The organism is Microbulbifer litoralis (assembly GCF_023634065.1).
Lineage (GTDB): Bacteria > Pseudomonadota > Gammaproteobacteria > Pseudomonadales > Cellvibrionaceae > Microbulbifer > Microbulbifer litoralis.
In genome coordinates, this window is record NZ_JALKCV010000013.1 from 1 (window position 1) to 57,671 (window position 57,671).

Consider the following 57,671-nt stretch of genomic DNA (forward strand, 5'->3'; position numbering starts at 1 on the left):
GGTCCCGCAAAGGGCCACCCCGCCTGGCTTTGTGCCACACCCGGCATTTCTCAACGCCGCAACTTGAATGCATTATCGTCGGCCGATTCTAACGCTATTCAAACGGAGAGCCACATGACCAATCCGATCATTCATCGCCTGCGGGAACAGCTGGATGCCGGAAAAGACTCAGCGCTGTTGCGCTTCGGGCTGGGCAGTGCGCTGTTCAACGAGCGGGACTACAAGGACGCTGCGGGTCACCTGCAGGCCTGTGTCGAACAGATGCCGGACCACTCCGCCGCCTGGAAGCTGCTGGGGCGCAGCCTGATGGCGTTGGATGAACCGGAGCGGGCACGGCGGGCCCTGTCCCGCGGGCTGGAGGTGGCCCGCGAGAAGGGCGACAAGCAGGTGGAGCGGGAAATAGAAGTGTTCCTGAAAAAACTTGCAAAGGGTCCGGCCTGATCCAGATCGGCTGCCGCCGCGGAGGGGCCCACTTTTTGTGGCAGATCGGCTACGGGTGGGCCGGGGAGCTCCCCGATCCCCGGATTCCGCTGCGCTCCATCCGGACTACGCCCCTGCTATGGGGCCACGGGTCAACGGTTGGTATCCGCCGCGGCGATTCTTGCCAGTGCGCTGAGGACCGGGCTGACTCCGGCGGAATCGAAGTCCTTTCCGATTTCGTCCAGCTGTCGCTGTACCGCATTTTCCCCATCGTTGTCGGCCGCACTGATCAACGCCTTGCCGAAGGTGCCGAACAGGCTTTCGGCGCGGTAGTCGCCGAAGTCGCTGTCCAGTTGCAGCGGACTTTCTTTGTCGCCGCCGCCCTCGACCGGTTTGCTGGGCGACAGCCAGTAGCCGCTCAGTGCGTCAAATACCGGTGACCAGTCGTTGGGATAGTAAGCGCCGTCGACAGTGCCGAAGGCCGGATCGAAATGATGGCCGCTGCGGCTGCCCTGCAGGTTGGCCGTGACCTGCTCTGTCTCGCGGGAAACCAGGCGACCGTACATTTCCGGCTCGTGCTCCCGTTCCGGTCGCTCGGGGATTTCCATCCGCCAGTGCAGGTTGGAGAGGGTGATGTTGTCCACCTGCGGTTGCGCGCGTATTTCGGTGTTCTCGGTGTCGGTGTTGTCCGCCGGGTTCTGGTCCGGGCCACTGGAGCCGTCGTCGGTAATAGTGGCGGTGTTCTGGGTTCCGGTGATCATCGGGTCCAGCGGGAAGTCGACAATCACCGCGAACTGGATACTACCGTGTTCGCCGGCGCCGAGGCTGCCCACTTCGAAGGTGAAGGTATCGCCGTCCTGTACCCATCCCGGTGTGGAGTTGGCCGGATCGAAGGTGGTGTTCGGCGGCAGGGTCTCGGTGATCACCACGCCCTCGGCGGTGGCGGTGCCACTGTTTTGATAATTGAGGGTGTAGACATAGGAATCCGTGGGCGTCACGGCGATGCCGCCGTCGTCCTTGTCGATCACCAGATCCACGTATTCCACCGCCAGTGGCTCGGTGTCGGTGTTGTTCTCCGGTGTCGGATCCAGGCCATGTGTGCCGTCATCGGTGACCGAAACACTGTTTTCCTGCGGCGGTATCGCGGTCGGTACATTGTCGCGGACCACGGCGGAGAGGCTGAAGGTCGCCGTCTCGCCGACGGCCAGCTCGTCGAGAGTCCAGGTCACGGTGCCTGCCGCCAGGTCCACCTCGCCGCCGTCGCTGGCGACGAAACCGGTAAAGATATCGCGGTCCGGCAGCGTGTCGGTGACCACCAAGCCGGTGCTGGTGGTGTTGCCCTCGTTGGTGACTTCTATGGTCCAGTTGAGGCTGTCACCGGGGTGGGCCGGATCGTCGAAGTTCTCGATCTTGTCCACCGTCAGGTCGACGAACTCCACCTCGACGGGTTCCACATCCCGGTTGTTTTCCGGGGTTGGATCCGGACCGTTGTTGCCATCGTCGGTAACCTCGACAGCGTTCTCCTGCGGCGGTATCTGCACCGGCAGTCCCTCCACCGCGACATTTGCCGACAGTGTCAGGGTGAGCGAGTCGCCGGCGGCCAGGTCGCCGATCTCCCAGGTGACGGTACCCGCGGCCAGGTCGATGACGCCGTCGTCGCTGGCCACGAAGTCGGTGAATACATCGATATCCGGCAACTGGTCTGTCACCACTACGCCGGTGCCGTCCTGGTTGCCGACATTGGAGACCTCGAAGGTCCAACTGATGGCATCGCCGGGGTGAACCGGGTCGTCGAAATTCTCGATCTTGTCGATGACATAGTCCGGCGCCGCTACGATCGGCGAGACGTCATCGTCGGTGTTGTCCTCCGGGGTCGGGTCGGCGCCGTCCTCGCTCTCGATGGTGACGGTGTTGGTGGTCTCGTCCGCACCGGCGGGCACAGGATTGACGATCTCGACCGTCAGGGTGGCGGTGCCACTGGCGCCAGCGGCGAGATCGCCCACTGTGTAGGTCAGGGTATCGCCGTCCAGCGTCCAGTCCGGGTTGGCGGCGGCATTGAAGGTGACGTAATCCGGCAGAGTCTCGATAATGACCACATTGGTGGCGTCGGCGGGGCCGGCATTGGCGTAGTTAAAGGTGTAGGTAATGGTATCGCCGGGGCTTGCCGGATTGGCTTCGTCGATACCGCCATCGTCCTTGGTGATCGAGAGGTCGAAAGCGGTAATCTCCGCGGTTGCGGGGTCACTGTCGGCGTAGTCGTCGAGTGCGCCGCCCTCGCCGTCGGCACCGGTGCGTTCGTTGGCGTCGTCGCCGTCGATACTGGTCCAGTCGACGGTCGTGGTATTGGTGGTGCTTTCACCGACGGCGGTGGGGTCACTGGTCACCCGTGCGTCGATGGTGATGGTCACCACGGTGCTGCTGTCGATAACGCTGATCTCCAGATCCAGCCTATTGTCGGCGGAGTTGTCGATCACCTCCGGCGAGCCGCCGGTAACGGTTATCTGCACGTTTTCCACGCCGGCCAGGTAGGGCGGCAGTGCGTCCTCGATATGGACATCGTAGGCGTCGGCGCCGCTGGCCGGATCCAGTTCGACGGTAATCTGGTATTGCGCTATACCGCCCAGGAGTACCGGTGACGGGGTCAATAGTTCCTTGTTGACGATGACCTCGGGTTCCACGAGGTCCACCGTGGCGGTGTCGTTGATTGTGGTATCGGGCACGTCGTCGCCATCGGTATCGTAGTTGAGGGCGGCCTCGTTTGTCAGGGTGGTGCCATCCAGGTTGCCGACAACATCGGTAACCCGCAGGCGGTAGGTGAAGGTGATGGTTTCGGTGGTGCTGTTGTCGGTATCGGTATTGACCAGGGTGCCGAAATCCAGGCCGACGATATTGTTGTCCGGATCGTCGATAACGGTGATCTGGTCGAAGTCGATCTGGATCGAATCCGGGTTGCTGGCGGTGACGCTGACCAGGTCCACGAACTCGAAACCGGGACCATAGTCGTCGAGGATCTCGCCGATCAGCGTGGCCTCGGGCAGGGTCAATACCGTTTCGAAAGTGACGATTTCGCCGATGGTGGCTTCGTTGTCGTCGTTGAGGCTGTCGTTCTGGCTGGTGGATACCAGGTTTTTCTCGATCAACGGGGCCGGTACCGACAGCGGTGCATCGTCGCTGGTTGCATAGTCGTCCAGGGCGCCGCCCTCGCCGTCGGCCCCGGTACGCTCGTTGGTATCATCGCCATTGAGGCTGGTCCAGTCGACACTGGCGGTATTGTCGAAAGTGCTGCCGGCGAGCGCATTGGCCAGCGAACCGCTGACGGTAATGGTGACGACACTGCCGGGCGCCAGGTCCAGTTCCGCCTGCGGATTCAGTACCAGCTCACCACCGACGATCTCGAAAAAGCCGGAGATATCCGTGGTTCCCGCATCGGTTTCCAGGGTCGCGGTAAAGGCGATATCCGACAGTTCCTCGGGCAGCGGGTCGCTGAAGCTGATGTCGTAGGCGGTGGTACTGGAGCCGTCGTCCGGGTTGGTGACGGTAATGGTGTACTCGACCGGGTCGCCGTTGTCGGCTTCGGTGGCGTTGACCGATTTGTCGATCTGCAGTTGTGGTTCGATCACGGTGGCATCCGTGGAGGCAGTAACGGAGCCGTCGTCGGTATTGTCGCCGTTGCCGTTGGCGTCGAAGCGGAATTCCGCCTGGTTGGTCAGCACCGTGCCGGCCTGGTTGCTGTCCACATTCAGGATACGCACCGTGTACACCACGGCGACGATATCGTCTTCGTTCTGTACACCGTCCGGTGTATTGGCCAGGTCGGCGGTGCCGAAACTGATTTCGCCGGTAGCACCCGGCGTAGGCTCTGTGAAGTTGCCGTTGTCGAACGTGATATTGGCGCCGACAAAGACCTGGTCGAGGCTGACGAACTCCACCCCTTCCGGCAGCGTGTCGAGTATCTCTGCGAGGGAGGCGCCGCCCTCCGGAACCAGGAAGGCGGAGACGTAGGTCAGGGTTTCGCCGATAACACCCTCGTCCACTCCGTTGCTGTCGTCGATGATGGAGCTGCTGACAATCTGCTTGCCAACCTCCACCGAGGCGGTGACGAGGTTCAGCGTGTCGCTGCTCTCGTAGTCGTTCAACGCGCTGCCCTCGCCGTCGGCACCGGTGCGCTCGTTGGGATCGTCGCCGTCGATACTCTGCCAGTCGACGATGGCGGTATTGCTGATCTGGGTTTCGGGGGCGACGGTGCCGACCACCTCACCGGAGACCTGGATGGTAACCGTTTCTCCCTGCAGCAGGTCGAAAGAAAAGCCCGGATCCGTCTGCAGTGTGTTGCCGACGATTTCGAAATCGCCGGTGATATCGCCCTCGGTAGAATGGGTGACATTGATCAGGTTGAAGTTTTCAAGATCAGTCGGCAGGTCGTCCGAGAAGGTCACGTCGAAGGCATCGGTATCGGAAAAGCCGGAGTGGGAGAGCACGATTTCATAAGTCACCAGATCTCCGGCGTCGATCGGTTGGGGTGTATCGATAAGCGATTTATCCACCTGCAAATCCGGCTCGATCACGGCGACATTCTCCGCCGATGCGGTGCCGTGGCCGGTGGGATTGTCGCTGCCGTCGGCGGTGTCGTCCCAGAAAAACCGGGCGCTGTTGTTGAGCTGGTCGCCACTCTGGTTATCGACCACATTCTGCACCAGTACCTCGTAGGTGATGGTGATGGTTTCGGCGGTGGTGTTGTCGCGGTTGCTGTTGGTCAGGTCGCCCAGGTCGAAGGTCACCTGCTGGCCGCTGACCGTGCCATCGATCGCGTTGAGATCCACGGTGGAGTCGATGTCATCGGAAAATTCGATATCGGTGACACCGATAAACGCCAGTCCGGTATCCAGCGTGTCCACCAGGCTGGCGCTCGGTGTTTCCCCCTCGGCGATGGTCAGCGTTACCGAGTAGGTGATTACCTCGCCGATCACGGCTTCATTGTTGGCATTGTTGTCGGAATTGATACTGGTGCCGACCAGGGTCTTGTCCACGGTATTTTCGCGGATGGCTACCAGCGCATCGTCCTGCCAGTTGATGTTGGAGTTGCCTTCCGTGTAGTCGTTGCCGTCGTCGAGGCCGCCGTAGGCTTCCAGTTGCGCGGTGTTCTCGATCTGCTGGCTCGGTTGCACCGCGTCGGTGGCCACCAGATCGTAGGTGATGACGATAACGTTGCTGCCATCGGTGGTGGGGCCGGTATCCGGATCGCGCCCCTCATTGAGTGCGCCCTCGTTGGCGGAGGGATCATCCATTGTAATGCCGCCGCTGAACAGATCGCCGCTGTAACTCACTTCGGTTCCATTGCCGGTGTAGACCTGCAGGTTGAGGCCGCCACCGGGAATTTCAAAGCCGTCCGGCAGCGTATCGCTGATGGCGACATTGAAGGCGTCGGAGCCGCCGGAATTCTCCACCACGATGGCGAAGCGCACGGTATCGCCGGCATCCACATTGCCGAGGTCGGAGTCGATCGGTGTGGTGTCCAGGTTCTGGCTGGTGATATCGCCAGTCCAGGGCTGGCTGCCGCTGTCGGGGCTGCCGGCCGGATCGAAGGTTACCGGTCCGGGTGGTGTCGGATCGAGTTGGCCGTTCGGATCGTCGGTGGATACCACGCCCTTGGTGACGCTGATGGTCGGTGACAGTATCTGCACCTGGACCCCGTTCGGGTCCAGTGTCGAACTGGTTTCGGTACCATTGACGGTGACGGAAGCCACGTTGGTCAGGGAAAGGCCGTCGGTAAAGGGTTCGTCCTGTACGACGACGGTGAACAGCAGCTGCACGGTGCCGCCGGCAGAATCGATCTGTTCCACCGGCTCCAGGGACCAGGTGATGGAATTGTTGGCGGTGTCCGCGCTGGTGGTGACATTGTCGCCGTCCAGGTAACCGTCGGGCCAGTTGCCGAAATCGGTGTCGGGACCGAAACCCCACTGATTGGCGCCGGGCGTGGCGGTGCCCTCGCCGGTATCCACAAAAGAAGGTGCTACGGCCGCGAACACCGGCAGTGGCAGATAGTCGGTAATCACCACGCCGTTGCTGTCCAGGGTGCCGAGATCCACTTCGACGGAGAAGGTGACCTCATCCCCCACGGCGATTTCATCCAGGTTGTCGGGATCGGTACTGCCGTTGACTGCGTACACACTTTTGCTGGAATCCGCGCCCTCGATAACGATTTCTTCCGAGCTGCTGTTATCGATCGCTTCGCCGTTGGCGGAGGCGGCGCTGGCGTCGATGGTGGCCTGGTTGCGAATGGTATCGAGCGCGTCCACCGCCTGTCCGGTCGCAAGATAGTGTTCGCGGATGCTGGCTTCGTAGGTGACCACGATGGTGGTGGTGCCATCCACACTGCTGTCGGCAAACAGGTCTCCGTCGAGGCTGCCGTCGCTGATGCCCTGGTCGATCAGCTCCTGGGAAATATCGATGCTGACGGTGGTTTCGCCGGTGCCGCTGTCCTCGGTGACCGTGGCGTTGTCCGTGGCGGCGGGGCCATAGGTTGTGCCGTTGTAGAACAGCTCGATGGTGATGGAACTTTCGTCGACCTGGAGCCCGTCGCCGAGGACGTCGGACAGCAGCAGGTCTTCCAGCTGCATATAGTCGGAAACTTCCAGGGTGAGGGTATAGCGCAGCCGATCGCCGGGGGTGTTGCCCTCGGTGCCGTTGTCCTCGACCAGTGCCACATCCTTCTGCAGCGCCGTGGCGGTGGCGGTGATCACGGCGTCGTCATCGTCGCTGACGTCCTGCTCCTGGTAGCTGCCGCTGGCGGTGGCGGTATTGCGTACCGCGTCGTTGCTGCCGTCGTTGATGACGATCGGGTCGCCGTTGCCATCCACGTCCGGCACATAGCCGGTATAGGTGATGACGAGATCGTTGGCGGCGGTGGTACCGGTGACCGGTGTCAGCATGGTCACCACCAGCTCCGCATCGCTGTTGGCCCCCTCCGGCGGTTCTGCAAGCTCGTAATCGACGCCTTCTACCAGGGTATTGCCGTTGACGTCGGTGACCGTGACATTGCCCGGTTGGTAATAGAAATTGTCCGGCACCTGCTCGGTAATCAACAGGTCTTCCACAGTCGACAGGTTGGCGATATCCACCGTTACCCGCCAGGTCACCGGTTCGCTGGGGCCGGTAACCGTTTCGCCGTCGTCGCCGATGGAGTTGTTATCGCCATCGCCGTCCAGCGCTTCCTTGTCCACCAACATTACCGTGGGGGTGATATTGGTGGTGATCTCCGGGCCCACAAGCGGTGGGTCCGTGTCCGGGTTGTTGAGCGGGTCCTCGCCGTACATGAAGCCCGGCCGCACGTAGACCGGGATGGGCACGCCCACCTCGGCACCGGTGGCCTCGTCCAGCAGCACCGTGGCGACGAATTCGTACGCCGGCTGGTCCGGCGTGAAGGAGCCGAACGGCAGTTCGATCGCATACCAGTGGGAGCCCTCCGCACCCACCGGCGGCAGTGGAATGGCGCCGGTCTGGTTGACGTCGTAGGGGTGGTACTCCACCGGGTTACCGCTGCTGTCGACCCACTGGCCGTCGACCACGGTGTACTCTACGTAGCTGGCACCGAGGAAACCGGACACGCTCTCGACAGTCATGCCGGGGCCCAGCACCACGTCCATAAACGGGCCGTAACCCGGGTCGGCACCGGAGTTGTCGAACGCGAAGGCGATATCGGTGGTTTCGTTGATGAAATCCTCGGAGTCCGCGTCGACAGTGGCGGACGCCGTTGCCGCCAGCAGCCCGTCCCATTCACCCTGCAGCAGTTGCGAAAAGAGGATGTCGGTTTCGATCGGGCCGCGCTGGTACTCCAGGTCCCAGTCGCCGCCGCGGGCGATATGGCCGGTGGGGTCGTCGGAGGCGGCGATGTCGGCGCCGGTCAGTTGCGAGAGCTGCAGGATAAAATCCTCGCCGGTATCGCTGTAACTGACATTGCAACCGTAGAGCAGGATATCCGCATCGCTGCTGAAATGGCCGGACCAGCTCTGCAGCTCGCCGCGGAATTGCTGCAGTGTCTGCAGCGACAGGCTGTCGCTGCCGATATCGATACCGCCGGCGCCACCGTGGGTCACCAGGTGCAGCGCGTCGGTTCGGCCGTGTTCCGCCAGCAGGTCGCCGATGGTGGCCACGCTGGCGCTGTCGTCGATGGTATAGAGCGCGATATCGCGGGCGCCGATCTGCAGTTCCAGGTGATCGCCGCGATCGGTCACCTCGTCTGCCTGCTGTACCAGGTCGTCCACCAGCGCCTGGGCATCTTCGATGGTCATATCGATGATCACCAGTTCATTGCGACTTTCCGGCTGCTGCTGGTCCATGGTCGGGCCGTGGGGCTGGTGATTGCCGCCGTCGTTCTGGTCGCTGTCGGCCGGCGCTGCCGAGTGGTCCGCCGTGGCCGGGGCGTGGGACATATCCGCCGGTGCCGAGGCATCCAGCAGAATGCGTTTTTCCAGGATGCGGCGCAGGCTGCGGGGTTGCCGGCGCGCGCCGGCCAGTGAGGAAATGGATGCGGACAGGGCATTGTTCGCAAACTGTGTGGATTCCATTCTCTATACCTCTTTACCTTTTTGCGCGTGAGGATCAGATACCGCTCTCGCGCACAAAAACACCCGCAACCCTGCGGGACAATAACTGCAGGAGACTGATCGGCTCGCCGAATACCACCAGGTAGCCGATGCGTTGGCCCGCCAGTGCCCGGCGTTCGGTGGCCGCCAGTGAAAATTCCAGCCGCTGGCGGGCCTCGTCGATACGCTCGCCTTTGTCACCGGTCCGCAGTGGGCCGCCGAAGGTGCTGGCGAGCGCCGGGTCGTCGAGTTTGTGGGAGCCGATATCGTCGATGGTCTCGATGTGGACATCGACCGCTTGCCAGCGACCGCGCAGGAACAGGCGGCCGTGGGTGCGTCCGCGAATGCGCGCCACATGTTGCGTCCGGCCGTAGGCGCGGCCGCGCAGGCTGTCCGGGTCGACGATGGACAGCACCGGCTGGTTCACCGACAGGTGTTCGCCGCGGCCGATACCGGGCAGCCGCCAGTCGACGCGCCCGCTTTGCTTTGCCACCAGCTGCTGTTGTGCCTTTTTCGCCTGCAGGCTCTGCAGTTCCCGCTCCTTGCTGAGCAGGTCCTGCAGGTAGACGGCATCCAGGGAGTCCAGTGCCGATTCGAATCCGTCGCGGTTCTTGCGCGCCTGCAGCAATTGCAGTTCCCGTCGGCCGCGCTGCAGGCGGTAGTCCAGTTCGCTGTTTTCCAGTTTCAGCAGTAGCTGGCCGGCGACAACCCGGTCGCCCGGTTTCACTGGAATGGCAGCCACTAATCCTGCCGTTGGTGCCAGTACCTGCTGCCGGTCGGCAAAGTAGGTGGCGGCCGGCAATTGCACCGGCCAGGGCAGCGGCAGCAGGAACAGCGCCAGCAGCAGTGCCAGCAGTATCAGTGGTGGACGGCGCAAGTGGTTGAGCCAATGCCATGGCCGCATTGTGTCGCCGCGCTCGCCGCCGCTGCGTCCGCGCAGGTGCCGGGCAAAGGTGTTGATTTCCCGCACCGCTGGAATCAACAGCAGTACCGCGATACAGAAAAAGAACACCAGCAGGCCGGCGGCCTTGAACAGTAACTGGTAGGCCATCCAGCTGATGGTCAGGAATACACCCAGGCGGTACAGCAGGCTGAAAAGCCCGAAACAGACCAGCAGTCGCTCGCGCTTTTTCTGTTCTGCGCTGCGCTGTCGGGGAGGGTTTTTCAGCAGCAGGTTCCAGGTGGCGGTGCGCAACAGTGTGGCGCTGGTCTGGTGCAGGTTTTTCTCACCGGTGTAGTCGCTCAGCAGGTAGTAGCCATCGAAGCGCATCAGTGGATTGAGGTTGATCAGCAGTGTGGTCACCAGCGATGAGGTGAACAGGAAAAAGGCCGCCGAGCGCAGCGGGCCATTTTCCAGCAGGCACCAGGCGATGGCTGCCGTCAGCCCCAGGAGAATTTCGAAGGCGACGCCGGCACAGGAGATATGCAGTCGCGCTTTCCTGGGCAGCCGCCAGGCATCGGTAATTTCACTGTACATGATCGGCATCAGCGCGATCAGCCCGATGCCCACACTGTTGGCGCGGATACCGTAGAGGCGCGCCACACTGCAGTGACCGAGTTCGTGCAGCAGGCTCAGCGCGAAAAACGCCAGCGCAAAGAAGCCGATACCCGCCGGACTCCAGCTGGCGCGCAGGTGCGCCAGGTAATCGAGCCAGTGCTGGCCGATGGATAGCGCGGTGAGTGCCGCGGTCGCGATGACGGCCAGCCAGAAAAAGCGCCGGCCGGTCAGTCGCGCCAGTGGTGCCAGCCAGCGGCTGAGCCGCTGCGGGGAAAATAGCGGCCGCCGCCAGAATACCCACTTCTGCACGCCCTGCAGCGGCGCCACGGCACGGCTACCGGCGCGCTGCTGTAGGTCGACGGCGCGGCTCTGCAGCAGGTCGTTGTCGGCGGCGAAACGCCGGAACTGCTCTACGGCGTCTTCGTTGATCTCGCAGTGCCGCTCGCGGGAGAGACGGTCCGCGATCGCCGCCGGTGACCCCAGGTGCCAGAGGCGCAGTATCAGTAGTTCCAGTTCGCCCAGTTCGATATAGAGCGCCCGCAGCGGATCGTAGATCATCCAGCCGCGCTCGCGGCCCGGTTCTTCCGGGGCGCGGTGAAACTGCAGGTCCCTGCGCAGTGTGGGCCAGGTATCCACTCGGTAACTCCAACTTCTTCAGAAACCCGGGCTGGTGCCCGGCTTTAGATCGGTGCGCAGTGCTCTACATCTGTATCGGTGTTTTCCGCGCCGTTATGCCCGGATTCCGCTGCGCTGCATCCGGGCTACGCGTTGGGCCGGGCACCGTCCGGTGCGACACTCAAAATCCCAGCCAGCGCCGCGCACTGGCCAGGGGCCGGCGCAACAGGTAGTAGACCAGCGGCACGCGGGCGCCGTAGATGCGCGCGTGGCCCTGGGTGTTGATGCGGATACCGGGTCGGTCCTCGCCGATGGCGGCGATCAGGCGATAACTTGCCGGCCGGTTTTCGCCGTCGGTGGTCATCAGGCTCTGGTAGCTGATCCGGCCACGAATCGGCGCCAGCGGGTTGGCCTCGGCGTAGAACACCGTCTCCGCATTTTGCGGCAGCTCGATCGCATCGGCGGTGGGCAGGTCGATGCGGATCTGGCGCGCGTCCGGGCGCACGATTTCCATGACTTTTTCCCCGGCGCGCACGCGGCGGCCGATCCACTCGGACGGGTCGGTAAAAATGGCCACGCCGGTGTCCGGCGCGCGCACGCGGGTTTTCCGCAGTATGTCGCCCTGGTATTCCAGCTCCAGGTGGCGGATCGCCAGGTCGGTTTCCGCCTGGGCCAGGCGGTGGCCGGCGGCGGCCTCGCGAAAATTGTATTGCCGCGTCATGCGCAGCCGTTCGCGGTAGAGGGCGATCTCCTGTTGCACCTTGTCGATCTCCGCCTCCACCTCGGCGGATTCCAGTGTGAACAGCAGCTGGTCCGTCTCCACCGGTGCATTGGGGGGCACCGCGATAGAGCGGATCACGCCCTCGGTCCTGGCGGAGACGATACGCGGTTCTATGGCCGCCAGGGTCGCCGGCGCCAGCACACTCTGGCGGATCGGCAGCAGGCCGACACCGATCAGCAGTGCGGCGACCCACAATTTGCGCCGCGACAGGTGCAGATGCCACGGGCGGCGCCGGGCACCGCGGCGGGCGAGAAATGCCTGCAGCACCGCATCCGCCAGTTCCCGCTGGACCTGTTGCTCGTGGTCGCTGAAGGGCGCGCTGCGCAGGAACAGCAGCTGGCCGAAATCGCCGATGCGCGCCGCCAGGTAGTGGGTGCCGCCGGACTCGAATGCCGCCTGCCCGCGCTCGTCGACCGGGCCGTGGCGCTGCAGCAGGGCCCGGCAGTCGAGGATTTCGCCGCTGGTGTTGTCGATGTCGATGACGTTGGAGGCGGCGATGGCGCGCAGGTAGGGCGCGCGAAAGAAAATCGCGCTGTCGATATTCAACAGCATCTGGCAGTCGCTGCAGGCGCTGCGTGCAATTTCCCCTTCGCTGCCAGCGGTGCGCAGCTGTTTTTCCAGCGCCAGGAAGGCGTTGAGCTTTTCCAGCAGCCGCCGGTGGTCGCTGCCGTCCGGATTACGGTTACTGCCGTCGAGCTTCACTGTCATTCACTCCAGCGACCGCTTTTGCCTCGGTTGCGTGCTCGATACGGAAAAACGCCTCGCCGCTCATGCCGGCAACCAGCAGCGCATCGCGCTCGCGGATACTGCCGATCACGCGCACGGTACGGGTGACCGGATCCACGGCCGGCACTATGCGCAGCAGCGTGGCGCTGTATTGGGCACCGGTCTCCTCGATGCGGACACGAAAGGTATCGCCGGGCGCCAGTTGATCGAGCCAGGCGGAGGGCACGATGGCCTCCACTTCCAGGCCCCGGTTGTCCAGCAGTTCGAACAGCGGCATCCCTATCTCGACGCGCTGGTGGGGTTGCACCTCGCGCCGGATGACGAAGCCGTCGAAGGGCGCGCGCACTTCGCAATGGCCGGCGCGGTGTTGCAGTACCTTGGCCTTGGCGCCGGCCTCGGCCAGTTGCGCCTGGCTCTGCAGCAATTCCAGTGTACTGATGTTGCCGCCCAGGTCGCGCAGCTCGGTATTGGATTCCAGTTGCCTGCGAGCCATGTCACGGCGGGCCTCGGCGCTGTCGAGTTCCGCGCGCAACTCGGTGCAGTCGAAGCGCGCCAGCAGGTCCCCGCGGGCGAAGCGGTCGCCATCGCGCACCTTGACCTCGGTGATTTTGGCTGCGATCTCGGCAGAAATTTCCACGCGGCTGAGCGCGGTGAGTTTGGCCGGTGCGGTGGCGGGTTCGGCAGTCGCCAACAGCGGCACTGCCAGCAGCGTGGCGACGAGGACAAGGGGACTGCGCACGGCCATCACCAGCGGACCGAAGCTTGTGAATCGTCGGCGATCCGGCTCTGGCGCGCCTCGACGCCGACGGGCGAATAGCCACCGGTGGGCAGCAGCTCGCGACTGGCGCCGGCGGCGCGCATGTCGGCCACCTGTTGCTGGATCAGGTCCAGCGGCTGCCGGTAGTCGATATAGTATTCCGGGCTGAAGCCGACGGCGTTGCCGAGCTTGCCATTGGCGTTGCGCCAGTCGGCGTAGGTGACATCGCGGCGCACGCCGGACAGCAGGTTGCGGGTGGCGGCGCGAATGCTCTCCAGCTCGGTACCCTGGCTCGCCTGCCAGCGGGCGCGAGCCTGCTGTGCCATCTGCTGGTCGATATCCGCCAGCTCCAGCGCGTACTGGTAATTCAATTGCGCGCGGCGCAGGTGGCTGTGGGCCAGGTCGATCTGCGTGAGTACGGCGACGGTGAGCGCGGCGCGGCGCACATCGCCGAGCTTGATATTGTCGCGGGCGTAGTCGACGGTGTCGCGGCCGGCCACCACCGTGTGCAACAGGTTCCAGGTCAGTTGCAGGCTGCTTTCGCCCCAGTCGTTGTAGAGCAGGAAACTGTTGTCGTCGTAGCGGTAGCCGGTGTGCAGCTCCAGCCCGGGCAGCAGTTCCAGGCAGGCCTTGCGCAGTTCGTCGGCGGCCATGCGGCGGCGGTAGTCTTCCTCGATCAGTTCCGGGCGGTTGCGCAGGCCGTACTGTTCCAGCGCCACGATATCCATATTGGCGAAGGGGTTGCCGATACTGTCGCCGGACTCGGAGCCGGCGACCCGGTATTCGGTGCCCGGCGGCAGGCCCATCAGCGATGCCAGCTCGCGCCGGGCATCGTGCATATTGCCCTCCAGCTCGATCAGCTGCTGCAGGGTCTGCAGCAGCTCGCGCCGGTAGGCGAGGCTGGCCTCGGTCTTGCGCAGGCCGCGCTCGGCGCTCACACGGGAGCGCGCCAGCGCCTCGCGGGTTCGCTTGATCAGCGTGGGCAGCCGGGTCTCGGCGCGCTGGGCCGCCTGCGCCATCCAATAGGCGTACTCGACGTCCATGATCACGTTGTGCATCATCTTGCGCTGTCGCTCCACGGCGATCATGACGCCGTCGGCCGCCTGTTTGGCGGACAGGTAGTTGATGCCGAAGTCCAGCACGTTCCAGTAGAGATCCAGCCCTGCGGTGCTGTAGGTTTTGTCCAGCGAGGTGGACTGGACCAGCGACTCGTTGCCGTCCACGTCCTCGCTGCTGGCGAAGTGCTGTTTGTTGCGGTGCCAGTAGCCGGCATCGGCGGCGATTTCCGGCAGCATTTCCCAGCGCGATAATTTCAGTTCGCGGTTTGCCACCGCCGCCTCCATCAGCTTGAGGCGGTTGTCCATGTTGTAGGCGATGGCGCGGGCGATGGCCTCGTTGAGGGTGACGGGGCCGGACACCGGCTGCTGGTTGCCGAACGCCGTGGCCATATCCGCGTTGACGCGTTCTTCGATGCTGGCGCGATCCACGGCCTCCGGTGTAACGGTACAGGCGCTCAGTAATGCGAGAGTGGCTGCAAAAGCCGCAACAGTCGGTAGGTAACGCATTTGTCTTCAAATCCTGGGGGAACAGAAACAGGTACACTCCGTGTGCCGGTTAAGGCTAGTACATCTGTACGATACGTTGCCGGAAGCCGGCTTTGGGGGAGAAAACCGGCGACAGAAGATGTTGAGAAGGGGGCCCCGTGGGGAAGAAGCGATGGAACGGCGGTGTTCAAGCCGGCGCCGGCCCGGTGCTTTTCCGCACCACCAGCCGGTGGGGCAGTATGCGGTTGCAGGCGGCCATTTTCCGGCCCTTCAACTGCGGCAGCAGCAGCTCCATGCACTCGATGCCGATTTCCGTCATCGGCTGGGCGACGGTGGTCAGGGCCGGGTAGCAGTATTCGGCGTAGGAAATATCGTCGAAGCCCATCACCGAGATATCCGCGGGAATGCGGTAGCCCATGTCGTGCAGGGTCGCGAGGCAGCTCATGGCCATCTCATCGCTGAAATTGAAAATCGCGCTGGGGCGGTCCCGCAGTTCCATCAGTTTGCGGGTGGCGCGCTCGGCGTCGCGCAGACCGTAGTTACCGGCCTCGACCAGGGTTTCATCCACCGGGATACCCGCCCGGTGCAGCGCGTAGCGGTAGCCTTTCAGGCGGTCCTGGGTGCTGGGGGATTTCAGGTGGCCGGTCACCGCGGCGATGCGTTTGTGGCCGAGGGAGAGCAGGTGGTTGACCGCCTCCTCCGCCGCGGCCACATTGTCGATATTGACCCTGGGCAGGCCGGGCAGGTCGATGGGTTCGCAGGCGTTGACCATCGGCGGCAGCTGGTCTTCCAGCGGGATTTCCGGGTCCACGTCGATCGGCAGGTTGGAGCAGAACAGCAGTATGCCGTCCGCCTGGCGCGAGCGGGCCATGGCGGCGAAGGAGCGCTCGCGGCTCTCCAGTTCCTGGGTGTCGCCCAGCAGCAGCGAGTAGCCGTTTTCCAACGCGATACTCTCGATGGCGCGGATCACCGGGTAGTTGAAGGCACTGGTGACGTCGGGAATGATCGCCACCAGATTGTTGGTCTTCGCCTTGCGCAGGCCGGCGCCCAGGTTGCTGGGGGTATAACCGGTGCGGCGGATGACTTCCTGCACCAGGTTGCGCTTCTCCTCGCTGACCAGTTCCGGGTTGTGGATGACCCGGGACACGGTGGAAGGGGATACATTCGCCGCTTTGGCAATCTCGATGATTCCGGTCATGGCGTTTTCTCTCATTATTATTTTTCATGTACTCGAGTTTCGGAGTTGGGAAATGTGGCAAGTTGGCACTGAGCCGGGTGGAGTGGCCCTTTGCGGGACCTTATGAGACAGGGATGTCGATTAGAGCGTACAGGGACGTATTCACCGCGTGTCCCGCAAAGGGCCACTCCACCCGGCGCCCCGGCCCGCGCCCCGAAACTTGATTGACGATGATAGCGGGACTCCGAAACGAACGCACTGTCGGCACCGGAGTTAGGATGAATACCTGGTTTCAGGTCGGTATTGTGGGATGAGATACGGCGGTGGACCTGGATAGGGATCACGTTTCCTAAATTTATCCGCAGGACACCTGAGAATTTTCAGGATTCCGGCATTGGCGGGACAAGAGAGGGGCGCGTATGCGCCCCCCGCCAGACCGGTTGTCGCCGGTTATTGCAGGATCAGGTTGAAGCCCGGCTGGATAAAGATGGTGTCCGGGTGGGCCACATTACTGGTGGTCCAGTTGTCGATGGTCACGGTGCCGTTACCGGTATAGGAGAAAAATGCGGCCCCCGGGTGCGGCGACGAAAAGCGCGACGTGGTCACACCGTCGAGGCCGGTGCCGTCGATGGCGATATCGTTGAATACCACACCCTCGAAGCCACCGCCGTAGCCCACCTGGATGGCGCTGCGCTGGGTATCGTAGATATCGACCCGCGACACGGTCACATTGCGGATCGGGTTCGAGGAGGCCTCCAGGTCGATTGCACCGCGCTCGCCGTTGTACAGGTCCCGGCTGGTGCCGCTGCGAATGATCGTGCTGTCGGTAAATTCAATTCCGCTGTTGTTCTGGAAATGATAACCGGGAAACACGGTATTCATGCGGAAACCGGAACCGCCGACGGTATCCACGATCAGGTTGTAACTGGCCTTGTGGCCGCTGCCGCCGAAGAAGGCCACCGCCGCCGCGCGCCAGTTGTTCTCGATCGTGTTGTGCGTGAAATGGTTGTTCACCCCCGCCGGCGCGCCGTTCACATTGCTGGTCCACACCGCCAGACCGTCGTCGCCGTTGTTGCGCACACTGCAATTGCGCACTGTGCTGTTGCTGGTGCCCTGGGCGAAGTTGACGCCGTCGGCCAGGTTGTTGCGGATACGGCTGTGCTCGATCAGCAGGTTCTCGGCGTGGATCGCCGGCGTATGCGCATAGTCGCCCACCCAGAAGCCGGCCTCGAAATGCTCCAGCCACACATTGTGAATGCGCGAGTCGTTGCCGAAATTATCCATAAAGCCCTTGTAGATGGCGTTCTGGCTGTAGCGCGAGCGCAGGTTGGAGTTCATGTACACATGGCTGAAATCCAACTGGCCGAGAATGCGCAGCGAGATACCGCCGCTGGCGGCGTTGGCATTGGTGAACTGCAGGTTACTGTGCCAGATACCGGCGCCCATGACGGTGAGATCCTGGATCATATTGTCCACACTGCCCACCTGCCACATATCACCCAGGTGGAAAGTACCGGCCGGGATATACAGGCTCTGGCCCGTGGACACGGCCTGCGCCACCGCGCTCTCGAAGGCCGCCAGGTCGTCGGCGCCGTCGTTCGCCACGGCGCCGAAATCGGTGACCGCCACCGAGTTGCCCGGCTGTGCAATCGGCGCGGGCACGTCTTCGATTTCCAGGAAATCCACCCCGTACTCGATGGCATCGCCGCCTTTCTGGATGCGGATCACATCGCCCGGCTGCAGCGGTGTGGCCAGTTTCCAGTGCACCTCGTCGAAACGGAATAGCGGCCGGCCGCCGCCGGGGGCATCGTTGGGATGGTCGCCGGAGAAATACTGCCAGGCGTAGTAGGAGGTCAGCGGCACCGTCTGCGCGAAGTCGCCGTTGACGTAGACATCCAGCGAGCCGTCCAGGCCCATGCCATCGCCGGAATCCGGCATGGTAAAGCGCATGGTCACGCCGGCACCGCCCTCGCCGTCGCGCACCGTCCACTCGGCGTAGGCACTGCCGCCGGGCAGGGCGATATAGCTCTGCTCGCTGGCCTCCGAGGCGACCAGGTCCTGGTCGAAGGTCGGCGCCGTGCGCAGGGCCGCGCCGCCGCCGATGCTGGCTGCATAGGTATCGTAGCGGTCGTAGGGCATGGCTGCGCCGTGGCTGTCATCCGGCTCCGGGTGCGGATTACCGGAGCCCGAGCTGCCCCCGGAACCCGAGCCGGAACTGGAACCGGAACCCGAGCTGGAGCTTGAACTCGAGCTCGAACTGGACGTGGAACCACCGGAGCTGGAACTCCCGGAGCTCGAGCTGCTGGAACTTGAGCCCCCGGAACTGGAACTCCCGGAACTGGAACCGGAATCATCAAAGCCGTTGATGGTGATATGGAAATCCGGCGACTCGTCCTGGATGTTCACCACATTGTCGAACATGGTCAGGTTGTTGAATTCCACATCGCCCACCGCCGGACCCTGGCCGGCCTCCGGCATCGGGTTGGACCAGATACCGAAACCCGAGCGGTTTGGATACTGCGGATCCAGGCGCGCGCCGGAAATGGTCACATCGGTAAATACCGTATCCTCGAACACATTCTCGTGCTGGCTGCCGGAATACTTGGTCTGGAACATGATGCCGTGGTAGGTCGGGTCGACGATTTCCAGATCGGAGATGCGGATGCCGCGGAAGGTATCCGAGGCGGAGAAGAGCCACATCGCCGGGAACACCTGGTCGCCCCAGAAGTGGCCGCCGGCGCGCAGTATGGTGATGCCCTCGAAATTGGTCGTGGGCGAATACTGGAAGCCGGTGAACGGATAACTGAAATCCAGCGAACTGATGGTGACACCGCTGTAGGTCAGTGTGTCCTCCACCTGGATATTGCGGAAAGTATTGCCCTGGCCACCGTAACTGGCGAGGCCGGCGGCGCGCCACGGTGTCATCGCGGTCAGGTTCTCGTACAGGTTGTCCTGCACGATACCGCCGCCGTTGTCGGTGGCCGCAAACAGCGCAAAACTGTCGTCGCCGGTTGTGCGTGCCTCGTTGTTGGAGACGTGGTTGCCGCTGCTGCCGTTGGTGAAGTTGAGGCCGTCGGCAAAGGTGTTGCGGATGCGCGAGTTGCGGATGGTGGAGTCGTGCACGCTGGCGCCCCAGAACATGCACACCTGGTGTTCCACCCACAGATTGTCCAGCGTCATATCGCGCACGCCGTTGAAATCGAATACCTTGCCGGGGCCGTCGATGCGGTCGACGTAGTTGCCGAAGAAGGCGAAGTTGGCAAAAGTGGAGCCGTTGGCGGCGCTGCTGACGGCAAAGCCGGCATCGGTATTGGTCTGTGTCGACGGCGTGTAGAAGCGGGTGTACCAGGGGCCGGCGCCGACAATTTTCAGCGGCTGCTGGGTTACCTGGAATTTGTAGTTGGTCTGGTAATCACCCGGCGGCAGGTAGACGCCCTCGGCGCCGCTGCTGGCGGCCGTGGTAATCGCCTGCTGCACCGCCTGTTGGCTGGTGCCGCTGGGGGTGACGAAGTTGGCTGGGTCCGGATTCGGGATCGGCGCCACCAGCTCCAGGCTGATAAAGTCGATCGCGTACTGGCTGCCGTTCTCCTGGTCCTTCTGCAGGCGGATGCTGCTGCCGGCGGGAATCACCCGGTCGAACATCAGGTTGGCTTCGTCGTAGATATGCCGCGGCGGTCCGGCGCCCGGGTTGTTCTGCGGCGCGGCTTCGTCACCGTAGAGCCAGGCGTGTTTCGACGTCAGCGACAGCGCCTGCTCGAACTGGCCGTCCACGTACACGTTCAGCGTCGCCGAAGTGCCGCCGCCTCCGGGTGCGTCGGGGATCGAGAAGCGGGTGACCAGCGTGTTGGTATCGGCGGCGGTGGTGAATTCCACATAGGCGCCGGTACTGTTCAGGGTTACCGCGCTGCGGCCGGAGGCCTCGCCGGCCAGGTCGCCGATGGTGCGGTTCGGGGCCAGCACCTGGGCGCCGCCGCCGGTTACGCCGTTTTCCGCCTGGTAGAGATCGTAGGGCATGCTGGCGCCGCGCTGGGTCGGATCCGGCTCCGGGCCCTCGGCCTGGGTCGTGCCGGTGACGGTATTGCTCACTGGCGAGGTGCCGAAACCGTTATAGGCGCGCACGCTGTAGCTGTAATCGGTGTCCGGCGTCAGGCCACTGTCGGCAAACGAGGTGGCGCTCACGTCGGCGACCACACCGCCGTCGCGCAGGACTTCGTAGCCGTCCGCCAGTGGCGAGGCCTGCCAGCTCAGAAACAGCGTGGTGCTGGTGCCGCCGGCGACGACCAGGTTGGCCGGCGCCTGCGGCGGCACCGGATCCGGATAGCCGTAGACTTCCACTTCGGAAAACTGCGCCGCACTCCAGCCGCTGTTGGCGGAGACATTGAGGCGGATATAGCGCGCGGCGGTTTCGGCAAAACCGGCACTGGCGGTATTGCCGCTGGCCGGATCGAAGATGTAATCGGCGGGCTGGACTATCGGTGCAAAGTTGACACCGTCGCTGCTGCCGAGAATCGCCACCGTCTGGGTGCGGGTTTCCCAGGCCGCATCGGCGGGCAACTTCATGGTCACCTGGCTGACGAAATGGGTCGATCCCAGGTCGATGGTGGCCGACTGCGGCAGCGCGCCGCTGCTTTCCCAATAGCTGGACGGGTCGCCATCCACCAGGTTGCTTGCCGGCAGGTGGCCCACCGCGGAGGTGGCGCTGACGGCCTTGTCGCCGGCCACATTGTCGTCGGTTGGCGGTGTGCCGCCGTCGGTGGTGGCGGAAACCGCGGCACTGTCGGCGGAGTTGCCGTTGCCATTGTAGGCGCGCACGCGATAACTGTAAGTGGTGTCCTGGGCCAGGCCGGAATCCGTATAGCTGGTGGCACCGGTGGAGCCGACTAGGGCACCGTTGCGCAGTATTTCGTAACCGTCGGCGCCATCCGCGCTGCTCCAATTCAGCGTCACGGTGCTGACGGTGATGTCGCTCACCGCCAGGTTCTGCGGAATATCCGGTAGCAGTGGTGGCGCGTCGCTGCCGAACTGCAGCCAGTTCAGGTTCAGCAGGCCCTCACCGCTGCCGTTGAACACCAGGTACAGGTCGTGGCTGCCGCTGGCGTTGATGCTGGCGGTTTCGGTCACCCAGTTCTGCCAGCCGCCGGTGTTGCCGACATCGACGGTGCCGACCAACTGGCCGCTGACGCCGTCGAGCCTGAATTCAATGCTGCCGCCGTTGCCGCTGGCGACCCGCGCCTCCACACTGCTGGCGCCACTGGCAAAATCGACATTGTCGAAACGCAGCCAGTCACCGGCCTCGACCCAGCCGACATTGCTGCCGCCGTCGATATCGCCGGTGGCTTCGAGTTGGATACCGGACATGGCGTCGTAGCTTTCCGCTTCAATGCGCGCGAAGGCATCGCGCGGTCCGCTGTCACTGTCCCCGTAAACTTCAAACTCGGAAACCTGTGCTGCCGGCCAGCTGCTGTTGGCGGTTGCCGTAACGCGCAGGTAGCGAGCGTCGGTTGCCGCAAAGGCGACATCCACCTGGTTGTTATTCCCGGGAGCAAAGCTGTAGCTGGCGCTGGCGACGATGGTGCTGTAACTGCTGCCGTCCGCACTGCCGGTGATGGCCAGGCTCTGGTTGCGGGCTTCCCAGGTCGCGGGCAAGGAAAGGGAGACGCTGTCCAACGTTTTTACACTGCCCAAGTCTACTGTCAGAGACTGCGGAAAGGCGTTGTTGGCGCTTTCCCAGTAACTGCCCTGGTTGCCATCGTTGGCGTTTGCCGCGATATACACATCGGCATGGGAACTGGCAGTGATCGGTGCGCCCTGGGCCAGGTTGGTCTGCGCCTGGGCTTGGAGGCCACCGAACAGGTTGCCGGCGAGAAGAAATGCCAGCGCGCCCAGTCGGGATATTCCGGGGCGGTTGCAAGACGGGTGGCTGAGCGCCCGCCTCCCCGTTTTCGTCCTGTTGAGTGTTGCTTTCATCATCGAATCCTCGAATCGTTATTTTTTATCATTACTTCCATGATGCTGCGGAACAACGCAGCGGAGTGCCGCGCGGCGCACAGCGACCGCGTGGTGTCACCTCCGGCGATTGCCGGACTACAGGTAAATTGGGACTGCTGGCTGCTAAAGGAATGAGCCGGATTGGATATACAGCTGTGTGGAACGGTTTTCAGGATGGGTGGCGGAACGCCGAGATACCCTCATCACCGGAATTTCATCACGTTATCTGCAAGGTGTGCACGGCACACCTTGCGAAATGGAACTTTCATTTTGATTCCGCTGCCAGCCTGATGGCCATGCCGCCGCCGGGCGCCAGTCGTGTGCGGATTTTGTCACCGGCGTTGACGCGGCGGCTTTCGATCACATAGCTCTCCGGATTAGCGCGGTAGTCCGCCTTTTCGCCATCCCGGTAGATGGTGGCGGTATAGCTTCTGCCGGTGTCGAGAAAATCCAGGTCCAGTGCAACATCGCGGGCTTTTTCATTGGTGATGGCGCCGACGAACCAGTCCTCGCCGCCGCGGACCTGGCGGGCGATGGCCACGTGCTGCCCGATGTCGCCGGACAGCACGCGGGTGGTTTCCCAGTCCACGGCCACGTCCTTGATAAACTGGAAGGCATCGGGATACTTGCGGTAATTTTCCGGCAGGTCCGCGGCCATTTGCACCGGCGAATAGATCACCACATAGAGTGCCAGCTGCTTGGCCAGCGTGGTATTGACCTGGTTGTCGGGGCGCGAGGGCAGGGTCAGGTCAAAAATGCCGGGAGTGAAGTCCATCGGCCCGGCCAGCATGCGTGTAAAGGGAATGATGGTGGTGTGGTTCGGCGGGTTGCCGCCGTCCTCGGCCCAGGCGTTGTACTCCTGCCCACGAGCCACCTCGCGGGATACCAGGTTGGGATAGGTGCGGCGCTCGCCGGTATCCTTCACCGTCTCGTGGGCCACCACCATCACCTTGTGCTCGGCGGCGGTGCGGGTCACTTTCCCGGCGTGCTGCACGAATCTCTGCCCGTGGTGGTAGTTGTTGTTTGTCAGGAGTTCACCGGTTTCTACATAGCCGGTCTTGACTGCCTTCATACCGTGCTGCTGCAGGAAGTCGTAGGCTTCTTCGAGTTGGCGTTCGTAATTATCGGTTTCCGCGCCGGTTTCATGGTGACCGATAAGATATACCCCCCTGTCGCTGGCGTAGCGGCTGAGTGCATCCACATCGTAGTCGGGGTAGGCCTCGGTAAAGCGGAAGGCGCCGCCGCCGTGATTCCACCACTCGCCGTCCCAGCCGCGGTTCCAGCCTTCTACCAGCACACCATCGAAGCCGTTCTGTGCGGCGAAGTCGATATATTTCTTTGTGTTCTCGGTGGTGGCGCCGTGTTTGGGGCCGGAGTGCCAGGTGCCTTTTTCCAGGTGCAGCTCCCACCAGATGCCGACGTACTTGCCCGGATGCACCCAGGAGACATCGCCGAGTTTATTGGGTTCGTTCAGGTTGAGCGTCAGGTAGGAGGTGATCAGGCCGGTTTCACTGTCCGCCATCTGCACCGTGCGCCAGGGGGTGGAGAAGGGCGTGCGCGCTTCGACTTTTACCGGGCTGCCCTTGTGGATGGGCACCAGCGCCGCTTTCAATGAGTGGCCTTCGCCGCGCAGGTTCATGGTGGCGTAGTCTTTCAGCACGGCCTCGTGAATGGCCAGTGCCGGTCCCCGCTCTCGGGTCAGTGTCAGCGGCGTGTGCACCAGCTCGACCTGCTCCAGTGGGGTATTCCTGGTCAGGTACTCGTACTTCTCCCCGGCCAGGGCCGGCGTCCACCAGGCGGAATAGTCGCCGGACAGGTTGAATTCGCTCAGTTCGTCGAGGATTTCCACCCGGTCGAGATTTTCCTGTTCCGGCAGCCGGTAGCGAAAGGCAATACCGTCATCATAGGCGCGAAAGACCAGCTCCATCCGACGCGCCGGTGCAGCACTCTCGCTCAGGGTCAGTCGCATTTCGTTGTAGTGGTCGCGAATCAATCGCTGCTCGCCCCAGGGTTGCTCCCAGGTAGTGTCGGCGGAGCTGCGATCGACCTGTTCCACCACCATACCGTCGACCAGGTCGGCGGCGCGGCGGAAGTCGAACCCGAGCAGGGAGCGGTCGATCGCCGCCTGGCCATCATACTTTGCGCTGTAGGACGGCTGGCCCGATTCGGTCAGCCCGAACTCGAGAGTAATGTCGCCGGAGGGGGAGGCCAGCCGGTATTCGACTGCGGCAGTCGCGTGGCAGAAACAGAGCAGTGCGGCGGAGTGCAGCACTGAAAGTGATCGACCGGTTATTCTTCTGTTCATTGTTCTCATCATTCCATTCTTCTCGCTGAACCGTTTGGCGGAGTTTCATCTGCCAGCTGCAAAAGATGTTAATCAGCGGGGTTTGTCACTGTCCATCAACTGAAATCGTTTTCAGGCCGTGAATTGCGTGAAAACGATTTCAGTCGCGCAGGTATCTATCTATTTATTTAGAAGCCTGGTTTCGACGATCAGTCGAGAATTTAAAATGCAAAAAAAGCCCCGCCTAAAAGACTGTGCGGGGCAGGAAGGAGAAGACTCGGAGAGCCTCGACGTACAAGCAAAAAATCGGGGGATCAGGCTGGTGCAATCTCCGCTGCGGCGCAGTGTTTTGCAATAAAATCCTCGTGCCTGGGCAACTGCTGGATAAAGTCTTGCAGTGCGCGGCGATAATTGGCGAGATGATTGCGGGTGGTGGCATAATCGAAACTGTTGACCAATGGTGAATGGGAAGCGGGCCGCAATCCCATGCCTTCACAGACCGAGCGCCAGCTCGCCACGGAAAACAGCGGCTCGATCGATTCCGGCACGCCGCCCTGGACGCGGAAATAGTCCACGGTTTCACGGAGCGTCTGCGGCCAGAGCATCTCCCGGCAGTAACGCCAGAATGCGGTGTCGTCGCGCTCGGTCAGGCAGTAGTGCAGTACGATAAAATCGCGGATCTCCTCATACTCCAACCCCATGCGCCGGTTGTATTCGCGCATCAGCGCCGGTTGGCAGTTGCGTTCGGGGAAATGCTGGATCAGGTGCACCATGCCGCGCACAACCAGGTGGATGGCAGTGCTCTCCAGCGGCTCGATAAAACCGGACGCAAGGCCCAGGCCCAGGCAATTGCCTTTCCATGGCTCCCGCCTCACCCCTGTCTGAAAAGGGATCACTCGCGGATCGGTAAGAGCCTTGCCGTCCAGTTGTGCCATCAGCGTATCCATCGCCTGCTGGTCACTGCAGAAATCACTGGCGTAGACGTAACCGTTGCCGGTGCGGTGCTGCAGCGGAATTTTCCAGCTCCAGCCGGCAGCCTGGGCGATGGCGCGGGTATAGGGTGGAGGCGGTTCGGTATTCTCTGTCTGGACCGCGATGGCGCGGTCGCAGGGCAGGTATTCGGACCAGTCGATATACTCGGAGCCCAGCGTCTGCCCGAGAAGCAGTGCGCGGAAGCCGGTGCAGTCGATAAAGAAATCGGCGCGGCGCTCGCGGCCGTCCTCGAGAACCAGGCTGTCGATAAAGCCATCGTCGCGCTGGCGCACCTCGAGCACCTTACCCTCGGTGCGGCGCACGCCCCGGGCCTCGGCGTAGTTCCGCAGGTAGCGGGCGGCCAGGCTGGCGTCCAGGTGCAGCGCGTAGCGCGCTTCGGAAACCGGTGTCCGCTCCGCGCCCTGGGGCAACACGAAACGCCGGTGCCGGGCCATCAGCGAGCAGGGGGAGAAATCCTGCAATGCAAAATCGTCTCCCTGTTGGCAGGACTTGAGCCAGTTCTGGTAGAAAACATACTCGTCCATATTGGCGCTGATAGCACCGAACGGGTGGAAATAGGATTCGCCCTGTCGGCGCCAGTCGGAGAACTCGATGCCCAGCTTGAAGCTGGCATTGGTTTTGCGGATAAAATCCTGCTCGTCGATATTGAGCGACTGCAGCAGCTCGAGAAACGGCGGAATCGTGGATTCGCCCACGCCGATAGTGCCGATCTCCTCGGATTCCACCAACTCGACGGCGACCTCCTCGCGGGAAAACTGGTTGCTCAGTACCGCCGCAGCGATCCAGCCGGCGGTGCCGCCGCCGACGATGGTGATATGCCTGATGGGGTTCATGTTGCGGCTCCGGCGTTTATTTCGGTCGCGCAGTGTTCGCGGATAAAAGTGCTGTGGTGCGGCGCGCTGTCGACCGCCTTGCGCAGCGATGTGCGCATGGCCTCCAGGCTCTGCCGGACCTGTTCCGTGGGAAAGCGGTCCACCCGGATGTCGTGGTGTTCGGGCAGGTGCTCAAAGCCGGCAAATAGTGCCAGCCAGCTGGGCTCGTGGAATATTTCCCAGCGGTAGTTGACGATATGGCCGCTGGCGCTGAACAGGTCCAGCTTGTGCTGCAGCGTGTCCGGAATGGGCATATTCCTGCAGTAGCGCCAGAAGTCGCTGTCGTCTCGCGCCGTGGCCTTGTAGTGGAAAATCAGGAAATCCCGCACGCGTTCGTATTCCTGTGCCGTGGTGTGATTGAATTCCTCGATAACACTGGGGTGGATATCGAAATTCGTCATCAGGGTCTTGATCCGCTCGATGGCGGTTTCAATCAGCGCGATGCTGGTGCTCTCCAGTGGCTCAAGGAAGCCCGCCGCCAGGCCGATGGCGATACAGTTCTTTTCCCAGGCCCGCTCGCGACGCCCGGGTACAAAACGCAACTGGCGTAGTTCGCCAATCAGTTCACCATCGATGTTGTCGCGCAGTATTTTTTCGGCGCTGTCGTCTGCGATAAATTCGCTGGAATAGACATGGCCATTGCCGTCCCGGTGCTGCAGCGGAATCTGCCACTGCCAGCCGGCACTGCGGGCATCCACCCGCGTGTATGGGTTCGGCGATGTTCCGCGCTGGCTCTGCACTGCCAGCGCGCGGTCGCAGAGCAGCCACTGGCGCCAGTCGCAATAGCCGACACCGAGTGTTTCGCCGATCAGCAGGCCGCGGAAGCCGGAGCAGTCAATAAACAGGTCGCCGGCGATGGAGCGGCCGCATTCGGTTTCCAGCGCGCGGATACGGCCGTCGTCATACTGGCTCACTGTGTGAATGGTCGCGTTCACCGCGGTCACGCCTTTGTCTATGGCGTAGTCGCGCATCAATCCGGCGAACCGGTTGGCATCGAAGTGCAGTGCCCAATCGAATACCGAAAGTGTTGAGGGCGGGTTGCGGGAGGGCAGGGTAAATTTGCCGGACCCGGCCAGGGACGCGCCGAGACAGTATTCGCCCAGCGGCGCCGCTTGGCCGAGGGCGCGCATCTTGAGCCAGAACTGGTGAAAGTCGATACCCTGTACCCGCTCGCCATAGAGGCCGAACGGATGCATGAACGAGGAGTCGGGCCTGTGCCAGTCGTTGAACTGGATTCCCAGCTTGCAGGTGGCGCCGGTGGCCCGGATCACGTCCAGGTCATTCATACCCAGCTGGTGATAGAAATCGCGAATGGTGGGAATAGTGGCCTCGCCGACACCGACGGTCCCGATACTGGAAGACTCCACCAGCGTGATCTGTGCCAGGCTACCGAAATGTTGCGCCAGCGCCGCCGCTGTCATCCAGCCGGCCGTGCCGCCGCCGGCAATAACGATGCGGTTGTTCGAACTGCACATCTGCTGCTTTCTCTCTTGTTATTATGTAACTCAAGTTTCGGAGTTCGAGGCGCCTGCGGATGACACAAGCTGGAGCGGGGTGCGCCTTTCTGGGACTGTCTGCGAGAGGGACCTCGCAGACAAGCCTACAGGGACGTATACACGGCGTGTCCCAGAAAGCCGCACCCCGCTCCAGCTCCCCGAACTGAACTCCGAAACCTGAGATGTAACCACTTATCCGAGCGGCGAAGCTGCACCTGTAGGCGTGCCCATCAGTCCGGGAAAGGCGGCCCGACCCTTCCGGACCGGGCCGCCGGGTTAGTCATCCCGGTGCTAGTGGACCGCTCGCAAAGTTAGGTAACAGTTCACTTCGCCAAATCGCCCAGCTCTGCGTTGAGAAAGCTTGAAATAGAACCACTATTCCAGCGCTTTCTTGCCTTGATCTGAACGATTTGGCTGTGCTCCTTTGTTACCGAACTTTACAAGCGGCCCACTAGAACTTGGCGCGTACACCCAGGGCGTAGCGGGCCTCGTTGTCGTAGATCAATGCCTCCTGTTCGACACCGTCGGCAATCCGGTAGACCTCGCGCACGTCTTCGCCGGTCAGGTTGGAACCCTGCAGGAACAGTGTGACATTGTCCAGCACGTCGTAACTGACATTGGCGTCCACATAGGTTTCTTCCGGTGCGTAGCGGGCGAAATTATAGGGGCCGTAGGACTGGATAAAACGCTCGCTGCGATGGTTCAGCGCGATCCGTGCCTGCCAGCGATCTTTCTCGTACCAGGTGACGAAGTTGTAGGTGTGCTCGGAGTTATTGGCAAACGGATATTTCATGCCGGTAACATCCGAATGATCGCCGGGAACCTCGCTGGGGGAGTAGGTGTAGTTGGCGTCCACACCGAAATTGCGCAGTATTTCCATCTCTGTCAGGTCGGAAAATGCCAGCTTCGTTCCCAGTTCGATACCCTTGACCTCGCCACCTTCACCCACTTCGGGGCCGTTGCCGGTGATGGTGTAGGTCTCGCCGTTCTGTTCGATCTCGATGGTGCTTTGCTTGGTCTCGATAAACGAATCGATTTCCACCAGGTAGACGCCAATACTGGCCATGCTGGCATCGCCGAAATAGTATTCCGCCGAGATATCGAAGTTGTTGGTGAGCCAGGGCTCCAGGTCGATATTGCCCGACGAGTTCCAGCCGCTGGGAATACGCTGGGTCGGGTCGTCCGGATCCGCCGCGGTGTAGATTTCCAGGCTGCTGCCGTAGTTGTCCAGGTCCAGGTCCTGTTTGTTCTTGGCCGCGCTGAAACGCAGGATGACCGAGTCGTTCACGTTCCAGGCCATATTCAGTGCCGGCAGCACATCCGTGCGGCGCTTGGTCTCGGTGATGCGCCCGGTATAGTAGTTGGAACCGCCGTTGGTGCGGGTAGTGGGTGTGGTTTCGTAGATCAGTGCCTTGATTTCCGACTCGATCACCTTGACCCCGAAGTTGCCGGACACCGGACCGATCTCGAAATCCGATTTGACGTAACTGGAAAGCTCCGTGAGCGTGATATCGTAACTGGAAGCCGGGTTGACGATCGGCTTGATATCGCCGAAGGCGCGCCGGTTGAAGGCCTCCGCGTCGTCGAAGGATTTCGGGTCCACGGCCCAGAAGCCGGGAATGCCTTCGACGTTGTCACCCAGGTCGGTGACGAATACCAGGTCTTCGCCATTGTGGTCCAGCGACTGCGGCGGCAGTACGAAGTAGGGCACAAAAGAGTCCGGATCGCCCTCCACCAGACGCTCACCGGCAGAACATTCCGCCCCGGTGCCGCCACCGTCGAATTTCTGGTCGATGGAGCGCCACTGGGCGTAGCAGCCCACTTCGTTTTGCGCATCGGGCAGGTTGGGTCCGGTCAGCCGGTTGTTGGAGCCGACGTAGAACTGGGCCCAGTAATCGTAGTTTTCCTTTTCCACCGTACGGCGGCTCGGGCGCAAGCCGAATTCCACGTCGGTGATAAACAGGTTTTCCGGCCGGAAATTGACCCTCAGGTTGAGCGCGCTCAGGTCGGAGTCGATATGGCTGTTCTGTTCCAGCTGCTCGCCCTCCATGATCCAGCTGTCCTTGTTGGCCATATAATCGGCCAGGGATTTTTCACCGCCGGCATCGGTCAGGCCGCCGGCGATGGGGCGATCGAAACCGCTGAGGCTCACCTTGTAGTCGTTGTAGCGCATGTTCAGGCGCGGGTCCTGTCCGTAGCCCTGTGGGTTGGGCAGGACGTAGCGGCCACCGTTGACGCCCACTTCGTCCAGGCGCTCCGGGTCCAGCGTGAGGTTGTATTCCTCGATGATATCCGCGGGATAGAAGTGGTTCTCCAGCGTCTGCACAGTGTCGCCGGTAAAGCTGTTGATGCCGCCCTGGGCCGTCGCGTAGACCTGGTCGTTGCTGGCCTCGGCGGCGATGGCGCGCAGGCTGCCGCTCCAGGGGCCGCCGTTGTCCCAGTTCAATTCGACATTGAAGTTGGTGGACTCCGTGTCGATCTTGCGATTGGAACTGAGTGAGTAGACCCACAGAGGCTCCATATCGAACTCGTCCGCCACCACCCAGTTGCGGCCGTCGGCGCCCTGGACGGAATTGTTGATGGAGGTGGGCGCAGCGATCTGCGCACCGGTCCAGACCTGGCTGTAGCGTGGGTGCCACATGTCCTGGCGCTCGGGGCTGGTGGCGCTCTGGCCCTGCCAGCGGTTGGAGAGATTCAGGCCCACGCGGCGCTGGTATTCGGTGGCATCGGTATGGAAACCCTCGACCACCAGGTCGAGCCCGTTGCCCAGGTCCGCCTGCAGGGCCAGGTTGATACCGTCGCGGTTGCGCTCGTTGCCGGCATTGAAGAACTCGTAGCCGTGGTTGGTGTTGACGGTCCAGGAACCCTCGAACTCCGAGCCGGGGCCCATTTCCAGGCCGGCCGGATCACCCACATGGCCGACGTAATCATTGGCCAGGTTTTTCTGCCCGGTGACACCGGAGATCAGCAGGCCGATATCGTCGTTGCGCCAGTTGACCAGTGCGTTGAAGGTGTTGTCCGTTTCTCCGCTGATTTCCCCCCGGGACATCTCATAGCCGCTGGCGGTGCTGAGTCCCTCTTCAAAATCCAGCGGGCGGTAGGTTTCGATATCGATGGTACCGGTAATACCGGACACCGAGTTGCTCACATCCAGGGTCTTGTAGACATTGGCGGAGCGCAACAGTTGCGCGGGTACGTCGGTAAAGTTGGGCTGGGCGCTGGCGAGGTTGCCGGCCGCCAGGAACTGCTCCCCGTTCAGCATCACCGCCACCTGCTGCATACCGCGCACGCTCAGGCTGCTGCCCTCGCCGGCGGAGCGCTGGATCTGCACACCGGTGATGCGCTGCAGCGAATCGGTAATGGTGGAGTCGGGCAGTTTGCCGATATCCTCGGCGGCGATGCCGTCGACGATCGAGTCGGCGTTGCGCTTGGTGTTGATGGCGGTCTGCTGCGACTGCTTTACGCCGTAGACGACAACTTCCTCCAGCGACGCATCGTCCTGTTCCTGCGCCACCGCCGCGCCGACAAGGGCGTAGGAGGCAATGGCACTGGCGAGCAATGTCCTGCGGAAATGGTTGCAATTCTTCATGGGTCTCCCCTGATCACCGTATTGGTTGATTGTTATTGATCCCAAAACCTCGATGATTTAGCGGATTGATTCCGTAAATCCATCGCCCTGGGCGAAGGCGAATTCTTTACTGTCGTTAATTGAAAGGAGGCAGGAAGGATCGGCAGGATTTCCCCGGGCTCTCACTCTCTCATCCGGTCCGGTATTTTCCGGAGTGAACGGGTCGTCGGTGTCGGCTGTTGCGCAGCCGTAAAAGTCCGCGACCCTTTTATTCTCGGCCCGGGTGATATGCGCAGATATTGTTCTTCTGGTCGCAACAGCGCCGGTGCCTGTTTTTATTTATCGTAATTAACTGAAATTCAAAGCGTCAATAAAACGGGTCATGAAAAACCCGTGAAAACGTTTTCCGGAGCTGAAAACGTTTTCAGTGGGAAATGGAGGTCGGAATCGGTGAGCAAACTGTCAGGCCGGTATTTTCTGTCTGTAGTGGAATGGGATTCGCGATCCCGCTCCGCAATGTCAGCGCAACGGGGATCTCCACGGAATCAGTCCCAACCTGTTGCCAGCGCGGATTTGTCCGCTGTTTCCCCGGGAATACGAACGAACTGCGTGGCTACGGCGGCCACCAGGAACAGGCCGCCGGCCAGGGCCAGTACCCGGATTGGTTCGCCGTCGAACAGGTGGTGTAACGCCAGCGCCAGCAGGCTGGAGGCCAGGATCTGCGGAATGACGATAAACAGATTGAATATGCCGGCGTAGATACCCATCTTGTGAGCGGGCAGGGCGCAGGAGAGGATCGAGTAGGGAATGGCCAGGATCGAGGCCCAGGCGAAGCCCATGGCCACCATGGGCAACAGCAGCCACTGTGGGTCGCGAATCCACAGGAACGAGAACAGGGCCACCGATCCCAGCAGCAGGTTACAGGTATGGCTCGCCCTGATACCGATGGCGCGGATCATCAGCGGAATGGCGATGGCGGCCAGCGCCGCGAAGCCGTTGTAGGTGGCAAACAGGATCCCCACCCAGTTGGCGCCCTCGTTGTACAGCGCGGAGTCGGTATCCGTGGCGCCGAAATGATAGCCGGCCACCGCCGGTGCACCGTAGATCCACAGGGTGAAGAGCGCGAACCAGGTAAAAAACTGGACGACCGCGAGTTGTCGCATGGTGGTCGGCATTTCCAGTATGTCGTGCATGATCTGGTAGAGGCCGTTCCGGTAGGCGCGCCGCCGGTGCATGGCTGCGGCAATCAGCTGGAAGCTGCCGTAGCCCGCGACCCCCAGCGTCAGGATCAGCAGCCGGTAGTCGAGTGACAGCAACGGCACGGCTGCGCTTGTGGCGATGCCGGCGAGGGTGAAAGCGGAGCCCTGGCGGATGAACTTCGGCTGGTTCTTGGCCGCGTTGTAGGTATCTTGCCATTGTTCGCCGAGGCTGTGGCGCCCCCGCTGCAACTGCTCGGGGCTGTACTCGCGGGTCGCGATACAGGTCCAGAGAATGGTGACCAGCAGGAACCCGGCCCCCAGGTAGAAGGCGAAGGTCACCGAATCGGGCACCGCCCGCGCGCCGGCCTCGTTGGCCACGCCCAGCCAGTGGTCTAGGGTCCACGGCAGCGCCGAGGCGACCACCGCGGCCACGCCGATAAAAAAGCTCTGCATGGAGAAGCCCCCGGCGCGCTGGTTCTGCGGCAGCATGTCCCCCACCAGCGCCACGGACGGGCCCAGCATGACATTGAGCGAGGCGTCCAGTACCCACAGCATGGCGGCGGCCATCCACAGCTCCGCACAGTTGGGCATCACCAGCAGCGCCGTGGCCGCGGCGACGGCGCCGGCCAGCAGATAGGGCCGGCGGCGGCCGAAGCGGTTCCAGGTGTTGTCGCTCAGGTAGCCAACGATGGGCTGCACCAGCAGGCCGGTGACCGGCGCCGCGATCCAGAGAAAGGGGATGGCCTCGACACTGGCCCCCAGCGACTGGAAGATACGGCTCACATTGGCGTTCTGCAGGGCGAAACAGAACTGGATGCCGCTGAAGCCGATACACAGGCTCCAGATTTGCCAGAAGCTCAGTTGGGGTTTGGTCATGGCGTTTCTTTTATTGTTGTGCGGATCCTGTGAGAGTGCGCCGCCGCTGGGGGGAATGCAAATCCTGTGTCGGCGTCGGTGCGCCGCTTTGGCCGGGGGCGACACCCGGTGCGAGCGTGACCAATCCGGACCAATCCGTATGTTTTTGTGAGACCCTGCGGATCGCCTGGAATGGCGGCCGCGTCCCGCAATGAACCCGCTGCCAGCCGGATCTGGCAAAGTCTTACCTGACTTTCTCCCACGCCGTCCCACTTTTTCTAAGCTATTGATTTATAATGATTTTCTTGTTCCCGCTTTGGGTGGAGCAAGGTGGGATAGTTCATCTTTAGCCCGTATTTGAAACTGGGACGACACTGCACAGTCGCGAAACGGAGTATAGGCTGGCGCCAGATAACGCTATCCTTCGCGACCCGCATCCGTCGGATAACCGGATAGCTGCCCTCTGGCACAGACGCATAAAAAATAACGACGTGACGATGGGGAGAGAACTCCATGAGCAAGCAAGCTGGATTCAGAAAGAAATCCATGGCGGCCGCTATTGCCGCCCTGACGGGCCTCAGCGGCGGGGCCCTGGCGCAGACCGGATCTGACGAAAGTTCATCCAATCTCGAAGAAGTAGTGGTTCTGGGTATCCGTGGCAGTCTGGAGAGGTCCATGGATATCAAGCGCGACGCCAATGGTGTTGTCGACGCCATCTCCGCCGAAGATATCGGCAAGTTCCCGGATACCAACCTGGCGGAGTCCATGCAGCGGATCTCCGGCGTGTCCATCGACCGTGTGAACGGTGAAGGCAGCAAGGTCACTGTGCGCGGCCTGGGGCCGGACTTCAACCTGGTGACACTGAACGGTCGCCAGATGGCCCGCACCACCGGCGGTCGCTCGTTTGACTTCCAGAATATCGCCTCCGATATGGTCACTGGTGTGGAAGTGGCCAAGACCAGCAATGCCACCCTGCCGTCCGGCGGTATGGGGGCCACCATCAACCTGTTGACTGCGCGTCCGCTGGAGACTCCGGAGCGCACTATCCGCTTTTCCGCCAAGGGTGTGATGGATGAGTCTTCCGACGATGCGGATATCACTCCGGAGTACAGTGGTTTCTATTCCGACACCTTTGCCGACGGCAAATTCGGTGTGGCCATCTCCGGTAGTGTGCAGGAGCGCGAAAGCGGCAGTTCGCAGTCGACGACACCGGGCTGGAACAGTTACGACTACCTGGATGATCTTCCGGAAGAGAACCAAGTCAACCGTCCCGAAGAAGGGGATACTTACTCTATTGCCCGGAGCTCTGTCTATAAGTTTGAGGAGCAACAGCGTAAGCGCACCAATGGCCAGTTGGTATTGCAGTGGGCGCCGAGTGAGAATTTCACCGCGACCGCCGACTACAACTACTACGAAAACAAGATTGCCAAGCAGTTTAACGATATCTCCGTTTACCACAGTTGGGCGGGGGACCAGCAGGGGGTATGGACTGACGGCCCCATTTCCTCGCCGCTGATCTATTCCGAATTCGGCACCGGCGGAGATGTGGCCATGGGCGGCGGCAGCACTGCAGAGGTGTTCGAAGGCGATATGGCCGGTATTAACCTGGACTGGCAGGTCAGCGACCGCCTGAGCCTGGAGTTTGACGGCCAGCACTCCGAGGCCGAGCGCCGCCCGGACAGCCCCTGGGGGACCAGTGGCACCATGAGTCTCGCCGCTTTGGTGCGCCAAGGTAGCAGCGTGGACTACACCCAAGATTTGCCGGCGATTCACGTCTATACCGAAGACGGCATCAAGACCTCGGATATCCTGCTTACCGGTTCTGTATTCACCAATAGCAAGGATCACTCCGAAATCGATCAGTTCCGCTTCAGCGGTAACTTCGAGCTGAACGAATCCAGCGATATTGATTTCGGTATCTCTCGCCAGGAAGTGAGCAATACCTCCCAGTCAGTAGGTGTGCAACGCAATGCCTGGGGCGGCGCGGGTAGTCCGGAAGACATACCGGATGAACTGTTTACGCCCGAGAGTATTTCCGATCAGTTTGATATGTCGTGGGGGGATTTCTCTGAGATCGGCGGTCTGGAGGCTCTGGACACTTATTATTCCTGGAATTTCGAGGATGTGCGGGCAATAATGGAGCAGCTGTACGGCACTGATCCTGCGGATATGGCCACGGCCACCCGCATGGGGGATTGCGGCACCGCATTTTGTGCCTCCACCGATTGGGGCTCCGAAACCGATCGTACCACTGAAGAGGTCTCCAACGCTGCTTACGTCCAGTACAACTTCCGGTCCGAGCTGCGTGGTATGCCCTACCAGCTGAATGCCGGCCTTCGCTATGAGGAGACCGAAGTGGAATCCACCTCGGTAGTGCCGGCTTATAACGGCGCAGAATGGCCGTCCGACAACGAAGTTGTCCTTCAGGGCAATGGTGAGCGGGAATACCTTACGGAAACCGGTGAGTATAACTACCTGTTGCCTAGCCTGGCGTTCAGCATCGATCTGAATGAGGACTTGGTAGCACGTGCGGCAGTGAGCGAAGCAATCACTCGCCCAGGATACAATGACATTAAAGGCGGCACTTCTGTGGGGATCCAGGCTACTGGTGGTCTCGGCGGCGGATCCGCAGGTAACCCAGGGTTGAAGCCTTTCGAGTCTCTCAACTACGATCTTTCACTGGAGTGGTACTACGGCGACGCCAGTTATGCCTCGGTGGGCCTGTTCCGCAAGGAAGTGTCCAACTTCATCAGCAGCGGTATAACGGAAAAAACGGTATTCAACATCCCGAATCCGGCTCAAGGTGCACTGGTAGATGAGGCTCGGGCTGCTGGCCATGATACATTCGGTGCTATTCGCCAGTATATTGCCGAGAACCATGCCGACAACCCCTATGTGGATGTGGAATATGGTAGTGGCGGAGAAATCGTAGGCGTAAATATTACCGGCAATCCGGAAACCGATCCCGACCTGGTGTTTCTCATCAGTCAGCCAGTAAATGGTGATGTGGAAAACACTATCGACGGGGTGGAGCTGGCGGTTCAGCATATGTTCGGCGAGTCCGGTTTCGGCATGCAAGCCAACTATACGGCGGTAGACTCCGATTTGGAGTATGACCCGTACCTGCTGATGGATCAGGAGTCCATGATCGGTCTCAGCGATTCGGCCAACCTGGTGGGCTTCTATGACAAGAGTGGCTTCCAGGCGCGTATCGCCTACAACTGGCGCGATGAGTTCCTGAGCTCCCGCAGTCATTCGGAAACCTGGTCTGGTGCCCATCCACAGTACACCGAGGCCTTCAGCCAGATTGATGTGAATTTCAGCTATGAGCTGCCGCAACTGGAAGGGCTGCAAGTGTTCCTGGAAGGCATCAACGTCACCGATGAGTATATCCGCGTTCACGGTCGCGATGATCGCCAACTCCTGGGGCTCTACCAGGGCGGCGAGCGCTGGCAATTGGGTGCTCGCTACGCCTTCTAAACCGTTTCACAGGATGGTTTAACCTGGCAATGGAAAGCCGCTGGTCTTCGGACCAGCGGCTTTTTTAATTCATGAATTTATGTCAACCTGACCCGGAATCGATAAAAGAATAATGTACGAGTGAGAGAAGTACGATGACCAATGCGGTACTGCTTAACAATGTGGAACATCGCGATCTGCGGGTGATGACCGAGCGTTCGGCCGACTTTGGCGACGATGCCTGGTACGCGCTGACCTTCCCTCTGGAATTTCGCGCACTCCAGGGCCACTACCCGATTTTCTTCCAGCGGGACGCCGGCAACGGCAATTTCTTCCCGCTGGTACTGCTGGGCTTCCAGCCCGGCGAAAACCTGTACCTGCGGGACGGAAAATGGAACTCCTCCTACGTGCCGCTGACAATCCGCCGCGAGCCGTTCCTGATCGGTCGCCAGAGTGTTGTTGAAGACGGGATAGAGAAAACCCGCCGTGTGATCCATATCGATCTCGACAGCCCGCGGGTCAACCGCGAGCGCGGAGAGCCCCTGTTCCTGGAGTACGGTGGCAACTCCTCTTTCCTCGATACAGTGGCGGACATGCTGGAGGCCATTCACCAGGGGATTGAGCAGAATGAAAAGTTTGTTCGCGCCCTGCAGGTCCACGGCCTGCTGGAACCCTTTACGCTGGATGTGACCCTCGATAACGGGGAGAGCAATCAGTTGAAAGGGTTCTATACCATCGATGAGGAGCGCCTGCGAGGACTGAATGCCGAGGACCTGGACGAGCTGCACCAGGCCGGTTTCCTCGAGGCCATTTATATGGCGATGGCGTCCCAGTCGCAATTACGGCGATTGATCGACGAGAAAAACCGGCTGCTTTCCAGCCAGTAAAGGACAGGGCCATGGCAAAGCCATTTATCGAAACTGCCGGCCTCTCCCCCGCGGATGAGGTGCGGGGCGTTACGCCGGAGAACGTGTTCGCTTCCATTTCCGGCGTCGTCCGCCCACTGGTCCTGCGAGGTTACTGTGACCACTTCCCGGCGGTACAGGCGGGCATGGACTCTCCCCGGGCAATGGCGGAGTATCTGCTGGAAAATTACTCCGGAAATCCGGTCATCGGCTGTTTCGGCAGTGCCGAAACCGATGGCAGGGTGTTTTACAACGGGGATATGAGCGGCTTCAATTTCGACAGCCGCCGGGTGCCGCTCGGAGAATTACTGGACGATATCCTCGGCAGTTCCGGTTCTGATAGAGCGCCCATGCGCTATATGCCTTCCAGCGAAATCCGTTACTGGTTCCCGGAGTTTGCTGCCGCCAATGATGCCGGTGTCAGCGAAGCCTGTCCGGTCGGTTCACTGTGGCTGGGGAACAGGGTGCGCGTTGCGGCCCACTACGACTTCCCGAATAACCTCGCCTGCAATATTGCCGGAAAGCGCCGCTTTACCCTGTTGCCGCCGGACCAGGTTGCAAATCTCTATCCGGGCCCTCTTGAGTTTGCGCCCGGGGGGCAGGAAATCAGCCTGGTGGATTTTCACCACCCGGATTTCGATCGGTTTCCACGGTTCCGTGAAGCGCTGGCCAACGCACAGGTGGCCGAGCTGGAGCCCGGGGATGCGCTGTTTATCCCCGGCATGTGGTGGCACCATGTGGAGAGCCTGGACACGCTGAACGTGCTCTATACCCACTGGTGGCGGGATTCGGAGGCTTATATGGGACGCCCCACCAATGCGCTGCTACACGCGGTACTCGGTCTGCGCAATCTTCCGGAACATCAACGCAAGGCCTGGAAGGCACTGTTCGACTACTACATCTTTGATGCGGGAGAAGGGGCTTCCGATCATATCGAGGCGCGCGCACAGGGCATACTGGAGCAGCCACTGAGCCTGGATGCAGCGATGCAACTGCGCGCAAAACTGCAAAATGACCTGAAGCGTTGAGCGCATATACCAGATTATTGAGAGAGTTGATGTGAACGCGGATAAAAGAATTCGTAAAGTCATCATTGCCGGCGGCGGCACCGCTGGCTGGATGGCAGCTGCGGCATTGGCCAAGCTGCTCGGTAAAAACCTGGATATCCGACTGGTTGAATCCGAAGCCATCGGTACCGTGGGTGTCGGTGAAGCCACTATCCCCACGTTGCATATCTTCCACCAGTTGCTCGGGATCGACGAGCGGGAAATGATGGCCGCAACCAATGCCACCTTCAAATTGGGTATCGCCTTCGAAAACTGGAAGGACACCGGGGAAGACTATATCCACTCCTTCGGCTACGCGGGAAAGGATTGTTGGGCGTGTAATTTCAGTCATTTCTGGGTCAAGGGATTACAGCAGGGAATCAATTACGGAATAGGTGAGTACACGAAGGAACACCTGGGCTCCAGGCTGGGGCGCTTTGCAGTTTCCCCGCGCAGTGAGCGGAATCATGCCTATCATTTCGATGCCGGCCTTTACGCAAAATACCTGCGTGGACTGGCAGAGAAACATGGGGTGTCGAGAATCGAAGGCAAGATCGAGGATGTCCAGCTGGATCCCGACACGGGATATATCAAAGCCCTCAAGCTGGATGGCGGTGAACTGCTGGAAGGGGACCTGTTCATTGACTGCACCGGATTCCGCGGTCTGTTGATCGATAGGGCCCTGCACACGGGTTATGAGGACTGGGGCCACTGGCTGCCCTGCGATCGCGCTGTCGCGGTCCAGACCGGCAAGGCCGCGAAGCCGGTGCCCCATACCCGCTCGATTGCGCGTGAGGCCGGCTGGCAATGGAGAATTCCACTGCAGTCGCGCACTGGTAACGGTCTGGTCTTCTGCAGCCACTATATGGAAGAAGAGGCTGCGAAACAGCAGTTGCTGGAGAATCTGGAGGGCGAGCCGCTCAACGATCCGCGGGTAATCCCGTTCCGCACCGGAACCCGCCGCCAGCACTGGAATAAAAACTGTATCGCGATGGGGCTCTCCAGTGGTTTTATAGAACCGCTTGAATCCACCAGTATTCACCTGATCCAGCGGAGCATCATACATCTGCTGACGCTGTTTCCATCTCAGGGAATTTCCCGGGCGGAAGTCGATGAGTTCAACCGCCTGGTTCGTGAGGAAACAGAGAATGTCCGGGACTTTGTTGTCCTTCACTATAAGCTCACCGATCGAAAGGATTCCGAGTTTTGGCGCCACTGCCGCGGAATGGAAATTCCGGATTCTCTCGCTCGTCGAATGGAAATATTTGAACAGAGTGGCCGTGTCTATCAGAATGGAGTGGAACTTTTCGGGGAGACTTCCTGGCTACAGGTAATGTTGGGTCAGGGACTGATGCCAAAGGCATACCACCCCATCGTCGATATGATGAGTGACGAAGAGCTGGCCCGTTTCCTGGCCGGTATCCGCAGTCAGGTACGGGTCACAGTGGACAGCTGGCCGGACCATATGGAGTTTATCAATCACTACTGCAAGGCCGGTATCGGATAAGTAAAGTGATAAAACTGCAGTCACTGATAGGGCGTACCTGCCTGTATACCTCACCCCGGCTTATACGTAGACGCCAGGTTTTCTCGTCACCGCTCCACCGGCTTTGAGCGTGTGGATGGCGAGCGTGCGGAGACCTATTTTTCCACCGCCGATCAATTCCTGCAGCAACAGGGTGGCCCGTCCGACGGCTATGTGACCGAAAGTCGCGATGACTTTGAACTCTTTCACAAAGTCGAGCATCGGCAGCATCGGCTGGTGATTTATCCCGGCAACATCCTGCATTCGATCCTGGTTGATGAGCAGTCTGATATCGACCCGAACCCGGAAACAGGCCGCCTGACAGCCAACCTGTTCTTTGAGTTTTCCTGAAGTCGAAGGATTGACGTCGCGACTTTCCTGACGAACCTTGCAGGTCGGCCTGTGTTTTGGCACCAGGTTGGCCATATTCGCAAAGTGGGACGACGGCAGAGCTTCCAGAAACTACTGTTACCCTCGCACAAGCAGAGATGTGAGAGCTACCACACTCGCAGACTTCAATAATCAATAAAAAGCGAGGATCGACCATGCGTCTACTCCCCCCGGAGCGGCGAGCCTTCCTGGCACCCGCGATTTCCCTGATGACCGCCTCGGTACTTTTTGTGATGAGTGTCACAACGCAGGCGCAGTCCACCAAACTGGCAACTGGTGCCCCGGTTTCCGCCAGTACCGCGGATCTGCCCGCCGGTAATGCGGTGGACGGCGACGAGGGTACCCGCTGGGCGTCTGCTGCGCAGACGGATCCCTCATGGATCAGCGTGGATCTCGGCCAGGCCTACGACCTGGACCAGGTCGAGATTTACTGGGAAGCAGCCAATGCCGAGATCTATGAGATTCAGGGCTCCAACGATGGCAGCCAGTGGAGCACCCTGGCCACGCAGACCGGAGGTGTCTTCGGTCACCGCACCGATACGGTCCCGGTCAGTGGTGTCTACCGGTATGTCCGAATCAATGGCACTACCCGCAGCGCGGGCAACCAGTGGGGGTATTCCATTTGGGAACTCGGCGTCTACGGCTCAGAGGCAGACTGTGACAACGGTTGCGTGGTAGAGCTCGATGGTTCTACCGCACAGGCGCGCATGAGTGGTGGCGATATCGTGGATGTGCACTACACCATCAACGGTGGCGGACAATTGAATGTACGCATGACCCGGGATAACGGCAACTGGTATCACAATATTCCCGGGCTCTCCAGTGGGGATGTGATCAGCGTTTATTACACGAAGATTGACAATGGTGTCGGCGAGACCACCGATCCGATCCAGTACACCTTCAGCGGGCAGGGTAGCTCTTCATCTTCATCCTCTTCATCTTCTTCGTCCTCCTCATCCTCCGGTAGTGGATCGGGCAGCTCTGGTGGTTCCTCAAGCAGTTCTTCATCATCTGGTGGCTCTTCCGGCAGTGGTTCGTCGTCCGGTGGTACTCCCGATCTCGGCGATATAGTTCCCCTCTATGACAGCGATACCGCGCTGGAACCGGCCATTACTTACGAAACCGATACGGCGCTGATCACGAGATTCTCCGATCGCGCTCGCGATCGCCATGCGAAGGAAGATCACTTTCAGGCTTACGATCACTACCTGAGCTTCTACTGGGAAGACCGCACGGCTTCCATTGAGATTATCGATAATGTAGCCAAGGGCGGGAACACCGTGCGGATGAACGTGCGCACCCAGTTCAAGCTAAGTGATACAGAAGCCGAGAACCGCTGGTTCTATCGTGGTGTCGGTACCGTCGCTGAGTATTGCGACAATGGTGTCATGCAGATTGTGGATCAATATAACTATTACAAGGAGCGCAGCTTCAACTGCCGGGAGAATCGCCCGATTCAAGTGGGGGACAAACTGGAATTCGAGATCAGCCAGTTTCTCGACGCCAGTGTACCCAACGGCCGCGCCAATTATTACGGTACCACTTTCCTTTATATTGTCGGTGAAGGCCTGGTCCCCTGGGATGTGGGCGGTACAACACCATTTGGTGGCATCAAGGATTCATTCAAGATTCCGGAGCGTGCGTGGCTGGGCGGAGACACCACCATTCACGCCCTGACCTCCGGTGAGACCGACAACCATTTCCTGCAAATGGCGACCAACGTGGGTTACGACAACGCCCAACCCTTCATGCGCGGTCGGCGTGTACTGCACAGCTCCGCTGTGGATGGAGTGCACGACGAACGCCCGATCGAGAATCCTCCGTTACAGGGGATGATCGATTTTGCGGGGCCACACTATATCAGTGACAGTTGCGGCAGCTGCCATGTGCGCAACGGGCGTGCGGCGCCAGCCCCGGTAGGTCAGCCGCTGGAGAAGTGGACCTTTAAAGTGGCCGATGCCAACGGTAACCCCGATCCCTATCTCGGTTCCGTGCTGCAGCCCAAGGCAAGAAATGCCGCTGCCAGCGAGGGCAGTGTATCGATCGCCTACTGGACTGAGCAGAATGGCCTGCGCTCTCCCAACTACGCTTTCACCGGCGTGGTGCCGGAGCGTTTTTCTGCGCGTATCGCCCCCAACCTGGTGGGTATGGGCCTCCTGGAGGCCATTGCCGAAGCCTCTATCGTCGCACAGGCGGACCCGGAAGACAGTGACGGCAACGGTATTTCCGGCCGTGTAAACCGGGTGCTGGATCCGGAAACCGGTGACACCCGCCTGGGCCGTTTCGGCTGGAAGGCGGGTATTGCCAGCATCCGCCAGCAGTTGGCTCGCGCATTCAATACCGACATGGGTGTCATGACCTCTGTGTATCCCACACCGGACTGCGGCAGCAGTCAGGGCGATTGTGGGGGCTCGGGCGCAGAACTCGCGGAACAGCACCTGGCAGACCTGACCAAGTACATTTCGCTACTGGGTGTTCGGCCACAGCGGGATTACGACAACGCGTCGGTACAGAACGGTGAGCAGCTGTTTGTCGACAGTGGATGTGCCGCTTGCCACACGCCGACGATGCAGACGGGACAGCATCATCCCCTGGCGGAGCTGCGCAACCAGACCATTCACCCCTATACCGACCTGCTGCTGCACGACATGGGTACGGGCCTGGCGGACAATCTCGGCGAGGGCGAAGCCACTGGTGCCGAGTGGCGCACGCCACCGTTGTGGGGATTGGGCCTTTCCGCCTGTGTAACCGGAGGGGTCGAGAATCCGCTTGGTGGGCAGGGCAATGAAGTCTGTACGCCGGAGCACAGCTATCTGCACGATGGCCGTGCCCGCTCCATCGAGGAAGCGATTCTCTGGCACGGCGGGGAAGGTCAGTCCTCAAATGACAGCTATCAGGGATTGTCGGCCGCCGAAAAACAGGATCTGTTGAACTTCCTTAACGCCCTTTAAAACCACCGGGTGCGCAAGGCGCGCCCGGCCAACTCCCCATCGGGAATGGTCGCCCCATCTTGCATGTTCTTCCGGGGCGACTCCCTGCCTTCGACACACTCGTTTTTCGAGTTTCTCTGAAAGCCCTATCAGAAACGCCGCTCGAACTTGAGGCTGGCGACATTTTCCCGATAGCTGTACAGCCAGTCGACATTACTGCGAATCCGGGTGTGCTCCAGGGTCAGGCTGGGTATTACTCCGAAAAACGTCATGCGCGGCGCGCGGAGGATGGCGGTGTAGCGTTGTTCCAGGTCTTCGCGGCGGGCTTCCAGCAGGGCGTTGTATTCATCGTAGCGTTTGTGTCGAAATGATGCGAACAGGGTCATATCGCCCCATCCCCACAGCGGCGCGGCCAGGCCGAGGCGCGCGCCGTACTGCTCATAACCGCTGATGGCTTCTTCGGCATTGCGGTCGACAGCGTCGAGCCCGCCGAACAATGTCCACTGCGTGCCGAGGCGGTGCCAGGCGGTGGCGCGCAGGGAGGTCATGCCGCCATCGAAGCGGGTGTGGGCCTCGCGGCGGTAGCGCATCTGTTTGTAGTCGCTGCGCAGTTTGAAGGCGGTGGCGGGTGATGAGAAATGCATCCACTCGGCAAAACCGCCCCAGGCGTGGTACAGGCTTTTGTTGCCGGCATCGGCGTATTCGTACAGGGGGCCCGCGGCGTACTGGTCGCGGGCGTCGCGATACTGGTAGCCGGTGTTGGCAATATAGGTACTCTGGTTGTACTGGCTGTGGTCGCTGTAGCGATCGCCGTAGGCCAGCGCCTTGAGCTGCAGGCTGCCGTGGCCGGGGAGGAACAGGGATTTTTCCAGCGCGACTTCAAAATCCGTACCGCCGGCTTCGATGGGGGCGGGCACGGTGCGGTTGATATAACAGTTTTCTGCGTCGAACCAGATCAGGCAGGTCTCGCTGCCGGAACTCACATTGATATTGTCGCTGTAGATGGTTCCGTAGGAGATGCGTCCCTGCCAGCTGCGGCGCTGCTCCAGCGCCTGCAAAAAGGTATTTACCGTGTGGCGCACACCCAGGGTGTGTACTTCGGAGGTGGGCAGGTCCTGCAAAATGGATGCGAAGCGCTGCAGTGCTTCGCGGTTATTGTGGTTTTCAAACAGCACCCGCGCCAGTTCCAGGCGCCCGGGTAAAAAATCCTTTTTCAGTGCCAGCAGCGCGCGGTATTCGCCCTCGGCCTGTACCAGGTTGCCACGCAGCCGCGCCAGTTTTCCCTGGGCGTAGTGCAGCAGCATCGGGTCCGGTTTTTTCAGTGTGCGGTAGGCGGCGAGAAAGCGCGCGGCCACCGGCCAGTTTCGATTGTTCAGCGCGACGTAGAGTGCGCGGCCGAGATCGTTGCGGTTGTGGCGGACTTCATATTCCTGACCATCCACAATCAGGTTGGGTAGCGGCTGGTCTTTCGCGCGCTCGTCTTCGAGCAGTTGTTGCTCGCGCTGCTCCGAGGTGAGATCCAGGTCCTGGTTCAGGCGCAGCTCGGTGTCCTGGTCTGCCTGTGTGGGTGCGGATAACAGGAATGCGGTGAGGCAGATAGACACCAGTGATGTGCGTGGGCTGCGGTGAAAAAAATTCCTGGTATTTTTGGAGAGCGGCAGCATAAAAAGTTGATTGCTTGGAAAGGGTAGAAAAATGGGCCGGAGCATTGGTTCCGGCCCTGAGTCAGGCTACTTCGGTATCAGTTGGTTGTTTTGCCGGTGCTGCCGAATGAGGTGTCGTACTGGCTGTTATTGGCAAAGGTGGCCATGCCGGCCAGTGCCGCAGCATTACTGCCGTAGAATTCACCTTCGCTTACACCGTTGGAGTCCAGCAGGGCGTAACCATTCGCTGCATCACGAGCTGTGGCGCTACCGGCAAAGCTTGACCCCGAGACGGAACCATCAATTTCGATTTGAAGGTCTGAGTTTTCCAGATCACCGTCGACGACGCCGGTGCCGAAGTTCACATTGATATTTCCACTGAGCTGGTTGGATCCGGAAAAGTGATTGAAGCCTTTGACGCTATAGTCAGCATCTCCGGAGGTCGGCATGGTGGTGTTGGCCTTGTCACCGATATAGAACACAGAGCGCGCGGTAAAGTTGGTGTCGCCATTTTCCGACCACTCACCGTACCAGACATCTCCGGAGCTTGTCTGAGCGAAGCTGAATACGCCGAGGCCGTCGTGATCATCCTCTGTGATGGGCTCATCGAATGTATAGACGGTTGACGGGTTACCCGTATGGCCGGTGGGCGTGGTAGAGGCAAGCCCTTCGAAGTCCACTTTCATGGCTTTGGAGAAAACATCACCACCAATGCCAATTCCGGCTTTTCCCGCGGTGTGTGGTCCGAACGGAATTACTGAAGCACCTACCTCAAGGTTGGTGTCGTCACTCTGGCCGCCGGCAAAAGGTGAGGCGTTGGCCTGGCTGACTGGCAGTGCGATGGCCGCGGACAGCAGCAGGGTTTTAACAGCAAACGGTTTCATTTGTTCAACTCCTTGTTTGGTTGAGGCCGACAGGTTGTTCCTGTCATCGAATGCAATTGATTCGCATTCTCTATAGAAACGAGTCAGGTCGATACTTTTTTCACGATTTGGTGGTTTTTTGGAAAAAAATTTTTAGTTCAATAAGCAGCATGGTGCTTAAACAGATACTGAAGCGATGAGCAGACCTTTCTATGTCATTTCATGAATGATGACGGGGAAACGGAGGAGGAGAGTGGGCAGATATATGGAAGGCGCTATTCCGAAATCGCTGAGACCCAGGCATTGCACCTGAGTCTCGGCGGTATCAGTGAGTGATTACCTATGCTGTTTAACTATTGCAGCCGGAAACGGAAGCATAGTTGGATTTCAGTAGCTCAATTTTCCAATCATGTTTTCCCGCTATGGATACGGTGTTGTGGATATCAACGCTGTTCAGCTGTGTTGCGAACTGATTTGCTTCTTCACAGGTAGCAGGTATTGCCGGCATCGGGAACTGCACGCCGATACGAATTGTCTCTCCCTGCTTCAGAACAAATCCATCACGAATGGCTTCGCCAGTGTCAAGATTTACCAGAGTCGAAGTGTATTGAGGGTCACTGGAATAGTTTTCGACGTTGAGCGTGTAATCTCCACCTGCAGCGGTGAGTCTATAATCGAATAGCGTCAAGGTTTCGGCCGCGTCACCGAGGGAGAGATTTACTCCCCAAGTTCGTTGTTCAGGGAAGACCGTTTGCGTGTAGTCAGGGCCTCCACTTCTGTTTCCGGGCATTTCAAGCAGTAGCGTGGGATAGTTTTCCCGGTGGACTGTGTGCGCTGTTACGGTATAAGGCCCGGCGAAGTCCATACCATCGAAGACCTGATAATTGAATACGTAAATCCCCGGCTCGGTTGGCGAAACGTAAAAGTGACTACAAGTTAATTCGTTATTGGTCTCGGAGAAATCACAAGGTGGCCTTGGCGGGTAGTAAACAGGGCCTACTCCATTCTTCTCCATGATGTTGCCGGCAGGTTGTTCGACAATTGTCCAAAGGTGAGTGAGTTCATCGCCATCCGGGTCGTAGCTATCGGCGGTTGCCGTGAAGTAATCAGCGCGCCATTCAGAACCAGATTCACCGCCGAATTTTTCTCCCGTGATCGCGAACGGCTGCTCGATATCCCACTTGGGTTCGGGCAGCGAATGGTGCCGACCTGCAGCGGTACCCTTTAAAATACGGGTAACCGGCGCATGGTTAGTCGCCTTCGCAATAACCACGACATCGCTGATATTCGATTTCGCGCCGTGTTCATCCGTTACCTGTAGCTCTAACAAGTAGGGCCCGGGGGCATCGGCGGTGAACGATGGAGTGGCGGTACTGGCACCCTGAAGCTCGGCACTGCTGTTGTCCGGCCGTTGGATAATGGCCCATTGATAAGTGAGCCGATTGTCGTCCGGGTCAGAGCTCTCCTCCCCATCGAGAGTGACTACCAATCCCGCCATGGTAGTCGGGTTGCGGGTGCTGGTTTCCGCTTCGGCATCCGGAGGCCGGTTGGCGCCGAGCATGGCGGTGAAGGTCATGCTGGTGGTGGAGGTACTGGTGCCGTCGGAGACGGTCAGTTGCCAGGTGTATTCGCCATCCACCGATGGCACGAACTCCATCGACGTGCAGGGGTAGAGGCCGAGGCTGCAAAAGGAGACGATGCCCTGATAGGTATCATCGGCAGCCGCGTCATAGCCTTCGGGATGGGCGGAAAGGGACCAGTCGTAGCTCAGCGCATCGCCTTCGAGGTCGTAGGAGTCACCGCCGCGAATGGTGATGACGGCTCCGCGTTCGATCTCCTGGGTAAAACTGCTGCCGGGTGTCAGTATCGCCACCGGGGGCGTATCGCCCGCATTTTCGGGTAGCCCGACCTCAATGCGTTCGCTGGTGCAGTTGCGCGCGATGCCGTCAAACACACACAGCTCCACGGTGTAGCGACCAAGGCCATCGCGGGAATCCGCCACAAAGCTGGTCCGGGCGGTGGTGGTGGCGCTGAGCCGGGCCATAGAACCGTTCGGTTTGCCCAGCAGGCGCCAACGGTATTGCAGGGGGTCGCCATTGGCGTCCTCACTCATGGAGCCATCCAGGGTGACGGTGTCCCCGAGCATCACTTCCTCTTCCAGGGGCGCGACTTTGGCCACCGGGATGGCATTGGCATCGACGACCCTGATGGTGGTGGTGGCGGGTTCGCTCATGCGGCCGTTGTATTCCACCACCAACCGGGCTTTGTATTCGCCTACCAGGTCGGCGTCAAAGCGCGGGTAAATCAGGTTGCCCTGGTCCAGTTCCGCGGTGCTGTCCCGGGGTTTTTGTGTCAGTTCCCAGTGGTAGATCAGGGCGAGTGCCTCGCCGCCATCCGGTGGGGTACTGCGGGAGCCGTCCAGCTGTACCGTGCCGACAGTCCAGTTGATTTCCGGCTCCAGTACCGCCTGCGGATTCGGGTCCAGGGCAGTGATGGTCACGCGGCTGGACCCGGTGTCCTCACTCGCCGCGGTGCCGTCGTTGATCTCCAGCCGGATCACATAGGTACCGGGGAGGTCCGGGGAGAAGCTCGCCTGGCTGGCGTCGGCGTTCTCGATTATCGCCTCGCTGCCTTCCGGCTGGCTGAGGATGCTCCACTGCCAGGATGTGATGCTGCCGTTTTCGGAGCTGCTGGCGCTGCCATCCAGGGTGATGGTGTCTTCGCCCGCATGCACCTCGGTCATGTCGGCACTTGCACTGGCTGTGGGCCGGGGCGGGCCGGGATCCGTATCGTTCCCGCCACCGCCGCCACTGCAGGCAGCGAGCGTCAGTATCAGCGAGAACAGAAGTAAGGGTCTTAGCAGCACAGCCATTGAAGCGGTCTCCATTTGAGCGTCGGTTGTCCGTCAGGGCACCGGTGTTTGCTGGTGTTATCCAAACAGGGATGATTATCATTAACACTCCTGACAACGAACCGGTCGCCGTTTTTTTTCACGGCATTCCCAGAAAACTGAAAAAAATTGCCCGGGTCTTCGTTATTGGGGAATCAACCCGACCCTCTGGCTCGACGACCCCGGAAACCGACGTATGCTCCGATCTTCCCGTACCTGCCCCCGGCTGCTGTTGCTGGCGGCCCTGCTGTTATCCGCTTCCGGCGTACAGGCCAATGACCCGCCGCCGGCTCCAGGGAAGACCGCCACTGCAACCGCGGCGGCCGGCGCGCCCGCCGCGCTGCCCCACAACCTGACACCCATGGGAATGTTCCGGCAGGCGGACTGGGTGGTAAAGGCGGTGATGCTGACCCTGCTGGCGGCCTCGCTGGTCACCTGGATCGCACTGCTGGCCAAGGGCAGTGAGTTGCGTGCGCTGTCCCGCCGCCAGCGGCAGACGCTGTTGAGGCTTTCCCGGGCCCGCAGCCTGGATGCGGTGGATCACGATGACGCTTTCCTGGCCGCCGCCCGGGCGGAGTGGCGGCTGTCTGCCGCTGTCCTGTCGGATGGAGGCGGGCTCAAGGAGCGGGTTGCCACCAGCCTGCAGCGGCTGGAAGCCGCCAGTGGCCGCCGCGCTTCACGGGGTACCGGCGTACTGGCGACGATCGGTGCGACAGCACCGTTTGTCGGCCTGTTCGGCACCGTGTGGGGCATCATGAACAGCTTTATCGGTATCTCCAAGGCGCAAACCACCAGCCTGGCGGTGGTGGCGCCGGGGATCGCCGAGGCGTTACTGGCAACGGCGCTGGGGCTGGTGGCGGCCATTCCGGCAGTGGTCATCTACAACCACTTTGCCCGCCGCATCCAGGCCTATCGCGCGCAGGTTGCAGACACCACCGCGGCGGTGCTGCAACTGGTTTCGCGGGACCTGAGCCACTGCGCCCTGAAGCCGGCGACCCGCCCCACCATCGAAACCGGGGCCTGAACCATGGGCCTGCGTATCGAGCACGACGACGAAATGGTGGAGAACCACGAGATCAACGTGACGCCGTTTATCGATGTGATGCTGGTGCTGCTGATCATTTTCATGGTGGCGGCACCGCTGGCAACGGTGGATATCAAGGTCGATCTGCCGACGGCCGGCGCGCAGCCGGAGGAAACACCGGACGAGCCGCTGTACCTGACCCTGGGCGCAGACCATTCGCTGACCCTGGGCGATACACCGGTGGCGGAAGACAGCCTGGCTGCAGCGCTGGAGCGGGCCGCGGACGGCCAGAAGGATCCCAGGATCTTCCTGCGCGCCGACAGGACCGTGAACTACCAGAACCTGATGGCCACACTGGACCAACTGCGCGCAGCCGGTTATCTCAAGGTCGCGCTGGTGGCCCGGGAGGGCGGGAGCGGCGGGCGTGAATGACCTTTCCCGGGGCCGGCTGGTGAGTGCGGCGTTAGCGGACCTGCGGCCGGATACGGTTTGCGGCGGCGACGGCAACCGGCGCCGCTGGATCGCTTCCACGGCGGTGGTGGTGTGCGCTTATGCGATTCCGCTCGGATGGTGGTTGTGGCATGTGCCGCCCCCCTCCCGCGAGGCGCCCCCGCCGGCCGCCATGGTGGTGACGCTGTCATCCGTGGCCATGTCGCCATCCGAGTCCAGCGAGCTGCCGCCCGGGCCGCAGCAGGAGAACCGGCAGGCCTCCCGGCCTGCACCGGATCAGCCGGTACCGGTGAAAAAAGCCCAAACAGCGCCTGAACCGGCACCGACGGTGCCGGAAGTTCCAGAGCAGCCGGACCCTCCCGTAGAGCTGGCCAGGCAACCCCCTGAAAAACCGGCCCCCCGGGAAATCGAGCCGGAATCCAGGCCGGAATCGAAGTCGGAACCCAGGCCGGAGTCCGAGCCGGTGCAGGACCCGGAGCGGGATATGTCGGAAACTGCCGCTCCCGCGGCAGCGGCCTCCGTCGCCAGCGCGCCGCCACAGGCCGCGCGCCGGGCCGAGCAGGCGGCGGCACCGAACCGGGGTATGAGCCGGCCGGTTGCCGATCTGAACAGGGTGCCGGGCTGGCGCGACCGGCTGCTGCAACAGCTCAATGCAGCCAAGCGCTACCCGCGCCGGGCCCGCCGTTTGCGCCAGCAAGGTGTCAGTTATTTACATTTCCGGATGGATGAACAGGGGCGGGTTCTCGCCAGTCGCATTGCGCGCAGCTCGGGTTTTGAACTGCTGGACCGGGAGACCCTGGCGCTGATCCGGCGCGCCGAACCGCTGCCCCTTCCTCCGGCGGAGCTGGCGGGAAAGCGGCTGGAGTTTGTAGTGCCGGTGGATTTTTTCCTGAACCGATAACCGGGGCCGGCGGCGGGAAAGCGTGCGCAAGAGGCGAAAGGGAAACGGGGATGCCCGTCAGAGCGCCAGTTCCGGTTCCGGTTGTACTTGTTGCGCACAGGCGTCTTGCAACAGCACTTCGAAGTAAGCAAACGCCGCCTTTGCCGCCGCTTGCAGGCGCGCCTCCTGCGCGGCGTCCAGTGACAGGGCATCGAATACCGCGGTGAAGGCGCGCCAGTGCCGCGCCCGTCCCTCCGGTGCTCCGGCCAGGTGTCGGGCGCCGTGCTGCTCCGACAACCCCAGTGCCCGGGCGCGCTTGAGCAGGATGGCCGCGCCCAGGTTGGAACCCTCGGACACAAACAGCCAGCCCCAGGCTTCCGGGTCCTGTCGGGGTTGCTCCGCCAGTGTGCCGCTCGCCGGGACTGTGCGCCCGAGATCGCGCAGGTCTGCCTCCACGGCGGCGAGTCGGCCGCGCTCCGGCAGTTCCGGCAGTAGATCGCCCAGGGCGGGCCAATGATAGAGGGACGCGATCCGGTACTGGAAACGGAACTGCACATCCAGCCAGTGGCCGTAGGCCGCCAGGCTGGAGAATGGGGCCTGTTGTGCCACCAGTACATGCAGGCGTTCGTGCTGCTCGTCGGTGACGGACATCAGCCGCTTGCTGCGGCTTTCATGGGGTATGTTCATGGAAACTCCGATCAGAAATGCAGATTGGCGCTGAGCCGTGTGGTGCGCCCGGGAGCCGGGACCAGCCCCAGGCTCAGCGCGTCGATGTAGTATTCGTCGGTAATGTTGTCGATGTTGAAATCGACGGTGACTGTGTCGTTGGGCTGCCATGTCACGAAAGCATCGATAACGCTGTAGCGGTGCCATGGGATCGGGTCGGAGTAGCTGCGGCTGGTTTCGGTCTGGTCGTTGAACTCGGGCACCCGGTTGCGCTCGCCCACCCAGTTCGCGTGGGCGCCGAATTCCAGTGTTTCGGAAAACGGGCGGAAGCCCAGGGTGGCGTTGGCTTCCCACTTGGGGGGAATCATGTTGTTGACGAAGCTCGAGGCGATACCGTAGTCCGTGCATCGCTGCCGGCGATAGCTGCCGGTGTGGCAGGTTTCGATACCGGCGTAGCTGGTGCCGGCGGCCTTGACGAAAATCCAGCCGGCATCGTAATCCAGTGTCAGTTCGACCCCATCGAAAGCGACGCTGTCGATATTGCGGGTGCGGAACAGGTAGGAACTCAGGCCGACGCTGGTGTCTTCCCAGGCGTTGGGAATGGTGCGGGTGATGTAGTCTTCCGTGCGGTTGTTGAAGTAGGCCAGTTTGGCCCGCGCCACGTCCCCGCCGCCGACCAGGCCGCGCCGCAGCAGGTTGACCCCCACCTCCCTGTTGCGGGTGTGTTCCGGCTGCAGGACGATGCCCGGCGCTGGCGCCACGGAAAAACCGGAGGTGCTCTCGAAAAGGCTGGGCATTCGCAGAGCCTCGGCGTAGCGCAGATACAGTTGCAGGCCGCCGAGCGGCTCCCAGGTCAGGCTGGCAACCGGGGCCGAACCGGACTGGGTGTTGCGGGAAAATTCCGGCCGGGAATCACACACCATGTCGCCGTCCTGATCCGCACAGGGGCTGTCTTCGGGATCCATGATGACGACCGGCTTGTTGTCCTCGACATCGAAACGTGTGTAGCGGACGCCGGCGTCCAGCGTCAGCGCTGGCAGCAACGTCCATTTCATGGCGGCAAATGCGCTGCTTTCACTGCGCTCGCCGTCGCGCATCAGCGAGAGGGCATCCACTTCCGCGTACTTGGGTTGGACCCTTTCGTTCTGCCAGGCCAGTCCGTAGCGGAGCTGGAAATCGCCGAGTGCGGAAACCTGTGTGGTGTTGGTGATGTCCGCGCCCCAGCGCCGGTAGTTTTCGGTACTGGTGGTCTGGGAGAGCAGTTCCAGCATCTCTTCGGTGTAGGCGTTGTTGAGGCTGTCGGTGTCGGTGTGCCAGAGGTGTACGTCCAGGTCGAACCACTCACTGTCCGCGGGTTGCCACTGGTAACGGGTGGTGTAGGTGTTGGCGGTGACCCGGGACAGTTCGGTCTGTGCGGTTTTGCCGAACCAGATCAACTGCGACGGCATCAGCTCGCCGTATTCGCTGTCGTAGCGCAGGTAGCTGAACGCCAGGGTGTGCGCATTGCCGGGATAGAGTGTGCTCTTCAGCAGCAGGGACTCGCTGTCGAAACTGGTGTTCACGACCTGTTCGCCACCGCGTATGCGGGAGGCGCCCACGACCTCCGGTCGCACTTCGGTGTAAAAGCCGCGGTTGTACCGTTCGGACAGGTCGAGAACCGGCGTGGGGCCGTGTTCGCCGGCGTAGTAGTTGCCCTGGCTGCGCCGCGCATAGGCCGCTACCAGGTCGACTCCGGGCAGGCGCGCGGTAGTCGCCAGGCTGCCGGCGTACCCCTTGAAGTCGAGGGAATCGGGCCGGTCCATGGAGCCTTCCGGCGGATAGGCGTTGTCGATACTGTATTCGCCGTCGCACAGGGTGAGCCCGGGCAGGCAGTCGATACGATAAAAGGGGGACGAGCCCAGGCTGCCCCCCGTTGCGTAGCCGGACTGGGTGCCGGACGCGGGTGGTGATCCGCTGTTGTTGCCCACCGGGCTACCGCGCAGCCGCAGGCCCCAGGTGTTGCCGGGCTTGGCGATGTCATCGGCTTTCAGCGTGACCATGCTGACCAGCCCGCCGGTAGCGCCGGTGCCGCTGGCGCCCATGGTGGGGCCCTTGTCGATCTCGACACTGCCGATCAGGTCCGGGTCCACGTAGCTGCGGCTGGTGGCGCCGGCATAGCCCCGGTAGACCGTGGTTTCCTGGCGGGCGCCGTCCACCAGCACCGGTACCCGTCCCTGTCCCTGCATGCCGCGGATGTTGATATTGAGGCCGCCGCTATTGCGGTTCTCGGCCACCATCACACCGGTGCTGCCCTTGAACATGTCACCCACCGACATACCCCGGAAGCGCTCGATCTCTTTCTGGCTGATACGGGCGGAGGAACCGGGCTCGCGATAGGGTTGGTCCGTTGCCTCCACCGAGTCTTCGCCTTCGGCCTGTACCCGAACCGCCGGTAACATCCGGGCGCTCTCCAGTGGCGGCAGGGCGCTGACCACCACCGTATTGCTGCTGCCGAAGTGCCAGTGCAGGCCGGTGCCGGACAGCATGCGGTCCAGGGCTTCGTTCACTTCCAGGCGACCGCTGACCGGCCGGGAGTTCAGGTCCGCCAGGTCGGCGGCGCTGGCGGATACCTGGTAGCCGGACTGCAGGGAGAAAGTGTCCAGGGCGACGGGCAGGGGTTGGGCGGGAATGTCGAATTCAGGTTTTTCAGGGGCCGCAAACTCTTCCGCCACTGCGGCCAACGGCAAAACCAGCAGGATGGCCAGAAACCAGGCGGGTGCGGGATGCAGCCCCGGCCCGGGTTGTCGGAAAATCAAGGTCATGCTCCCGTGTCTCCGGATTGCGCATCGCAAATGCGAAACTTTTGGATAGAAGATATCGGGAGAGACAACGAACGAGGCGGTGTTTTTTTTCACGCCCGGGTGAAAAAAATGGGCGATAAAAATTATTCCGGGCCGAGAAGGATCCGCAGGAAAGGCGTCAGATGGAGTACCCGCCCTCCGCGGGGCTGGACGATGGCGCTCAGCGCACCATCCACATTGGAGAGGTCGTAGCTGCCGGTGATGCGATGCCGGGCCAGTGTGTCGTCCAGCACCAGGATGTAGCCGGGGGCGTGGCGCTCGAGGGTGTCCACCAGGTCCGCCACCGGCCGATCCTGTACGAACAGCCGGCCCCGGCGCCACAGGGCCACCCGGTCCGGTGGCAGGCGGAAGCGTTGCACGACGCCGCTGTCGCGATCGATCGTGATCTGGTCGCCGGCCAGCAACCGATACGGGGAGTCCTGGTTGCCGCTGGCGCGGTCCGTCACCCGGACCTCCCCCTCGCTGACCGCCACTGCGACCAGCGGCTCGCCTGCCCGGACAGCAAAAGCGGTACCGATGTCCCGGGCCAGCAGCTCATCCATTTGTACGGTGAACGGCCGCCGGTCTTCGGCCACGTCGAAAAAAGCCTCTCCGCGCAGCAGCCTGACCCGACGCTGGCCGCTGCTGAAGTCTTCATCGATGGCGCTGTCCGCGCCCAGTGTCACCAGCGTGCCGTCGGGCAGGGAGAGGGTGCGGGTTTCCGCGATCCCGCTCCGGTAATCCGCCGACCAAAGCGGAAGCGTCAGTGGCAGCAGGGCCAGCAACACCGTGGCGGCAACGGCCAGGGAGACCAGTGTCCGGCGGCGGGGGAAGCGGTGTGGGGGCCGGGCTTGTTCGGCGGGCCACTGTTGCCGGTCGGCAGGCATGTCGCCCAGCAGCGCCCAGGTATTGCAGACCTTCTGCCAGGCCTGCCGGTGCTGCCTGTCGGCGGCCAGCCAGGTGTCCAGGTCCCGGCGCAGGCGCCGGTCATCGGGGGCGGCCTCGAGCCAGAGCATCCAGTCTGCCGCGCGCTCCAGGTGCGCGGTATCGGCCTTTGCCGGCACCCACTCTTCACGGGCGGCGGCCATTCCCCTGTTGGCAGTTTCCATCTCAGATCCGGAGTTGCTGATGCTTGTACCTTTCAAAACAGGACTAGTGGGCCGCTTGTAAAGTTCGGTAGCAAAGGAGCACAGCCAAATCGTTCAGGTCAAGGCGAGAAAGCGCTGGAATAGCAGCGTTATTTCAAGCTTTCTCAACGCAGAGCTGGACGATCTGGCGAAGCGAACTGTTACCTAACTTTGCGAGCGGCCCACTAGTGATCCATGCGGAAAGTTTGGTGACTAAGGAGCACAGCCAAAGTGTTCAGATCAAGGCGAGAAAGCGCAGGAATAGTGGTTCTATTTCAAGCTTTCTCAACGCAGAGCTGGGCGCTTTGGCGACGCGAACAGTTACACAACTTTCCGCATGGACCACTAGGCCACGGATGCGGCAATGTGCACCACCGCCCTGCGTACCAGGCGGTGTGCCGTGGCAGTGGATACCCTGAGCCGCTCCGATATTTCCGCCAGCGTGTAGCCCCCGACACGGTGCATTTCGATGGCGATTCGCTCCCGCTCGGGAAGGCCCTCCAGCACCACCGAAAGCTGCTCCAGCCGCTTGTGCTGCAACAGCAGTTGCTCCGGGCTGCGCTCTTCCCGGGGTTTCAGCCACTCCACGCTCTCCTCGTTCTGGTGGCGGGACTCCATGGTGGATCGCCGCGACAGATCGAAGGCGAGGTTGCGCACGATCCGGTAGAGATAGGCAGCGCCCGAGGTCCCCGGTGCAGCCGCCGGGCCATTATCGGGCACGAATCGCAGGAACGCATCCTGAACAACATCCTCGGCCCGCGATCGGCATCCGGTTATGGTGGCGACATAGTCCACCAGATCCGCACGATGATCCAGATAGACGTCCAGTTTGTTGTCGATGTATTTCACGTATCCACCGATCCATGGGCCCCCAGTTCCGAGGTCGACTGATGTCGACACTCTTAAATCTAAACGATAATCATTGTCGTTTCAATGAGGCGGGTTCACCATCCCGGTGTTTACCGGGGATGCCGCACCGTCCCGCTATTACCGACGACAGAAAAGCGGGACCTCCCGGATTTCCCGAACATCTTTCGCAAATCGCGAGCTGCAGTGGGCGCGTCGCGTCCGGCCAACTTCCCACCGGGAATGGCCGGCCCACCTTGCCTGTTTTCCCAAGGTGGGGCGACTCCCCGCGGGCGACACAGTTACATAAAACGGCCCCGGGGTTTGTGGGGGCTAACAACAATAATCACGCGATGAGGAGACAGAGATGTCCAGATTCCTTTTCCGCACCACCGCCCTCGGCCTGGCGATTGCCGCGGCCGCCTGTGGTGGGGGCGGTAGCAATAATAACGATGACAATGACAGCGATAATGTCGACGACGGCCTGGTGGATGAGCCGGTGGAAACACGCCCGGAACGCTGCCTGGAGGACCCGGAAAATTCCGGCTACTGCCTGGTATGGCAGGACGAGTTTTCCGGCGATGTCATCGATAGCGAAAAATGGACCCACGAACAGAACTGCACCGGCGGCGGCAACAACGAGGCCCAGTGCTACGTGGACAACGCGGAAAATTCCTGGGTTGCCGACGACCTGCTGCATATCAAGGCCATCCGCGAAGACTCCGTGGGGCCGGCGGTAGTGGACGACGACCCGAATTACGATCCGGGGGACACCAGCGGCAGCGGTACCTATACCTCCGCGCGGCTGCGCACCAAGGGCCTGGGTGACTGGAAATACGGCCGCTTCGAAATG

At 61.3% G+C, this 57,671-nt stretch carries 30 protein-coding genes (1 of these 30 running past the window's edge); 11 read left to right on the forward strand and 19 right to left on the reverse strand.

Annotated features, from left to right (window positions below; genetic code table 11):
• The first annotated feature begins 114 nt into the window (after nt 1-114).
• Nucleotides 115-441 carry a tetratricopeptide repeat protein gene (locus MWN76_RS16710; RefSeq protein WP_250463394.1) on the forward strand — a complete coding sequence of 109 codons (327 nt, stop codon included), beginning with the start codon at nt 115-117 and terminating at the stop codon, nt 439-441.
• A gap of 131 nt (nt 442-572) precedes the next feature.
• Here the strand turns inward: MWN76_RS16710 and MWN76_RS16715 are convergent, their stop codons facing one another.
• The 12 genes from MWN76_RS16715 to MWN76_RS16770 form a co-directional block, all read right to left on the reverse strand.
• A complete protein-coding gene (locus MWN76_RS16715; protein ID WP_250463396.1) occupies nt 573-8,984 on the reverse strand; it encodes an isopeptide-forming domain-containing fimbrial protein in 8,412 nt (2,803 codons plus the stop codon).
• A 34-nt stretch (nt 8,985-9,018) separates the two neighbouring features.
• Nucleotides 9,019-11,136, reverse strand: coding sequence for a site-2 protease family protein (locus tag MWN76_RS21195; RefSeq protein WP_250463398.1), 2,118 nt, complete (start codon nt 11,134-11,136; stop codon nt 9,019-9,021).
• A 160-nt stretch (nt 11,137-11,296) separates the two neighbouring features.
• Nucleotides 11,297-12,604 (reverse strand): efflux RND transporter periplasmic adaptor subunit, encoded by a 1,308-nt coding sequence (locus MWN76_RS16725; RefSeq protein WP_250463400.1) that lies wholly within the window; start codon nt 12,602-12,604, stop codon nt 11,297-11,299.
• Entirely contained in the window at nt 12,579-13,361 is a 783-nt protein-coding gene (locus MWN76_RS16730; RefSeq protein ID WP_250463402.1) for an efflux RND transporter periplasmic adaptor subunit, read from the reverse strand. The genes MWN76_RS16725 and MWN76_RS16730 overlap by 26 nt, the downstream gene beginning before the upstream one ends.
• Nucleotides 13,362-13,366: 5 nt before the next feature.
• Nucleotides 13,367-14,944: a TolC family protein gene (locus tag MWN76_RS16735; protein WP_250463403.1), complete on the reverse strand. Its 1,578-nt coding sequence runs from the start codon at nt 14,942-14,944 to the stop codon at nt 13,367-13,369.
• A 166-nt stretch (nt 14,945-15,110) separates the two neighbouring features.
• Entirely contained in the window at nt 15,111-16,121 is a 1,011-nt protein-coding gene (locus MWN76_RS16740) for a LacI family DNA-binding transcriptional regulator (protein WP_250463405.1), read from the reverse strand.
• 429 nt (nt 16,122-16,550) lie between these two features.
• Nucleotides 16,551-22,067: a carbohydrate-binding protein gene (locus MWN76_RS16745; protein WP_250463407.1), complete on the reverse strand. Its 5,517-nt coding sequence runs from the start codon at nt 22,065-22,067 to the stop codon at nt 16,551-16,553.
• A 286-nt stretch (nt 22,068-22,353) separates the two neighbouring features.
• Nucleotides 22,354-24,393, reverse strand: a complete 2,040-nt coding sequence (locus MWN76_RS16750; protein WP_250463409.1) for a glycoside hydrolase family 97 protein — start codon at nt 24,391-24,393, stop codon at nt 22,354-22,356.
• 293 nt (nt 24,394-24,686) lie between these two features.
• A complete protein-coding gene (locus MWN76_RS16755) occupies nt 24,687-26,198 on the reverse strand; it encodes a tryptophan halogenase family protein (protein ID WP_250463410.1) in 1,512 nt (503 codons plus the stop codon).
• The gene (locus MWN76_RS16760; protein WP_250463412.1) at nt 26,195-27,712 is read right to left on the reverse strand and encodes a tryptophan halogenase family protein; all 1,518 of its coding nucleotides are present in this window, start codon (nt 27,710-27,712) and stop codon (nt 26,195-26,197) included. Before MWN76_RS16760 ends, MWN76_RS16755 begins: the two co-directional genes overlap by 4 nt.
• A gap of 472 nt (nt 27,713-28,184) precedes the next feature.
• A complete protein-coding gene (locus tag MWN76_RS16765; protein WP_250463415.1) occupies nt 28,185-31,322 on the reverse strand; it encodes a TonB-dependent receptor in 3,138 nt (1,045 codons plus the stop codon).
• Between the two features lie 524 nt (nt 31,323-31,846).
• Entirely contained in the window at nt 31,847-33,376 is a 1,530-nt protein-coding gene (locus tag MWN76_RS16770) for an MFS transporter (RefSeq protein ID WP_250463418.1), read from the reverse strand.
• Nucleotides 33,377-33,868: 492 nt separating this feature from the next.
• On the opposite strand from MWN76_RS16770, the gene MWN76_RS16775 reads away from it, so the two are divergent.
• The 6 genes from MWN76_RS16775 to MWN76_RS16800 all read left to right on the forward strand — a co-directional run bounded on the left by MWN76_RS16775 (nt 33,869) and on the right by MWN76_RS16800 (nt 43,631).
• Entirely contained in the window at nt 33,869-36,835 is a 2,967-nt protein-coding gene (locus tag MWN76_RS16775; RefSeq protein ID WP_250463422.1) for a TonB-dependent receptor, read from the forward strand.
• Nucleotides 36,836-36,969: 134 nt separating this feature from the next.
• On the forward strand, nt 36,970-37,701 hold the full coding sequence (locus tag MWN76_RS16780; protein ID WP_250463425.1) for a SapC family protein: 732 nt from the start codon (nt 36,970-36,972) through the stop codon (nt 37,699-37,701).
• 11 nt (nt 37,702-37,712) lie between these two features.
• On the forward strand, nt 37,713-38,747 hold the full coding sequence (locus MWN76_RS16785; protein ID WP_250463428.1) for a cupin-like domain-containing protein: 1,035 nt from the start codon (nt 37,713-37,715) through the stop codon (nt 38,745-38,747).
• 31 nt (nt 38,748-38,778) lie between these two features.
• Nucleotides 38,779-40,272: a tryptophan halogenase family protein gene (locus MWN76_RS16790; RefSeq protein WP_345780080.1), complete on the forward strand. Its 1,494-nt coding sequence runs from the start codon at nt 38,779-38,781 to the stop codon at nt 40,270-40,272.
• Between the two features lie 111 nt (nt 40,273-40,383).
• Nucleotides 40,384-40,641, forward strand: coding sequence for a DUF6445 family protein (locus tag MWN76_RS21320; protein WP_425606630.1), 258 nt, complete (start codon nt 40,384-40,386; stop codon nt 40,639-40,641).
• 194 nt (nt 40,642-40,835) lie between these two features.
• A complete protein-coding gene (locus tag MWN76_RS16800; protein WP_250463434.1) occupies nt 40,836-43,631 on the forward strand; it encodes a di-heme oxidoredictase family protein in 2,796 nt (931 codons plus the stop codon).
• A 128-nt stretch (nt 43,632-43,759) separates the two neighbouring features.
• Here the strand turns inward: MWN76_RS16800 and MWN76_RS16805 are convergent, their stop codons facing one another.
• From MWN76_RS16805 to MWN76_RS16815, 3 genes are all read right to left on the reverse strand, one after another.
• Nucleotides 43,760-45,214: a surface lipoprotein assembly modifier gene (locus tag MWN76_RS16805; RefSeq protein WP_250463437.1), complete on the reverse strand. Its 1,455-nt coding sequence runs from the start codon at nt 45,212-45,214 to the stop codon at nt 43,760-43,762.
• Nucleotides 45,215-45,351: 137 nt separating this feature from the next.
• Nucleotides 45,352-46,137 (reverse strand): Slam-dependent surface lipoprotein, encoded by a 786-nt coding sequence (locus tag MWN76_RS16810; RefSeq protein WP_250463439.1) that lies wholly within the window; start codon nt 46,135-46,137, stop codon nt 45,352-45,354.
• Between the two features lie 328 nt (nt 46,138-46,465).
• Nucleotides 46,466-48,988, reverse strand: a complete 2,523-nt coding sequence (locus MWN76_RS16815) for a PKD domain-containing protein (protein WP_250463442.1) — start codon at nt 48,986-48,988, stop codon at nt 46,466-46,468.
• Between the two features lie 214 nt (nt 48,989-49,202).
• Between MWN76_RS16815 and exbB the strand changes: the two genes are divergently transcribed.
• Genes exbB through MWN76_RS21200 form a run of 3 tightly spaced genes read left to right on the forward strand, consistent with a single transcriptional unit; the run spans nt 49,203 to nt 51,381 of the window.
• Complete coding sequence (gene exbB, locus MWN76_RS16820) at nt 49,203-50,030, forward strand: tonB-system energizer ExbB (RefSeq protein WP_250463445.1); 828 nt, start codon at nt 49,203-49,205, stop codon at nt 50,028-50,030.
• Between the two features lie 3 nt (nt 50,031-50,033).
• A complete protein-coding gene (gene exbD, locus MWN76_RS16825) occupies nt 50,034-50,462 on the forward strand; it encodes a TonB system transport protein ExbD (protein WP_250463448.1) in 429 nt (142 codons plus the stop codon).
• Nucleotides 50,455-51,381 carry an energy transducer TonB family protein gene (locus tag MWN76_RS21200; protein ID WP_250463451.1) on the forward strand — a complete coding sequence of 309 codons (927 nt, stop codon included), beginning with the start codon at nt 50,455-50,457 and terminating at the stop codon, nt 51,379-51,381. The genes exbD and MWN76_RS21200 overlap by 8 nt, the downstream gene beginning before the upstream one ends.
• A gap of 57 nt (nt 51,382-51,438) precedes the next feature.
• Here MWN76_RS21200 and MWN76_RS16835 read toward each other — a convergent pair whose 3' ends face one another.
• The 4 genes from MWN76_RS16835 to MWN76_RS16850 all read right to left on the reverse strand — a co-directional run bounded on the left by MWN76_RS16835 (nt 51,439) and on the right by MWN76_RS16850 (nt 56,821).
• Nucleotides 51,439-52,047: a biliverdin-producing heme oxygenase gene (locus MWN76_RS16835; RefSeq protein WP_250463454.1), complete on the reverse strand. Its 609-nt coding sequence runs from the start codon at nt 52,045-52,047 to the stop codon at nt 51,439-51,441.
• A gap of 11 nt (nt 52,048-52,058) precedes the next feature.
• On the reverse strand, nt 52,059-54,827 hold the full coding sequence (locus MWN76_RS16840) for a TonB-dependent receptor (RefSeq protein WP_250463457.1): 2,769 nt from the start codon (nt 54,825-54,827) through the stop codon (nt 52,059-52,061).
• Nucleotides 54,828-54,949: 122 nt separating this feature from the next.
• On the reverse strand, nt 54,950-55,954 hold the full coding sequence (locus tag MWN76_RS16845) for a FecR family protein (protein ID WP_250463460.1): 1,005 nt from the start codon (nt 55,952-55,954) through the stop codon (nt 54,950-54,952).
• A gap of 363 nt (nt 55,955-56,317) precedes the next feature.
• Nucleotides 56,318-56,821: a sigma-70 family RNA polymerase sigma factor gene (locus MWN76_RS16850; protein WP_250463463.1), complete on the reverse strand. Its 504-nt coding sequence runs from the start codon at nt 56,819-56,821 to the stop codon at nt 56,318-56,320.
• Nucleotides 56,822-57,185: 364 nt separating this feature from the next.
• Here MWN76_RS16850 and MWN76_RS16855 point away from each other — a divergent pair, with 364 nt between their 5' ends.
• Nucleotides 57,186-57,671 carry the start of a glycoside hydrolase family 16 protein gene (locus MWN76_RS16855; RefSeq protein WP_250463465.1) on the forward strand. The gene runs 1,071 nt beyond the window's last position, so only the first 486 of its 1,557 coding nucleotides appear in the window; it begins with the start codon at nt 57,186-57,188; its stop codon lies beyond the right edge, outside the window.

Bases quoted from the DNA above. Each gene is read 5' to 3' on its own strand.
- MWN76_RS16785 (WP_250463428.1), top strand. From the start codon at position 37,713: ATGGCAAAGCCATTTATCGAAACTGCCGGCCTCTCCCCCGCGGATGAG.
- MWN76_RS16745 (WP_250463407.1), bottom strand. From the start codon at position 22,067: ATGAAAGCAACACTCAACAGGACGAAAACGGGGAGGCGGGCGCTCAGC.
- MWN76_RS16815 (WP_250463442.1), bottom strand. From the start codon at position 48,988: ATGGCTGTGCTGCTAAGACCCTTACTTCTGTTCTCGCTGATACTGACG.
- exbD (WP_250463448.1), top strand. From the start codon at position 50,034: ATGGGCCTGCGTATCGAGCACGACGACGAAATGGTGGAGAACCACGAG.
- MWN76_RS16735 (WP_250463403.1), bottom strand. From the start codon at position 14,944: ATGCGTTACCTACCGACTGTTGCGGCTTTTGCAGCCACTCTCGCATTA.
- MWN76_RS16765 (WP_250463415.1), bottom strand. From the start codon at position 31,322: ATGAAGAATTGCAACCATTTCCGCAGGACATTGCTCGCCAGTGCCATT.
- MWN76_RS16740 (WP_250463405.1), bottom strand. From the start codon at position 16,121: ATGACCGGAATCATCGAGATTGCCAAAGCGGCGAATGTATCCCCTTCC.
- MWN76_RS16810 (WP_250463439.1), bottom strand. From the start codon at position 46,137: ATGAAACCGTTTGCTGTTAAAACCCTGCTGCTGTCCGCGGCCATCGCA.
- MWN76_RS16710 (WP_250463394.1), top strand. From the start codon at position 115: ATGACCAATCCGATCATTCATCGCCTGCGGGAACAGCTGGATGCCGGA.
- MWN76_RS16760 (WP_250463412.1), bottom strand. From the start codon at position 27,712: ATGTGCAGTTCGAACAACCGCATCGTTATTGCCGGCGGCGGCACGGCC.
- MWN76_RS16780 (WP_250463425.1), top strand. From the start codon at position 36,970: ATGACCAATGCGGTACTGCTTAACAATGTGGAACATCGCGATCTGCGG.
- MWN76_RS16715 (WP_250463396.1), bottom strand. From the start codon at position 8,984: ATGGAATCCACACAGTTTGCGAACAATGCCCTGTCCGCATCCATTTCC.
- MWN76_RS16800 (WP_250463434.1), top strand. From the start codon at position 40,836: ATGCGTCTACTCCCCCCGGAGCGGCGAGCCTTCCTGGCACCCGCGATT.
- MWN76_RS16750 (WP_250463409.1), bottom strand. From the start codon at position 24,393: ATGAACAGAAGAATAACCGGTCGATCACTTTCAGTGCTGCACTCCGCC.
- MWN76_RS16725 (WP_250463400.1), bottom strand. From the start codon at position 12,604: ATGACAGTGAAGCTCGACGGCAGTAACCGTAATCCGGACGGCAGCGAC.
- MWN76_RS16775 (WP_250463422.1), top strand. From the start codon at position 33,869: ATGAGCAAGCAAGCTGGATTCAGAAAGAAATCCATGGCGGCCGCTATT.
- MWN76_RS16835 (WP_250463454.1), bottom strand. From the start codon at position 52,047: ATGAACATACCCCATGAAAGCCGCAGCAAGCGGCTGATGTCCGTCACC.
- exbB (WP_250463445.1), top strand. From the start codon at position 49,203: ATGCTCCGATCTTCCCGTACCTGCCCCCGGCTGCTGTTGCTGGCGGCC.
- MWN76_RS16770 (WP_250463418.1), bottom strand. From the start codon at position 33,376: ATGACCAAACCCCAACTGAGCTTCTGGCAAATCTGGAGCCTGTGTATC.
- MWN76_RS16840 (WP_250463457.1), bottom strand. From the start codon at position 54,827: ATGACCTTGATTTTCCGACAACCCGGGCCGGGGCTGCATCCCGCACCC.
- MWN76_RS16845 (WP_250463460.1), bottom strand. From the start codon at position 55,954: ATGGAAACTGCCAACAGGGGAATGGCCGCCGCCCGTGAAGAGTGGGTG.
- MWN76_RS16755 (WP_250463410.1), bottom strand. From the start codon at position 26,198: ATGAACCCCATCAGGCATATCACCATCGTCGGCGGCGGCACCGCCGGC.